Annotated in this window: 45 protein-coding genes, 1 tRNA gene and 2 pseudogenes (2 of these 48 running past the window's edge); 21 read left to right on the top strand and 27 right to left on the bottom strand. The window is 64.3% G+C overall.

Features of this window, described 5'->3' with window-relative positions:
* Both WG921_RS07920 and WG921_RS07915 read right to left on the bottom strand, forming a co-directional pair.
* A protein-coding gene (locus WG921_RS07920; RefSeq protein WP_340108672.1) for a peptide ABC transporter substrate-binding protein crosses the window boundary here: on the bottom strand, nt 1-856 show its 5' portion. Its footprint begins 791 nt before the window's first position; 856 of the gene's 1647 nt are visible here — the first part of the coding sequence; the start codon lies at nt 854-856; its stop codon lies beyond the left edge, outside the window.
* A 79-nt stretch (nt 857-935) separates the two neighbouring features.
* A complete protein-coding gene (locus tag WG921_RS07915; RefSeq protein WP_340108671.1) occupies nt 936-2267 on the bottom strand; it encodes an NAD(P)/FAD-dependent oxidoreductase in 1332 nt (443 codons plus the stop codon).
* Nucleotides 2268-2752: 485 nt separating this feature from the next.
* Between WG921_RS07915 and WG921_RS07910 the strand changes: the two genes are divergently transcribed.
* Both WG921_RS07910 and WG921_RS07905 read left to right on the top strand, forming a co-directional pair.
* Complete coding sequence (locus tag WG921_RS07910; protein WP_340108670.1) at nt 2753-3091, top strand: hypothetical protein; 339 nt, start codon at nt 2753-2755, stop codon at nt 3089-3091.
* A 4-nt stretch (nt 3092-3095) separates the two neighbouring features.
* A complete protein-coding gene (locus WG921_RS07905) occupies nt 3096-3515 on the top strand; it encodes a DUF2231 domain-containing protein (protein WP_340108669.1) in 420 nt (139 codons plus the stop codon).
* 209 nt (nt 3516-3724) lie between these two features.
* Here WG921_RS07905 and WG921_RS07900 read toward each other — a convergent pair whose 3' ends face one another.
* The 3 genes from WG921_RS07900 to WG921_RS07890 all read right to left on the bottom strand — a co-directional run bounded on the left by WG921_RS07900 (nt 3725) and on the right by WG921_RS07890 (nt 7136).
* Entirely contained in the window at nt 3725-5155 is a 1431-nt protein-coding gene (locus WG921_RS07900; protein WP_340108668.1) for a DUF1254 domain-containing protein, read from the bottom strand.
* Between the two features lie 88 nt (nt 5156-5243).
* Entirely contained in the window at nt 5244-6743 is a 1500-nt protein-coding gene (locus WG921_RS07895) for a DUF1254 domain-containing protein (protein WP_340108667.1), read from the bottom strand.
* Nucleotides 6744-6746: 3 nt separating this feature from the next.
* A complete protein-coding gene (locus WG921_RS07890; RefSeq protein ID WP_340108666.1) occupies nt 6747-7136 on the bottom strand; it encodes a helix-turn-helix domain-containing protein in 390 nt (129 codons plus the stop codon).
* A 371-nt stretch (nt 7137-7507) separates the two neighbouring features.
* On the opposite strand from WG921_RS07890, the gene WG921_RS07885 reads away from it, so the two are divergent.
* The 5 genes from WG921_RS07885 (at nt 7508) to WG921_RS07865 (ending at nt 12594) form a co-directional block, all read left to right on the top strand.
* Nucleotides 7508-8353, top strand: coding sequence for a helix-turn-helix domain-containing protein (locus WG921_RS07885; RefSeq protein WP_340108665.1), 846 nt, complete (start codon nt 7508-7510; stop codon nt 8351-8353).
* 918 nt (nt 8354-9271) lie between these two features.
* Entirely contained in the window at nt 9272-10450 is a 1179-nt protein-coding gene (locus WG921_RS07880) for a YncE family protein (RefSeq protein WP_340108663.1), read from the top strand.
* A 69-nt stretch (nt 10451-10519) separates the two neighbouring features.
* The gene (locus WG921_RS07875) at nt 10520-10939 is read left to right on the top strand and encodes a hypothetical protein (RefSeq protein WP_340108662.1); all 420 of its coding nucleotides are present in this window, start codon (nt 10520-10522) and stop codon (nt 10937-10939) included.
* An 8-nt stretch (nt 10940-10947) separates the two neighbouring features.
* Nucleotides 10948-12363: a hypothetical protein gene (locus WG921_RS07870; RefSeq protein ID WP_340108661.1), complete on the top strand. Its 1416-nt coding sequence runs from the start codon at nt 10948-10950 to the stop codon at nt 12361-12363.
* Between the two features lie 72 nt (nt 12364-12435).
* Complete coding sequence (locus WG921_RS07865; RefSeq protein ID WP_340108660.1) at nt 12436-12594, top strand: hypothetical protein; 159 nt, start codon at nt 12436-12438, stop codon at nt 12592-12594.
* Nucleotides 12595-12641: 47 nt separating this feature from the next.
* Here WG921_RS07865 and WG921_RS07860 read toward each other — a convergent pair.
* The 8 genes and pseudogenes from WG921_RS07860 to WG921_RS07825 all read right to left on the bottom strand — a co-directional run.
* Nucleotides 12642-12815: pseudogene (locus tag WG921_RS07860) on the bottom strand (IS3 family transposase); the annotation flags it as partial.
* A 170-nt stretch (nt 12816-12985) separates the two neighbouring features.
* Nucleotides 12986-13483, bottom strand: coding sequence for a hypothetical protein (locus tag WG921_RS07855; protein ID WP_340108659.1), 498 nt, complete (start codon nt 13481-13483; stop codon nt 12986-12988).
* Nucleotides 13483-15084, bottom strand: a complete 1602-nt coding sequence (locus tag WG921_RS07850; RefSeq protein ID WP_340108658.1) for a GMC family oxidoreductase — start codon at nt 15082-15084, stop codon at nt 13483-13485. Before WG921_RS07850 ends, WG921_RS07855 begins: the two co-directional genes overlap by 1 nt.
* Nucleotides 15085-15591: 507 nt before the next feature.
* Nucleotides 15592-15741, bottom strand: a complete 150-nt coding sequence (locus tag WG921_RS17925) for a hypothetical protein (RefSeq protein WP_461786846.1) — start codon at nt 15739-15741, stop codon at nt 15592-15594.
* A gap of 439 nt (nt 15742-16180) precedes the next feature.
* Nucleotides 16181-17515, bottom strand: coding sequence for a hypothetical protein (locus WG921_RS07840; RefSeq protein WP_340108657.1), 1335 nt, complete (start codon nt 17513-17515; stop codon nt 16181-16183).
* Nucleotides 17512-19929 carry a hypothetical protein gene (locus WG921_RS07835; RefSeq protein WP_340108656.1) on the bottom strand — a complete coding sequence of 806 codons (2418 nt, stop codon included), beginning with the start codon at nt 19927-19929 and terminating at the stop codon, nt 17512-17514. The genes WG921_RS07840 and WG921_RS07835 overlap by 4 nt, the downstream gene beginning before the upstream one ends.
* A 71-nt stretch (nt 19930-20000) precedes the next feature.
* Nucleotides 20001-21401: a hypothetical protein gene (locus WG921_RS07830; protein ID WP_340108655.1), complete on the bottom strand. Its 1401-nt coding sequence runs from the start codon at nt 21399-21401 to the stop codon at nt 20001-20003.
* The gene (locus WG921_RS07825) at nt 21328-22338 is read right to left on the bottom strand and encodes a patatin-like phospholipase domain-containing protein (protein WP_340108654.1); all 1011 of its coding nucleotides are present in this window, start codon (nt 22336-22338) and stop codon (nt 21328-21330) included. Before WG921_RS07825 ends, WG921_RS07830 begins: the two co-directional genes overlap by 74 nt.
* A 113-nt stretch (nt 22339-22451) precedes the next feature.
* On the opposite strand from WG921_RS07825, the pseudogene WG921_RS07820 reads away from it, so the two are divergent.
* Nucleotides 22452-22675: pseudogene (locus WG921_RS07820) on the top strand (transposase); the annotation flags it as partial.
* Between the two features lie 606 nt (nt 22676-23281).
* Here WG921_RS07820 and WG921_RS07810 read toward each other — a convergent pair.
* Nucleotides 23282-24106, bottom strand: a complete 825-nt coding sequence (locus tag WG921_RS07810; protein ID WP_340108653.1) for a sulfotransferase family 2 domain-containing protein — start codon at nt 24104-24106, stop codon at nt 23282-23284.
* Nucleotides 24107-24658: 552 nt separating this feature from the next.
* On the opposite strand from WG921_RS07810, the gene WG921_RS07805 reads away from it, so the two are divergent.
* Complete coding sequence (locus WG921_RS07805) at nt 24659-24970, top strand: site-specific integrase (protein WP_340108928.1); 312 nt, start codon at nt 24659-24661, stop codon at nt 24968-24970.
* Between the two features lie 225 nt (nt 24971-25195).
* Here the strand turns inward: WG921_RS07805 and WG921_RS07800 are convergent.
* Both WG921_RS07800 and WG921_RS07795 read right to left on the bottom strand, forming a co-directional pair.
* A tRNA-Ser gene (locus WG921_RS07800) sits at nt 25196-25285 on the bottom strand.
* Nucleotides 25286-25364: 79 nt separating this feature from the next.
* A complete protein-coding gene (locus WG921_RS07795) occupies nt 25365-26228 on the bottom strand; it encodes a prephenate dehydratase (protein ID WP_340108652.1) in 864 nt (287 codons plus the stop codon).
* Between the two features lie 128 nt (nt 26229-26356).
* Between WG921_RS07795 and WG921_RS07790 the strand changes: the two genes are divergently transcribed.
* The 11 genes from WG921_RS07790 to putA all read left to right on the top strand — a co-directional run bounded on the left by WG921_RS07790 (nt 26357) and on the right by putA (nt 42074).
* Nucleotides 26357-26941 (top strand): c-type cytochrome, encoded by a 585-nt coding sequence (locus WG921_RS07790; protein WP_340108651.1) that lies wholly within the window; start codon nt 26357-26359, stop codon nt 26939-26941.
* A 180-nt stretch (nt 26942-27121) separates the two neighbouring features.
* Nucleotides 27122-28975, top strand: a complete 1854-nt coding sequence (locus WG921_RS07785; protein WP_340108650.1) for an extracellular solute-binding protein — start codon at nt 27122-27124, stop codon at nt 28973-28975.
* A complete protein-coding gene (locus tag WG921_RS07780) occupies nt 28972-30837 on the top strand; it encodes an extracellular solute-binding protein (protein ID WP_340108649.1) in 1866 nt (621 codons plus the stop codon). The genes WG921_RS07785 and WG921_RS07780 overlap by 4 nt, the downstream gene beginning before the upstream one ends.
* 80 nt (nt 30838-30917) lie before the next feature.
* Nucleotides 30918-31439 carry a CC0125/CC1285 family lipoprotein gene (locus tag WG921_RS07775; RefSeq protein ID WP_340108648.1) on the top strand — a complete coding sequence of 174 codons (522 nt, stop codon included), beginning with the start codon at nt 30918-30920 and terminating at the stop codon, nt 31437-31439.
* 64 nt (nt 31440-31503) lie between these two features.
* Nucleotides 31504-32580: a microcin C ABC transporter permease YejB gene (locus WG921_RS07770; RefSeq protein WP_340108647.1), complete on the top strand. Its 1077-nt coding sequence runs from the start codon at nt 31504-31506 to the stop codon at nt 32578-32580.
* Complete coding sequence (locus WG921_RS07765) at nt 32580-33638, top strand: ABC transporter permease (protein WP_340108646.1); 1059 nt, start codon at nt 32580-32582, stop codon at nt 33636-33638. The genes WG921_RS07770 and WG921_RS07765 overlap by 1 nt, the downstream gene beginning before the upstream one ends.
* A complete protein-coding gene (locus WG921_RS07760; protein ID WP_340108645.1) occupies nt 33635-35251 on the top strand; it encodes an ABC transporter ATP-binding protein in 1617 nt (538 codons plus the stop codon). The genes WG921_RS07765 and WG921_RS07760 overlap by 4 nt, the downstream gene beginning before the upstream one ends.
* A gap of 23 nt (nt 35252-35274) precedes the next feature.
* Complete coding sequence (locus WG921_RS07755) at nt 35275-36042, top strand: SDR family NAD(P)-dependent oxidoreductase (RefSeq protein WP_340108644.1); 768 nt, start codon at nt 35275-35277, stop codon at nt 36040-36042.
* A 2-nt stretch (nt 36043-36044) separates the two neighbouring features.
* On the top strand, nt 36045-37040 hold the full coding sequence (locus WG921_RS07750) for an aldo/keto reductase (RefSeq protein ID WP_340108927.1): 996 nt from the start codon (nt 36045-36047) through the stop codon (nt 37038-37040).
* Between the two features lie 105 nt (nt 37041-37145).
* On the top strand, nt 37146-38351 hold the full coding sequence (locus tag WG921_RS07745; protein ID WP_340108643.1) for an ABC transporter substrate-binding protein: 1206 nt from the start codon (nt 37146-37148) through the stop codon (nt 38349-38351).
* A gap of 162 nt (nt 38352-38513) precedes the next feature.
* The gene (gene putA, locus WG921_RS07740) at nt 38514-42074 is read left to right on the top strand and encodes a bifunctional proline dehydrogenase/L-glutamate gamma-semialdehyde dehydrogenase PutA (RefSeq protein WP_340108642.1); all 3561 of its coding nucleotides are present in this window, start codon (nt 38514-38516) and stop codon (nt 42072-42074) included.
* 13 nt (nt 42075-42087) lie between these two features.
* Here putA and WG921_RS07735 read toward each other — a convergent pair whose 3' ends face one another.
* The 9 genes from WG921_RS07735 to WG921_RS07695 form a co-directional block, all read right to left on the bottom strand.
* Nucleotides 42088-43020, bottom strand: coding sequence for an esterase-like activity of phytase family protein (locus WG921_RS07735; RefSeq protein ID WP_340108641.1), 933 nt, complete (start codon nt 43018-43020; stop codon nt 42088-42090).
* Nucleotides 43017-43871 (bottom strand): penicillin-insensitive murein endopeptidase, encoded by an 855-nt coding sequence (gene mepA / locus WG921_RS07730; protein ID WP_340108640.1) that lies wholly within the window; start codon nt 43869-43871, stop codon nt 43017-43019. Before mepA ends, WG921_RS07735 begins: the two co-directional genes overlap by 4 nt.
* Before the next feature lie 154 nt (nt 43872-44025).
* The gene (locus WG921_RS07725; RefSeq protein WP_340108639.1) at nt 44026-44973 is read right to left on the bottom strand and encodes an FAD:protein FMN transferase; all 948 of its coding nucleotides are present in this window, start codon (nt 44971-44973) and stop codon (nt 44026-44028) included.
* On the bottom strand, nt 44970-45479 hold the full coding sequence (locus WG921_RS07720; protein ID WP_340108638.1) for a nitrous oxide reductase accessory protein NosL: 510 nt from the start codon (nt 45477-45479) through the stop codon (nt 44970-44972). The genes WG921_RS07725 and WG921_RS07720 overlap by 4 nt, the downstream gene beginning before the upstream one ends.
* Nucleotides 45476-46294: an ABC transporter permease gene (locus tag WG921_RS07715; protein WP_340108926.1), complete on the bottom strand. Its 819-nt coding sequence runs from the start codon at nt 46292-46294 to the stop codon at nt 45476-45478. The genes WG921_RS07720 and WG921_RS07715 overlap by 4 nt, the downstream gene beginning before the upstream one ends.
* Complete coding sequence (locus WG921_RS07710) at nt 46294-47193, bottom strand: ABC transporter ATP-binding protein (RefSeq protein ID WP_340108637.1); 900 nt, start codon at nt 47191-47193, stop codon at nt 46294-46296. Before WG921_RS07710 ends, WG921_RS07715 begins: the two co-directional genes overlap by 1 nt.
* Nucleotides 47183-48460 (bottom strand): nitrous oxide reductase family maturation protein NosD, encoded by a 1278-nt coding sequence (locus WG921_RS07705; protein ID WP_340108636.1) that lies wholly within the window; start codon nt 48458-48460, stop codon nt 47183-47185. The genes WG921_RS07710 and WG921_RS07705 overlap by 11 nt, the downstream gene beginning before the upstream one ends.
* A 3-nt stretch (nt 48461-48463) precedes the next feature.
* On the bottom strand, nt 48464-50380 hold the full coding sequence (gene nosZ, locus WG921_RS07700) for a TAT-dependent nitrous-oxide reductase (RefSeq protein WP_340108635.1): 1917 nt from the start codon (nt 50378-50380) through the stop codon (nt 48464-48466).
* A 1-nt stretch (nt 50381) separates the two neighbouring features.
* Nucleotides 50382-52550: a 4Fe-4S binding protein gene (locus tag WG921_RS07695; protein ID WP_413788573.1), complete on the bottom strand. Its 2169-nt coding sequence runs from the start codon at nt 52548-52550 to the stop codon at nt 50382-50384.
* A 617-nt stretch (nt 52551-53167) separates the two neighbouring features.
* Here WG921_RS07695 and fghA point away from each other — a divergent pair.
* On the top strand, nt 53168-54001 hold the full coding sequence (gene fghA / locus WG921_RS07690) for an S-formylglutathione hydrolase (RefSeq protein ID WP_340108924.1): 834 nt from the start codon (nt 53168-53170) through the stop codon (nt 53999-54001).
* 340 nt (nt 54002-54341) lie between these two features.
* Here the strand turns inward: fghA and WG921_RS07685 are convergent, their stop codons facing one another.
* Both WG921_RS07685 and WG921_RS07680 read right to left on the bottom strand, forming a co-directional pair.
* Nucleotides 54342-57005, bottom strand: coding sequence for a TRAP transporter large permease (locus tag WG921_RS07685; RefSeq protein WP_340108634.1), 2664 nt, complete (start codon nt 57003-57005; stop codon nt 54342-54344).
* Nucleotides 57006-57015: 10 nt separating this feature from the next.
* Nucleotides 57016-57671, bottom strand: the 3' portion of a protein-coding gene (locus WG921_RS07680; RefSeq protein ID WP_340108633.1) for a TRAP transporter small permease subunit. Its footprint extends 322 nt past the window's final position; only the last 656 of its 978 coding nucleotides appear in the window; the start codon falls outside the window, past its right edge — the gene reads right to left on this strand; its stop codon occupies nt 57016-57018.

The following is a 57671-nucleotide window of genomic DNA, read 5'->3' as shown; positions in this document are numbered from 1 at the left end:
CGACGACAACCGTGAGACCGTCGAGAGCCTTGGCCTCCTCGAAACGATCTGGCGCGATGCCTTGGAGCGCAATGACGTCGATATCTCCGGTCTTGAACTGCGTGTACATGACCGTCATGTCGGGAATGTATTTGAAGACCACGGTCTCCAGGTGCGGGCCTTCGCCCCAATAGTCGGTGTTCGCCTTCAGCAGAATATGATCGCCGGGAACGCGTGTGTCCCATTTGTAGGCGCCCGTGCCGATCGGGGCGTTGTTGAAGGCGGCGGCGTTCAGGTCGGGCTCGTTCGCGAACGCGTGTTTCGGGACGATATGCGTCCAGGAGAGGATGGCCGGATAGGGAGCGAAAGGCGCCGCCATCTCCCAGGTGATCTCATGATCCGACACGATTTCGATGTTGCGCACAAGTTCATGCCCAGTGCGCCGCATTGAACGGAACCCGGGGTCTACGGTCAGCTCCAGCGTAAATTTCACGTCTTCGGCGGTGAAGGGCGTCCCATCGTGCCAGGTCACGCCCTCGCGCAGCTTCACCCGCCATTTCAGGCCATCCTCGGAGATGCCCCCATTCTCGACCGTCGGCACCTCCTTCGCCAGGGCGGGGGCGAATTCGCCATTGGAAAGCACGCTAAAGAGCGGGTCGAACACATTCCAATGAATGCCGTCGTCCACCTCGATATGGAGCATGTGCGGGTTGAAGACCGTCGGCTCCTGAGAAAAGCCGATGATCACCTGGCCGGCGGGGGCCTCATTCGCAGCGAAAGCGCGGCTCGCCGCGCTCGACATCAGGAACGCCGCCGCGCCGAATTTCATCGCATCTCGCCGGTTGAGTCCGGGGGTCGTTTCAATCTTCTTTGTCATTGGGTGCACCTCTCTGTTGTGTTTGTCGTTTTTATCAGGGCCGGCCAGATCCGGACGTCGACAGGAAGCGCCCTTTCGCTCAAGTCCCTTCCATCGGGGCGATCCTGCTTCCGTCCGTGAAGCGGGAAAACCGAAACTCCTTCGGGTCGACGCATGGCGTCGCGTTTGTGACGATATCCGCCATCAGCTTGCCCGCGCCTGGCCCGATGCCGAAGCCATGGCCGGAAAAGCCCGTCGCGATATGAAAGCCCGGCACGGACTCGACCGCGGAAATCACGGGAATCGCATCCGGCGTCACATCGATGCATCCGCCCCATGCCTGAGCGACCTTCGCGGCCTTGAACACGGGAAAGCTCTTGGCCGCGTTGGTCAGCAGGTCTCTCAACATTCTCGCCGAAGGTTTGGGGTCGAGCACCCGCTCATATTCGAAAGGGCTTGTCTCGTTCATGGTCCAACTCTTCGGCCGGTTGAGCTCATGGAAGAACTGCGCGCCGAGGCGGAAGCTCAGATCGCGGCGCTGCATCCTGAAGGCGGAAAAGAACCTGAGGCCGTATCGGAAGGAGTTCGGCACGATATCGACATTGTTTCCCGAGCCGCGGGCGACCGTATAGCCGCCGTCCTGCCGCTTTCTGATCGCGAAATCCTTGCACCAGATCGCCTCCTCCGGCCCACCCTCGAGCGGCTCGGTGCGCAGGACATTGCTGATGACGCCGAGCTGCGGCAGGTCGATCCCGAAATTGCCGCAAAAGAGGTTGGACCATGCGCCCCCCGCGAGCACGACCGACGAACAGCCGATCCGCCCGCGCTCCGTCACCACGCCGGAGACGGCGCCTCCGGACGTCTCGACCCCTCTCGCCGCGCACTCCGTCAGGATCGCGACGCCGGCGGCCCGCGCCGCCTCCGCGATGGCCGGCCCCGCCTTTTGCGGCTCCGCGCGGCCATCTTCCGGGGTGTAGAGCGCGCCCGGATAGGGCAGGTCCGCGTCAGGAAACTTCTCCTTGAGATCGGCCGGCGAGAGAATGCGCGAACTGATCTGAAAGGGCTCCAGGTTCTGGCGCCATCTGTCATATTTCGAGACCGCTTCATCACTGTCGCACATGTAGACGACGCCCGTCCGCCGGTAGCCGGTGTCGGCGCCGACGCGCTCGCTGAGCCCAGACCAAAGCCGGAGCGCCTCCGCCATCAGCGGGACCTCTCGCGGGTCGCGGCGGGCGATCCGGACCCAGCCCCAGTTCCGGCTCGACTGCTCCTGGGCGATCCCGCCCTTTTCGCAGAGCGCGACCTTCAATCCGCGTTCCGCGAGCTCCAGCGCCGTGGACGCGCCGATGATCCCGCCGCCGATCACAACGACGTCGACGGATTTTGGAAGCGTTTCATCGCCATGTACGGGGGTCGGGCGCGGTCCAGGCATTTAGAGAAGCTCCTCCAGCCGGCGATTGGCGTGCACTTCGGCGAGGCGCGCCTCGTTCGGAGTTTCCGGAGCGAGCAGGACCAAGCAGTCCACATGATCAACTCTATCGCCTGCTTTGCAAGAAATTGTTCACATCTCTCTTCGTCGCCGCCAGCGCCAGCGTCCGGCCCGTTCGCTCTCCAACACTCATTTTTCCTGCAAAAGGCGCTGAAGAGGTGGTTCCGGGTATTTGAACGGCGGGGACAAGCAGGTTTTCCGCGCGACGGCGGCAGGATCGCCGCCATGACCACCGGGCCATCGTCTCCACGTTTGACGGTGAGGCGGATTTCTACGCCGCTCTGCGAAATTTCGCGCATTTCTCGGGAACGTAACGCCGCGCGCCGTATCCAACGGCCAGATAGCGCGATGATGGGCGAGGCGGTGACGGGCGGGGACGCCCTTCGCGGCGTCGGTCGTCATCCAACCCCGATCGGAAGGAAACCGACATGATAACCTACGCCGTCATCGTCTTCGCAATCGCAGCGCTCGGGGGGCTCTACCTCGCCGGACATGTGCTGCGAGGCAAACTCGCGCCGTGGACGGTCTCGCTCTTGCACGCCGGCCTCGGCGCGCTGGGGCTCATTCTGCTGATCGCGGCGTTGGTCGAGGGGGCGGCCTCGCAGACCGTCCTGATCGGCTTCGTGATCTTGCTGGTGGCCGCGCTGGGCGGGTTCTTCCTCGCCTCGTTTCATCTGCGCAAACGCCTGGCGCCCAAAGCCGTCGTCGTGATCCATGCCGGCGTGGCCGTGATCGGGTTCCTGACCGTTCTCTCCCAGGTGATCTGACGCCATGCGCCACCCCCTGCATCCCGCGTTCGCGCATTTCCCGGTCGCCTGCTGGTCGCTTGCCGTCGCCGCCGATTTCGCAAGCCTCTGGCTGGGAGAGGCGGCCTGGCGCTGGTCGGGCGGGCTGCTCGCCGTCGGCTGCGCGGTCGCTGTGCTCGCCATGTTGGCCGGCATGGTCGAATTGCCGCGCGTGCCTGACGGCGCGCCGATGCGAGACGCCTGGACGCATATGAGCGCGATGCTGGCCGCATTCACATTCTTCGCGGCGCGGCTGCTGTTGGGGCTCGATCATCTGCGACCGGTCGCGCCGGATCAGGTGTCTCTCTTGCTCGATGCGGGCGGGTTCATCGCGCTTCTCGTCGGCGGGTGGTTCGCCGGGCGGCTGGTTTACGGCCATGGCGTTGGGCGAGACCGGCCGGAATGAACTCTCCTTCACCGCCGGCGGCGCCGCGCATGCCGGGCGCTTCGGCCTCCGCCAACGCGCTCTGGCGCGGAGTTCGTGGAAGGGGGCGGAGAAGGCGCGGCCGGCGCGCCGCCGGGATTTGTCGGATCAGGACTCCAGCGGCCCATACAAGCGAGACCGGGATGGGATAGCCTGGTTTGGAGACCCCATCCGCAGTCACCCCTGATGGCTTATTGCGCTTTGACCACCTTCGGCATGTCGTAGGTTCCGTTCACGAGCGGAGCGTAGGGGCCGTAAAACCGCGCGGTGAAGCGGAACCCTTCTGGCGGCGCCGGGAGCCAGTTCGTCGCCTGATCCGGATCGGCGGGCTTTTCGTTTTGAATATAGATCTTCAGCTTGCCGTCCTTGGCGACCAGTTCGCCAGATTTCAGCATGAAACTGTTGACGGTGTAGCGGTTGATCTCATTGGCCACGAAATAGCCTTCAGCGCTGTAGATCGGAATGGACCAGACTTGAGTGACCGGCGGCAGATCGTTCATGTCGAAAGTCAGGGTGTATTTGTTCTTGCCGTCAAACGGTTTGCCTTCGGAATCCGCGAACAGGAACGCGCCGCCATGCGAGATGTTCTTGTCCGGCGCGGCCCAGGCTGCGTCCGCGATGATCGCGCGGTCCATCCAGCGGGTTTCAAATCCGCCGTCATTGCGCACGACGCCCCAGCCGTTCATGTCTATCATGTTGGTCTTCAGGGCCTTGCGCGCGTTGTCAAATCCAGCCTTGAACCCATTTTTCAGCGCCGTTTGCCGCTCCGTCGTCAGCTTGGCCCAGTCAAAGGTAAGCCCCTTGCCAATGTTGAACGCCTCAAGCTGCTTGAGCATGTCGGCTTCCATGATGGAATCCTTGAGCGTCGGCATGGTCGGATCGTTCAAGATGACGCTGAGCAAGGTGAAATATTGTTCGGCGGTCTGTTTGTCGACCTGACCGAACTGATATTCGGGCAGACCTTCGGGAATAGCGAAATCACCCTTCACGATCGCTCTGTCGGCCTGGGGGACGCCCTTGCGCCCATTGGCCAGCCAGTCGGCCAGGGGCGTGATGGTGGTTTCATCCTGATAGCCGTTGATCGTCTTGATCTCGGCTTCGGAGCCTGTTTCGACGGCCATCCGCACGACGCCATACGCGGTCAGAGCCGGCCATTGCACGATTTCGGTGGTCCGAAAATCGGCCGGAATATTGCCGGTGTACCCCGGCGGCACCAGGATATATTTTCGCGCCCGTGCGCCATTGAATGGCGACCCGACGATCATTCGGAAAATGCCGTATTGGTCCATGACCTGGACGCTGAAATAGCGGTCGGTGATTTCCGGCGCCTCGATGACGACCGGCCCGGCGCGCAGGTCAAGAAAGCCGGCGCCGTAGAGCGTGGTCGCATTCGGCGTAACCACCGGATAGTCGGGCGTGATCTGCTTGCGCACCCAGGAAAACTGGTTCAGCCCGGCATAGACGATATTATCCTTGGCGTCGTTCTGGGTGTAGGTCCAGCGCTGACCATAGTAAATCGCCTGTTGCAGCCCATAAAGATAGGCCTGCGCGGCGATCTCCTCAGGTTTTGGCGCCTCCTGCGCTTGCGCGGGCAGCGCAAGGCAGAGAGCGGCGGCCGCCATCAGTCTTGATGTCAGATGTTTCCGTAGCATGAAATACCTCAAGTTGCGCTCGTCCAACCACGTTGAAAACGAGCGGGAAATGACCGCGTCAGTTTACAATCTCGATCTCGCCGGGCCGCCAGGTCTTGTTGAACCAGGGTTCCAACGGGCCGTACATGCGCAGGATTGTGAACCAGCTCTTGTCAGGCGTGGTCTGGACCCAGTTGCCTTCCTTGCCCTTGGGAGCTTCGGGCGCGAAGTAGACGTCATAGGAGCCGTCGGCGTTCGCGGTCATGCCCCTGGTCTGGCTGCCGATGGTCGGAAACGGCTGCCCGGTCTGAAGCTGGGAACGGGTCTGGGTGTCGTAGATCGTGACGGCCCAGAAGTCGTTGACCGGCACGTCCTTGGGAAGATGGAGCTTGTAGGTCTTCGCGCCGTCGAACGCTTGCCCTTTGGCGTCGAGCAGCGCCAGCGCATAGTCCGATCCCTGGCCCACATGGCTGGTGGCCATGGCCGGGGTCACGCCTCCCGCGTTGAAGTAGTATAGCACGCGCGCGTCGAGCCCCATCGCGCCGTCGGCTTCGAAGCTGGTGTTCTTGTTCGCGAAGGCCGTGGACCAGACCCTGTTCGGGTCGTCGGGATAGATCCGTACGCCGTCGATGCGGGGGTGGTAGGTGATGGCGCGCGAGGCGGCGTCCGCCAGAGTGGCCGCCTCTGTCAGCAGCGTCTTCATCCGGTCGTCCGGGGCGAAAGGCCGGCCCTTGACGATGCCGATGGATGCGATCGCGCCGCGCACCTCCGGGCTGATCGCGTCGATCGGCTCTTCCTGGACGATCGCGTCGAGATTCTCGAAATATGTGAAATCGCTGGGAAAGACCGTGTTGAAGGCCTTGTTCGACATGTTGACGAATTCCGTCGCCGCCGGGCTCGCCGCGTCCTTCAGCGGATAGACGCGCAGCGTGGAGGTGATGTTGTCCACCGCGGGCTCCAGTCCCTTCGCGATCGACCCCCGCAGGAACATGAAGTTCCGGTTGGTGGGCGGCTTCAGCAGGAAATACCCGTCAGGGATGTCGCCGGCATAGCCCGGCGGAACGACGAGGTATTTGCCGCCCTTGCCCTCGTCCGGCCCGGTGACGCCCATGTTGCCGACGAAGCGCCGCCAGGCGTCATTGAGAAAGCCGAGCATGCCGGGCGGAATCTCGATGACGGTCGGCCCGTCCTTGGCGAGATCGGTGTAGGTGTAGGCATAGAGCGTCGAGGTGTTGGCTGTCACGACGAGAGTTTGGGAATTCAGCAGCTGCTCGAAGAGCGCGATCCGGTTCGCGCCCTCGGCCCCGGCGTCGGCCAGCCCCTTGCGCACGCTGTACATCGACACGGCGCCGACATTGTCGAGAAAGACCTCCATGCCGCGCATGCGGTCGAGGTTGTCGTAGACGGCGGCGACCGTGGCGTCGGTCGGCACCCCGTCGAAAAATTCAAGCGCGCCGATCGCCGTTTCGACCTTGTCGGGGATCGATATCGCGTCGAGTTCAGCAGGCGACACCTGTCCGAACGCGGGCCCCATGGCGACGGCGAATGCGAAAGCGCTCGCGGCGGTCAGGCGTATCATCCCTCAATTCTCCTCTGGTAAGTCTGGAAGACCCTTGAACGCTACCGGACGGCGCATCGCGCTTCTGCCCTTTTCGCGCCATTCTGATGAGCCGCGCTGTTGGCCCACAGCCGCGTTCCTGTAGGCGCTTGGCGAGCGGCCGGCCCATCTGGTGAAGGCGCGGGTGAAGGCGCTCGGCGTGCCATAGCCAATTCTGGCCGCGATCTCCTGGACCTTGAGATCCGTCTCGCCCAGCAGCGCCCCGGCAATCTCGAACCGGCTTTGTTCGACGAGCGCCCAGAAGTTTGTTCCGCGCCGGTTCAGTCGGCGCTGCAGCGTTCGTGGACTTGTCCCGAGACGTCGGGCCGCGATGTCGAGCGAGACTGCGCCAGCCAGGGCGAGCGCGGCGACCACGGACCTGATCCTGGCGAGTCCCGGTTGGCGATCCTTCGTTCGATGGGCCATCTGTCCTAACCGGAATCAAGGGATGTCGCATCGCAATGCTGGCCGATTCGGGGTATGATCTCTGACCAATGCGCGCCAAATTTCGGGCGGGCGAGCCTGGGGACAGCACTTGGCCGGCAGACTTGCGCTCGTCAGGGCGACACATCTGAACGACTACATATCGGTGCTGCGCGAGATAGGCGCGCCGGTCGATCATGAGCTTGCGCGTTCGAAATTGCCGCAGCACATCGAAGCGACGCCGGATCTCTATGTCAGCATTCCCGTGGCGCTGGAGTGGATCGCGCGGACCGGGCGCGACCTTCAACCCATGGAATTTGGGGGTGCTTGGCGCACGGAAGGCCTCTCTGTCCTCGTTGCGCCCCGGCCAGCAGGCGGCCATCATCACCGCGCAGACCGGCCTGAAGCGTCTGGAGGCCCTCGCCGCAGTGTCGCGGTTCGAGGACAGCGCTCTGGAGATGAGCATCCGGCGAGAGGGCGCCGATGCGCGCGTCATCTGCGACATGGCGGGGTTGGGGCGCCACCCTTTCGTGTGTCTCGCCGAATGGCTGAACCTGCAGGCGGTCATTTCGGTCGTGAGCAGCGTCGCGGGACCGTCATGGAGCCCACGCGAAATCTGCTTCGCGTCGCGCAGCCCTCCGACCGAGGCGGTCCACGCGGCGTTTCCCGACACGCGCGTTCTGGTTGGCCAGCCGCACGCATCCGTCACCGTCGGGCGCGCGGCTCTCGCCCGCCCGACGCCCGAAGCGATCGCGTCTGCAAACAATCCGCTGGTCTCCTCGGCGCCGGGAGATGAGCAGGACGATCTTTCGGCGCCGTGGGCCTTCGTCACCCTCCTGCGGATGATGGTCCAGCCCTACCTGAACGACGGAAGCCCCGATATCGCCTTCGCGGCCGAAATGGCGGGAATGAGCACGCGGACATTGCAGCGAAGGCTCAAACTGTGCGGAAGCACCTATTCGCAGATACTCCAGGATACGCGCTTTGCGCTTGCGTTCACGGGCCTCAACGACCCCGCCATGAAGGTCATCGATGTCGCCATGATGGCGGGCTACGTGAGCCCGCAACACTTCACGCGCGCCTTCCGCCGGTTTACCGGGGTCACGCCATCGCAATATCGCCATCAGTGTTTCGTGGGCGACGCCGGGCCTGAAGCGCAGAGCTTCTGATGGCGCCGCAGGCGCTTCAGGCCCGGCGTCGCCCATCCACGTCTTCGGAACGGCAATAAAAGGTTTTGCAGCCCTGATATGGAGAGACGCCGCTCACTCCCTCGACTACTCACCAATCAGCCCTACGCGATCGGCGCGCTCCGCGCACCCTGGCGCTCAGCCTGTCGTTCGCCAGGGCGTCGCCCAGGACGGCGGCGCGGCGTGTTTGCCGATTGTGGCGAAAAGCCGGCCGATGACCCCGTCTGGGGTCCAGTTCGCAAGGCCGATACGACCGCCCGGGCGCGACGCTCGCACAAGTTCGCGCGGCGGCGTGGTGATCGGCGGTGAACATGACGTCGAAAGTGGAGAGAACGACGTCGAACGGGCCATCCTGCGACGCAGGCCTCGAACGCCATTCTCATGGGCCGTCGCCGTGCGGATTCGCGACGAGGTGAAGAGACGACGGATTCAACGGCCTGACCATTTTGAATTCGGGCGTTCAACCAACCGGACATGGCGCAGGAGATCGAGATGAGCGGCGCGCAGTCCGTCCGGCGTCGCGGCCTGGGGACACGTCCGGGCCTTCTCGCCCTGGTCCTTCAACATCGACATGGCGGCAGGTGGCCGGCTCGAGGCGATCGGATGGCGGGCGCCTGAGCCTGCGGCTCTGCCGACCGGCGCGACTATCTGGCGCCGCTTGCGGCTCATCGTGAACCCTCCCGGCATGGAGCCTTTGGCCGTGACTGTGAGAGTTGGCCTCGAGAGTTGGACACATCCCGATATCGCGCGCCGAACGTTGAATCCGAGGGGCGCCGCCGAGACGGACGAGTCACGATGATTGAAAAAAGTACCAGAAAATGCGATATTTAGCCGCATGTCCACCGCAACTCGATGTCGCGCGAAACGCTATTTCAATCGAATTCTTGATGGGAGGTCGGCATGACATGCAGAGGCACTTGGATTCCAGCGATCCTCGCCATCGCTGGCGCAATCGGTCCGGCGTCCGCCGAGGTCTTGGCGATGATGAATTACGAGAGCAAGCCGGCGGAGCAACTGAAAAGCCTGAAACTGTCGGGCGAGACGCCGAGGCGCGAGGGCATCGCGATCGTCGATGTCGATCCGGATAGCGCCAATTACGGCATGGTCATATCGGACATCCCTATCGAGGCTTCGTCGATCACGCACCATATCTTCTACGACCGGTCAATGACAAAGGCCTACGTGACCGGATTCCAACCGCCCGCGCTCAGAATGATCGAATTGACCAGGAACCCGTATCGTATGTCGGTGATTGAAACGCCCGACTGCGTGGTGGCTGAAGACGTGGTTTTCGACGAGGCGAACGACCGTTGGTACTTGACCTGCATGGGGTCGGCGAAAGTTGTCGTGGGCGAGGTTTCAACCGACGCGATAATAGGAGAAATCCCGTTGCCGGGCACTTACCCGCACGGTCTGGCCATAAACACCGATATCGACAGAATTCTGGTCACCAGCACGATCACGCCAGACCTGACTGGGCCACAGGAAGTCGTTTCTGTCGTAAAGGCGAGCACGCTGGAGCCGTTGAGCCAGATAAAAATGTCAGAAAAAGGATCTCCATCCGGTGTGGCCCCGGTTGAAGTTGTCTTCGCCCCCAACGCCGAAACACCGACGGCGATCGTGACCAACATGTTTGGCCACGCGCTTTGGGCCCTGGTCTGGGACGCCGGAAGCGAGGAGTTCACGGCCGAGAAAATCTTTGATTTCACGACGGTGGGCGCTGCGGTGCCGCTGGAGATATACTTCAACGGCGCCGGCGACCGGATGTTCGTGACCACGGCCATGAAACCAGGGTATCTGCACGTCTTCGACACCTCCGAAGGTCCGACACATCCCAGGTTGTTGAGGTCTATCGAGACCGCGGACGGCGCGCATCATGTCGGCTTCACTCCGGATTTCAAGCGAGCCTATGTTCAGAATTCGTTTCTGAACCTTCCTGATATGAGCGACGGGTCTGTCTCGATTGTGGAGCTTGAAAGCGGGTCGGTCGTCTCCACGATGAACACGCTGAAGAATGCGGGATTCAATCCCAACTCGCTGGTGTTGCTGCCAGAATGGAACGATCTCGCAGGCCATTGACAGGTGAAGGGGGTGGCGGAAACCCGTCACCCCTCTCAGCTGTTTTGCAACAAACCATGGAGCAGGCTCATGCAGTCCGAATGGTTTGCCGCGCGGAGCAGCGCGCTGGTGATTGCGCTGGCGACCGCATTCCTGGCCTCATTCGCCAGCGCGCACGGCACGGGGCGCGATCACACCGCCGCCGCTGAATCGGCTCAAGACCAGGACGCCTTTGACGGCATCGTCATCGAACGCCGACTGACAGGGGTCGCCGAGGTTATTTCGGTTCCCCTCGGCGGCAACGTGCAATTGCATTTGACCACGTCCGAGCCGACCGAGCTTCACCTTCACGGCTATGATCTGACGGCCAGAGCCGGGCCGCAAACCGTTGCTGTGATGACATTCCACGCCGTGCATGCGGGGCGGTTCCCGATCGCCTCGCACGGCGCCGATGATCTGCTGGGCCGCGCCGAAAAGACGCTGGCCTATATCGAGATTCTTCCCGAATGATCGGGCGCATGTGTCCCGCGATCCTCGGGGCGCCGTTTTTTCTAAAGGCGAGCGCCGCTTCCGCGCATGCCTTTGGCGCACGGTACGATCTGCCATTGCCGCTGCATTTCTACCTTGGAGCCGCGGGAGTGGCGGTCGCCGCATCTTTCGTCGCCGCATTGGTGTTCTTGCGGCAGGGCAGGACAACGACTGTCGCGATCAACATTCCTCTGCCCCCGGCGTTGACAGCGTTGGCGGCCATTTCGCTGCGTATCACAGGCATTGTGGTCCTGGCGGTGTTGCTCGGCGCCGCAGCATTTGGGCCGCCGTCCGCCGCCGACAATCTGGCCACAATCTTTGTCTGGGTCATTTGGTGGGTGGGTTATTTGTTGTTTTCTGCGTTGGTGGCGCCGACATGGCCCGCAATCGATCCGTTTCGCGGCGTCTTCACCGTGTTTTGCCGTCTTTTCGGCCGTGATCCGGAGGCCTCGGCAAGCGAACTGCCGCCCGTGGCCGGGTATATCGCGCCGGCGGGTCTTCTGGCTCTCGCATGGGTTGAACTTATCTCGGACCGATCCGAAGACCCGAAAGCGGTTGGCGTCCTCATTTCGTCTTACCTCTTTGTCACGCTGCTCTGCGCGTCCCGCTTCGGCATGGCCTGGTTCCGGGTCGCCGACCCGCTCGGAAGGGTGTTCGATCTTGTTGGCCGGATGGCCGTCTTCCGGCCGACGGCGGCATCCACACTGACAATCGGCCTGCCTGGCGAGGGTCTGCTTGGCGGGCGCCAACCGATCAAGGGCGAAACGGCCCTCGTCTGTGTGTTGATAGGCACTGTACTTTTCGACGGGTTTTCCGAAACGCCGGCTTGGGCCGCAGTCCTGGACCATATCAGTCAATCGCAAAGCCTGCGCAGCCTTCTGCTGTTCCTGCGCGAGCAAGGCGTCGACCTGCTGAAGCTGATCCGATTTGCCGGCCTCATCACGACGATTGCGGCGTTCCTCGCAGCCTATTGGCTTTTATCCTGGGCGATGCGCAAGGCGGCGGGCGATGATGGTCGGACCCGCAGCGTCGCTGCAAATTTTTCGGGCGCGCTGCTGCCGATCGCGATCGCATATCATCTGTCGCACTATGTCTCCTATTTGATGATAGCGGGTCAGTTGGCGGCGCCCGCGGCTTCAGACCCGTTCGGTTTGGGGTGGGACCTCGTCGGCGCTGCGGATCGCAGCATAGATATCAGCGTCATTGGCGCCCGCCATGTCTGGTGGATAGGCTTCTTCGCCCTTATCCTCGGGCATGGCCTGTCTGTGTTGATTGGCCACCGCCGGGCTCTGATCTATTTCGGGGAGGCTCGCTCGGCATCGGCATCGCAGCTTCCAATGATGGTCGGGATGGTCTGTTTGACCATGATGAGCCTCTGGATACTTTCGCAACCGATCACGAAGTAGAAAACAGAGCTGACAGACTCCCGCCATGTTCATGGATCGTATCTTTCGAGGGCCGGATATCTGGTTTCGGATATGATCACCGGCGAATTCCGCAATGCGAAATATGCGCAAATCGCGCCGCTTTTGCGGTCGGCCTCGCAGCATCCCAAGGTCGGCATTGCCCGCCGTTGGCGCAATCTGAGCCATCTCGGCGCCCAACCGAAGGTGCTGTCAGAACCGCGCCGGGTTTAGCGGAGGCTGATTTCAATTGGTTGCGCGGCAATGCCCCCGGTTTCCAGAAGCGTTGGGTGCTCCACGGCTTTGAAATTGCGCCATGGGCCGCGGCGGTGAATGACCTCGGCTTTGAACAAGCCGTTGATTGTCTCGGCCGGAGCGTTGGCATAGCTGTCCCCAACGCCGCCGACAGAGGGCTCGATACCGGCTTCGCCCCGCCGCTCTGTACATTTGATCGACGAGTGTGGATCGGCACGCAGCGGAACCCCTCTTAGGCTCCCAATCGGGCCCCCAACCTTTCCCCGTAACATCGCGGGTTTGCAGCGGATCTCGGCTTTCGACTGGGGCTCCACTTCGGCGCTGATTGGGGGTCCCGCGGCGCGCCGGTCCGCATCTTGGACGACATGAATCAGCCTTGCACCCTTGCTCCCCCCGCCGCTGGGCCGCCAATGGATGAGACCCCGGAAGGCGATTGGCTCAGTGCGGTCCTCGCTTCACCCGGAGAGCGCACCCAGAGGCTGGTGATAATGCATTCGGAACGAGAGACGACCCAGCGGTCGGCGACCAGCACATCTCCGGCGCAAAAATCTTCGCGGAAACTTTCACGCAACTCGGCCCGCCGGCTCTCATCGCAGAGAACCCCGGCGGCCGCGAGCAGGCGGTCCTTGCCGGCGAGCTGTCGCATGACGTCTTCGCGAGCATGGCCCGCGGCGTAGGCGGCCCCCACCGTTTCGGGCTCGACGATGTCGACGATCGCCGCGAAGAGCCGCCGAACGCCGTCCATGACAACTCTGTCCTCGGCGGCTCTCCGGCAGGCGATCACGCCGCCAGCGGCCCCGGCCGCGAGAAGGCCGAGGCCGCCGGCGAGAGCGAGGACTTCGCGACGATGAATGAATGCGCGCGCCATCACACCCTCAAGGCGCCTTTGAGATGATCCGCCAGTCGGATAGAGAGCGCCACGATCGTCAGCGTGGGGTTCGCCCTTCCGGATGTCGGAAATACGCCGCCGCCGGCTATGTAAAGTGACCTGGTGCCGAAGACCCGGCACTGAGGGTCCACGACGCCACTCGTCTCCTTTTTCGCCATCCGGGTGACGCCGAGCTGATGCGCGGCCGTGGTCATCCCCCAATATGGCTCATCCGCATTATCTTCAATCTGAAGGCGCGCCAGGCCCGTCTCACCGCAGAAGCGGCCGATCCAGGTCACGCTTTCGATGATCGAGTCGATGTCGTCCTGGGTCGGCGCCCATCGCAGGACCGGCAATGGTTGCCCCAGTTGATCCACCGTATCGCCGAGCTCGACATAGCTTGAGCGTTGAGGCTTCTGCTCCGCTTCATATTTCAGGAGCGCGCGGCTCACGCCTTCCTGAGGCGCAGGCGTGATTTGTTCGGCGAGGAAGGAATCGGCGTTTGTGATGAAATCGCAATATTCCTTCGCGAGCGAGAAACGAGCGCCGACATCGCGGCCGATCGTCCATTTCACAATCCGCTTGAGCGCCTTGAAGCTGTGGTGGGCATCCCTTCGGCGGATCTGGGCTGCGTCCGACTCCGCGACAGGGGTGACGTAAAATTGCGCGTTGGCGAGGTTTTTTTCCGCGATGAATCGGTCTGAGAGCCGCAAGATGAAGTGGAGAGGGACGCCGTCCGGCTGGCGGTTCTTCAAATCCGCCCAGTAAACTTTCTCGCCCAGCGGCTCGAGGAAGTGCAGGAAGGCCGCGCGTCCTGACGGATGATCCATATAGCATCGGCCGAGCAGACCCCCAGCGTCGCCATACGCCGTTCCGGCGCGCAGATTGGAGATCATAAGCAGTCGCGCCGTCTCGATGGCGCCGCCGGCGAGCACGATCCGGCGCGCGGTGAACCGCCGGAATACGCCGGTCAACGTCGAGGTTTCGACGCCGTCAAGCGCCCCATCAGGACCGAAATCCAGATGCGTGGCGTTCACCCAGAACCAGACGTGGACGTTCGTCGCCGCGGCGAGACTGTCCTTGTATTTGTCGCCAAAGCGGGTCGGCGGGCTTTGCCGAACGATCCCCGTCTCGATGTCGGGGTGATGGGGGAAAAGAAAGCTCTCTTCGGGAAGGGAAACGAGCTTTTCGAGGTCATACTCGTAAGAGCCCAAATCGCAATACTCATGCGCGCGCGCGTAGAATGGATCGAGCTCTGCGCGCCCTATCGGCCAGCCAGAGAGGCCGTTTCCAGGCCCACGTGAAAAATCCACCGGATCGAGGGGCACGCAACGGCCGCTCCAGTGGTTCGAAGTGCCGCCAAACATACGCAACCGGACCGCAGTCAGGTCCAGCTCGCCATCATTGCCCTCGACGGCGCCGTCATTGAGTTCCTGCGTAGCCGCATCGAACTCGTCGCCACCACTTTCGAGCAGAGCGATTCTCGCGCCGGTCTCCGCAAGTTCGGTCGCAAGCGTGATGCCGGCCGGGCCGCCGCCGACAATCAGAACGTCATAGGAAGAATCGGGCGTTACGCCGTTTATGCGGCCGTCGATGATCATATGTTTTCGACTTGCTCGCGCTCAGACGTCTCGCGCGGGATGCGACCGCCCATTTCAACTGGGCGACGTTCTCCACCACGCAGACGCCATCTGCCGCCATTAGAAGGGATATCTTCTTTCGCGGCAAGGTGCTGATATTGTCGCAGTTTCCGCCTCGAAACTCGGTCAAACAAAACAATACCTTGCGATGTGGCGGATGGGCCGCCGACAGCAAGGCCTTCATCAAGTGGGAGCGACAGGACGCGTGATCACAACGCCAGGATGCGTGATCATGGCGGCGCAGCATTTCCAGACGAAAGGTTGCTCAATCGGCTTGTGAGGTCGATATCCATTCCCATTCGCGCGCCGCTCTGAAATCGAGATCGGGAGATCTCGTCCGGAAAGTCGTATATGCGGAGAATGACCTGTCCCGTATGGGCGGGATGTCAATCGGCGCCGAACTGGGGCTCTGGATCGGCTTGCGAAAGGAACCCCTTGGGCGCCCGTCTTGAGGCGGGTCGGTGAGGATCAGGCTCGGTTCTTGAAGCGCCAGATCTCGTTGCCGGTCTCGACGATGTCGCAATGGTGGGTGAGCCGGTCCAACGTCTTGCGGCGGATGGTCTTGACGAGCTTTTCTGCTGCGGCCTTCGATGTTCCGGATGTCTTGTCTATCTTCACCCCATAAAAGTTACGATGAGCTAGAAATCTTCCGGCGCCAAAACCCTCACATCTGTCCCGAACGTGCTGACGTCAGACATATGCGCGGCGCATGTGACCGTTGGCCCTGATGAAGTCCGCGCGCCGGGGCCCGATCAGACGAACGAGCTCGTGAAGTCCTGACGGCGCCTCGGGGTGTCCCGGTTGCGGTCCCGTTTGATCATCATTACGCGCTCTCGCCCCTGCATCTCATCGCGGCGATATCGTGCGCCGCCCCTATCTCTCAGGTTCAGATGGTGGGGGTCCGCGACCGAAAGACGGCGGATGAGGGCCACGGACTTGGCCCAAACCGATGGACAGAGGGAGGCGCGGCCCGGGCCGGTTCATTCGGGGCGCGCGGCCTGGGGGGCCGCCTCCTGACGGCCCTCATTCTCCGCCGCAGATCGAGATCGATTCATACTCACGGCGCCGGCGCAGGATGGACGATCCAGAACTGGGCGGCGAAATTGCCGGTCTCGGACATGATCGGCTCGGCGAGGTCGCCGAATGTGTCGATCGATCGCGCTTCGGAAAGGAAATAGTTGAAGAGGCGGATCGCCCCGGGCCGACGAGTCACGCCGCAGCGCCAGTATTGGCCGCTTAATCTGGGGGAGCCGCCTTCCGTGTCGGTCAGGGCGAGCGGATAGGACTTTGCCGGATTATTATCAACGTCGAGGGCTGCTGCGCCGGGCGTGGCGCCCCCGTTGCGGATCAGCCAGTACCCGCCGCCGATCCGGTTGAACTGCCATCGCTCCATCACTTGCATGTCCTTCCTCTGGATGCGCGAAGTCAGCGCCATTTGGCCGCCCAGGTTGCGCAATGTCGCGCCGACCCAGGCCAGCTGCACCTGCCCGCCGAGGGTCGCCATCTGGCCCAGCTTGTCAGACCAGTACCTGCTTTCGAGCCGGTACCACTGTCCATCCACGATCATCGGGCAGGCGTCGTAGAGATAATCGCCCGAGGCATAGCGCTGCGCGGCCTCGCGCGTGAGCCGCTGGGCGGTCAGACCCTGAACTTCGGCCACGACCCGGGTGAGCTCGGTCAGTGCGGCCGTCATCGCGACAAGTGGCCGCTCGGACCCGATCTCGGGCGTCACGGGCAGGATCCGCCGGGCGTTCCGCAGATCGGACAAAAGCGCCCGCCATCGCCCCGCGGCTGCGCCGACGCCCGCCGCAACCGCCCCGATGTCCGGCCCGATCCGAACGTCCGGATTGGCCGGATACCCCCCTCGCGCATAGTCGGCGGACGCGGCTGCGATCAGATCTCTCGCCGCGATCAAGGCGTCGACCCGCGGGCCGGTTCGCGCGATCGCCCCGTCGAGAAGGTCCTCAAGCCGGGCCGCCTTGAGCGACCAGGCGGCCGGATCGAAAGTCGGATCGGGATCGAGGGCCAGCGCGTCGAGCTGATCGCAGAGCGTTTGCAGCTCCGCAATCACATCGGTGAGGCTTAGAAGGTCGTCGCGCGCAGAGGTGTTGAGCGCGCCCTCGGTTTGCGGCCAGTCCCGCATCGCTGGCCGCAGCGCGGCCCAGCCCCCGGTGTTGCGCAGCCGGCGCACCAGAAGCATGGCCCCGACCGTGCTTTCGAGGTCGACCCCGGTCCGGTAGGCGAAGTCGGCCGCGTCGCTCCAGATATCGGCCGTTATCGGGGCCGTGGCCGTGGCCGCGGCGGCCTCCGGCCGGCAGGTTCGCGCCTCGGCCGCTCCCGCGACCAGGGCGGCGCAGAGGGCGAGGAGCCGGACCGATGAGCGCCCCCTCATGTTGCGGCCCACCCCTTGAACACCAGCCGCAGATCGTGGACAGGCCCGGGCAGAGGGCTCGGCTCAAGAAGCTCGATAACCCAGCGGGTGAAAGGGGTCGGAAGCGCCTCGGTCAGGGTCTGAACAAAATTGATCCGGTTGTCCTGATGTTCGAACCGGAGCGAGAGCGGGTCCGAAAAGATCGTTTCGATCCCGGACTTGCCCCGGTCGCGAAACGTCCGACCGCTGACGATCCGGACAGCGATCCTTTGCGGGGTTGGCTGGACAAGCCCGGCCCAGGCCTCGACCCTGCTGAGGCGGACCCGATTGAAGGCGGCGAAATCGGCATTTTCGCTGTCGAGATCAAAGAGGATCGGGTTGCCGGCGGAGAGGCTTTCCATCAGCGCCTTGTCGTCGATGACGAGCTCGCGCTCGAAGGCGCCGCGTTCGCGCGCGCTCACGGCCAGGGCGGATTGGTATTCGGTCTTGAAATCGGCGAGCGCGGTCGCCATTGCGGCGGTTGCGCGCGCCTTGACGACCCGGCTCTTGAGCGGGCGCGAGGTCTCATAGATCTGCGCCGCGCGGGCGCCGTAGGTTGCAACGAAAAAGCCGCGGGCGGCCCCTTCGGCGCGCAACAGCGCCTCCGAGCGCAGCTGCTTGCGCATTTCGGTCGCATCGCCAATGGTCCGGGTCAGGGTTTCGAGCCGCTGACGCTTGCTGACGATGGCGATCCATTCGAGCTTGAGGGCGGCGAGCTGGCGGGCGATCGAGATCTTGGCCGCCATCTGTTCGGCCAGCAGGCGGCCGTGCACGCAGACCTTCTGGACCGCGGTCTTGTAGTTGTTTGCGGCCGTCTTGATCTCGGACTCGCTGTCGGGATCGTTGATGACGAGACCGAGCATGTTGACCATTTCGGTCTCGAGGATGGTCCAGGCGGCCTTGGTCTCTTCGGCCTGTGGATAGTCCGACAGGCCCCGCATCGCATCGCCAAGCTCGGCCACGGTCCTGGCCATCTTTTCGGCGCTCATCCGTTCCAACCCGCGGGCCGGGTTGTTCAGGACGGGCAGGGCCGAATGCAGCACGCTCTTGGCCGGATCGGCGAATTTCGACAGCACGTCGGAATTGTGCCGGGCCCAGTTGATCGGGATCACGAAGTATTTGAGCAGCGCCGTCAGCGCCGATTTGACGTCGGTGATCGATGCGCCGAGCTGCTTGGCCTCGGTGAACATGTCGCCCACGCCCTGAACGCCCTTCACGCCCTGATCGGTCAGCGCGGCCGGGTTCGGCGGGACGCCGACGCAGAGGGCCGCCGCCGACCCCGCGATGGCCACGATCGCAAAGGCGATATCAAAGGCCAGCTTCACGCTCCGCTTGATCGTGGCGAGGTTGTTCTGCAGCTCGAGCTGAAGCGAGGCGAGTTCAGCATCGAACTGATCCTTCGCGATGGTTCGCGAGGCCGCATCGAGCGCATCGATCTGGTCAGCCAGCCGCTTTTCCAGATCGTCGCGCCGGGCGAGCAGGGTGTCGAGGTCGATCGTGTCCCGGTCGGCGAAGGCGGTGACGAGGCTGCCGACCATAGTCGAGATATCGACCTCGCTGTCGATGCTGCGCAGCGTGTCCTCCATCGTCGACATCGCCCGGCTATGCGCCTCGGCGAGGTCGATATAGCGGTCGGCCCCAAGGACGGGCATCGGCCGCATGACCCCGCTGTCGGTCGGCGCCGGGATCAGCGACCGAAGCGCCTCGGCCGACCGCGTCAGCTCGCCGAATTCCGTGTCGACGCCGGACCAGCGGTTGATCCATCCCAGCGTGTCGTGACAGAGCCGCAGCTCATCCGCGCCGGGAAGCGGCGCGCCGAGGATCGCGGCGGCCAGATCGAATTGCGTGGACAGAACCAGATGCAGCGGCGCGCCATGGGTCAAAAGCCCGGGCGGCACCCGGACCGACCGCACCGCCATCGCCCCGTCGCGCCAGCCGAAATAGACAAAGCTCGGCGGGCCGTCGGTCTCGACGGCCTGGCTCAGGTCATAGGCGTCCTTGCCCCGCGGTCCGCCGAAGAGGTTGATGTCCGCGTCGATTTCGGCGGCGACGATCCGGATGACGCTGCCGGTGTCCGCCCCCTCATGCGACATGCGCAGGATCGCCGGACCGTTGGCCGCCATTCTTCGGGAGACGATGGTGACCCGCCGGACGGACCGGTCGAGCCGACGGTTGAATTTCGCCGGAAAATTGACCGTATCGGCAAAAATGTCGAGTTCGTCGAAATTCCCATTCTCGGCCTCATCGAGGGCCTTGGCGAGGTCGATCTCAAGATCGGCCATCGTCATCAGGGCGCTTCCCTCGGGCAGGCCTGTTGTTTTGACCAGCGGCGAGGGCGGCACCAGCTTGTCGTGTTCGAACTGCTGGATGAGAAGTCCGAGATCCATCGAAGTCATGGGATGCGTTCCAATCTACAATGCCGGGCCGTGCGCCGCCCCCTTTTCGGTGAGGGCGGCGCGGGGTGCGCTCAGGCCGCCTGGGTCGCGGCTGCTGCGAAGAAGTCGACGACATTGTCCTTGGCCTTCGGCGCGCCCCCGAACTTGCGGAACCGGTCCGCCTGACCTGCGATCCTCGCCCAGCCTCGTTGGGCGGTGGAGAGGGTCGTGGTGAGGGCGAACCAGTTCTCGCCCTCGACGGCCGCAGTCCCGCTTTTCGACAGGATATTGCGGACGTTCTCGAGATCCGAGGCGATGGCCCGCCATGCCCTGCCCAAAAGCTCGATCTTCGGGGTCAGATCGTCGATCTGGCCGATGACCCGGTCATAGCCCTGTGACGCGGTGGTGTAATAGCCGTTGAACCGCTCATGCACCCCGATGTTTTCGGCGTACTTGGCGATCTCCTTCAACTTGGCCTTGATCTTCTCGCGGGTGAGCGCGAGGTCCACGCCGACCCCGATTTCGACGCCGGCCATGATAAGGGGCCCGAAGATCGGAATGGCGAGGTAGACGGGCGAGCTCGCCAACACGATCACCTCGTCGCTTTCCTTCTTTTGCAGAGCTTTGAGTTCGCCCTGAAACTGCTTCAGGACCGAGCGAAGCTGGACCATCTCGTCACTCTCAGCGCCGAACGCCTTGTCAAAGCGGATCTTCGAGGCGGCGAACGCAAGCTTGCAGGTCTTGAGCCGGGCGGTAATCCCGTCAGGCGCCAGAATGGCCCGCTGCAGGGCGTCGGCCTTTTCAGCGCGTATGCTGGCCTCTGCGATGAGCGCGTCGAGCGCGCTGGCGAACCTGTCGCGGATCTGCTTGGACCGCCCTTCGACCCCGTCCACATTCCAGACGCCGATGAGCGCCTTCCACTTGTCGTCCGGCGTCGCGTCGGTCGGGGCGCCATCCCAGTCGAACTTGTCGACGAGCTCGATCAGGCGGTCGTAGGTGGCGCCGGCCGAGTCGTTATAGTGGACGATGTCATCGGCCAGCACGAGCATCTTGCCCTCGACATCGGTCTTGAACATTTCACCGCAGGTCTTCAGGTCCCCGAACAGGCCAACCGCCTCGACGAATTCGTCCCGGAACGGATCGGCCGCGTCCATCCCAAGGGTTGCGCGCATCTTCGCTTCTGTTGTCGGGCTGGAAATCACCGACCAATCGAAGAATGTCGTCATCTCGAGCCAGTCATTGGTGCTTAGCACCGAAATGCCGGAATAGATGTCCTTGCTCGGGTCAAATGGGGTAGAATCGTCTGCCATGACGGTAGCTCCTGTTGTAAAGGCATCAATAAACTGCAGATTTTCGGCGCAGGCGGCGACAAAGTCTTCGGGAGGTATGAAATCGGCGAGTTGAGATATTCCGTGAATTTCAACCTCGACCCCGGCGTCGCCGGAATACAGGGAAAGTCGTTCCCGTATCGCGTTTTTCCCTGCGCCGCGCATCTTGGCTTTTTCCTCGCCGGTCAGATCGAATATGAAGGTTGGAGTAGTAGAGGTCGGGGATCTGCACGGTCCGTTGCGCGTATTCGCCATGGACGACCTTATCGCCCACGGTATTGGCCGCAGCGGCAGCGATCCTGGTGATCGAGGCTTCCAAGCGGGCCTTGATATCGTCCCAGGCCCTGGCGAGTTCAGAGCGTCTGTCCTCCTGCGCCGCCTCCCGGAGGATCGTCCGGATCTCGTCGGTTTTGCCGACTTTGACTCCCGGGGTTGCAGGGCCTTGCCTCGACATGCCCCGTCTGATCTTGCGCAAACCCGCGGCGCTGAACAGCGCGATCCGGCGGTCGGTGTGGTTCGCGCCGATGAAGGCAAGATCGCGGAGACTCGGATCGGGCGACATCTCGCCCCGCCGGGCAAGCTCGGAAACCCTGATATCGCCCCGCTTGGCGGCGAGGCCGGTCCGAAAGGCGGTCGCCTCCGCCCCTTGCGGCTCAAGAAGCGCTTTCGCCTCAGCTACGCGCCGGTCGATAAGGCTCGCAAACCAGGCATGGAGCTTTTCGCCCCGGTGGGGGCTCCGCCCACGCAATTCCGATGCTCCGAAAAGATTCTTCTGGTCCTGAATCGCCTTTGCCGGACAACTGAGCATGTCGTCATCGGAAGTAGCGGTCAGTCCGCCGATGAACTGCGCCTCGCCGCTTTCCCGGGTTTGGGCCGCGTCAAACCCCAGACCGACGGTGGAGGTCATCATTGCCCTGGCCGAGGCGCCGCCGACATTGCGAAGGCCGGCGGTCATGCGCTTCTCTTCCAGCACCCGGACCCCGCCGATATGGACGAGGCCCTTTGGCCCTCCGCCCTCAAAAACGATATTCTCGATGGACGCTTGCGACGGAATGGCGCCGGGCGCACCCGCAGGCTTTCGATAGATGGCCGGGACAGGCATTCTTCACTTCCGATTTCCGTCCGGACAAGTGACGCAAGCTGCGGCCGCACGTAAATCCAGATTGAAGCAGTCCCGCAATCGTGGGGCGAGTTCCGTCGTGGGACAAGCAGAAAATGCTTTTTTGTGGCGGCTTACCAAAACTTATTCGGCGCACGCCCGAACCTACTCGCTACCGCACGACGAACTGGAAGTCCTGCAATGAAACGCTGAGGCGGCGGGGATCACTGCTGATCTGGCTCGACAAGGATATGGCGTGGGCCGCCGCCCAGGCCGTCCGCCGGTATTCTCCGATACCGCGATTCCGTTCCGCCTGATGATGAAAGGGCTGTTCGGCCTGGCTCCCTGGTAAACGATCGGGATGGTGGCCGCGCCTTATCGAGATCGGTTCGGGTACGGGACTGGCGCGGGAACTGGCGGCGCGCGGCATCCAGACCAGCCGAGGCAACAGGGCCGACAAGCAGTATCTGTACCGCCTTCTGTACAGCCGCGCCTAGATTGGTGAGGCCGCCCACAGGGGCGGCAGCTATCCTGGCGAGCATGACGCCATCATCTGCCGCGCGATCTGGGACAACCGACAGGCGGCGAAGCGCCGATACATCCAGTATCGCCTCATCGCGCAACCAGAGATGGCTCCAGAAATCTGAACAGCAGGGATGAGTGGATTTTCTGCGCGACAGCCGCATGATCGCCGCGAGCGAGGAGAGAGCCATGGCGAGACGCTCTCGACGGAATGGCCGTCAAGCCGGTGAGAGTCGGTTTCCTGTTGATTTTTCGACGTCGATATTTCGCCCGAATGGCCGGGTGACAGACCGGCTGACTTATGAGGCGGCGCGTCTCTGGAGGTCGTCAAGATCTCTGTCGAAGGCCAGCAAAACGAGAGTCATCCCGCGCGCCGGGTGCTTGGCTCACAGAGTGAACTTCAGGGATTGTGTTCGTGGCGTGTTCAAGAATTTAGACTTTTGGAAATCCGCCGTCGAATTTTTCGGCTCAACCGCGCCAATGGGGCGTTCATGCGCTTGATATCGGCCTCTCGGGCGGCAATGAATTCCGGCGAAATTACAGGCGCAGACGCTTTGGGTTTAGGGTCATTCAGATCATATCCAAAGCGCTCAAAATCCTCGGCGTAAAGCGCCGCGATGCGATCCAGGTCTTTGGAGCTGGGTTCAATATTCCGCGACAATGGCCCCCTCTTTTTCGTATAGGCTCCGCGCCGGTTTACTTCCGCGAAAGCGCGAGGGGCGTCTTGCCTTCCAGTGATCATATCCAACCAAATTATCAGACTGTCTAGTCCATGCTCAAGATGGAATATCATAGATCTATCTGGTACTATTCTATTCATTGGCAGTATGTGATTATCATATTTAAAGTAAAGCTCTTGATGGTCGATATTTTCAATCCATTCAGAAAATCCAATATTTTCTGGAATGGATCGTTCTACTTCTTTCTGGAAGTGAAATGTACTAACGATCCGGGAGACAGGGTGTCGGACGACTGAAAACGTCCAATCGAAAAAATGCAAAGGGATTAAGCGCTCCATAGACTCGCAATCCACATGTTGTGGAGACGATCTCGTCCATTGCCGTTCTCTATTGTGACCAGATTGGATAAAATTACTATCGTAAAAAGCCAAGGCTCCAAATCGTTCCTTTATATACATATTAACAGACGATCCGCCACATTTTGGAACATGGGCGTAGTAGTAAAGTGAATTTTCAAATTTAAATAACGGCATGGTGACTACCGGTGTAAATAATAGGCTGCCAACCATCGTACGGCCATAGCAAGGCAATATCAATGCTATAGAAGCAAAAAATATGCAATACGATATATCAATAGGTAAAATTATTTATCGTATTTCCGTAAGAATATAGAGTCAGTGTAATGACTTTCTATATCATGGTTAATAGGTTAATTGGTAGTATTAGTAATGTATGTTAATGGCGATGACTTTGAGATTATTGATATTTTGCAATATTAAATATGTACTTTAAGTACTATTATGTAGGTGCTTTTGGTGTCTACATTATTCGCTCAGTCGAACAAAGCGGCGGAGGGGTCGCCTCGATTTTCTAAAGTGGCGGCTTTAATATTTCCTACTGTAGGCAGGAGGTTCGGGAGCCTGACGGCCTAACTCTCCGGTCAGTGTTTGGCGATCTATCGGCCGTGTCATCCTGACGCTGCAGCCAGTCGTTCAGCGCCTCTTCGCGGGCGGTTTGCCTGATTTATTGAATAAGAATGCGGTTTTTCCGAAAGCGCTGAAGGCTGACCTGGCGCCGAGCCGGAAAGCCGCCGAAAAGGCGCTGCTGCGCGCCAGCAGGCCATCGACATCCTTCTTGCGGTCCCTCGGGCGAACCATTCGCCGTTCGTGTTCTGGAACCGCGCCGAAGGCGGCTACTATCGGTCGGTGTCGAATCTCTTCTACGATTATGGTCAGGAGACCGGGTTCGGCTCCCGCCTTCACGACATTCGTCACAAGTTCGCCACCGAGCGACTGAAGGAGGGTTGGTCGGTCTACAAGGTTCAGAGATATATCGGCCACGGATCCGTGGTGACTACGGAGCGCTACTATTTCCGCTACCTGACGCAGGAAGAGCAGAAGGTCGCCCAGGCCGACGGAAATTCCGGCCTCTGAAATCTCGCCGCCGCGCGCCGAATGAACCCCCCCCCGGAGAGGCGGGTTTTTCATGTCCGATGCGCGAAGCGGATGCCGGATCGTGCGCTCATAGCCGACGAAATCCGGCATAGCCGGTGCGCTCGGCGGAGCATGAAAACGTCATAGTATGACGCTTTTTGGGATCTTCAGTGTCCCGGGCGGGTTTTGCACCCGAAGAATATATTGATTAATTTCAGAAGGTTGTGGCGGAGAGACAGGGATTCGAACCCTGGGAGGACTTGCGCCCTCAACGGTTTTCGAGACCGCCCCGTTCGACCACTCCGGCATCTCTCCATGGTGTGTCGGTCGACAACGGGCGGTCTTTAGCGGGGCGGGGCCGGCGGCGCAAGGGTTTTGGCGCGCCGTTGGCGCTTCAGCGGCCGTCCCGAGCCGTGCTGCGCGGGTAGGTTCCGAGAACTCTGAGAAACGAGGTGAAAAAGCCCAGCTCCTCCATGGCGAGGCGCACGGAGCGGTCTTCGGGATGGCCTTCGACATCCGCGTAGAATTGCGTCGCGGTGAATGAGCCGTCGACCATGTAGCTTTCGAGTTTGACCATGTTGACGCCGTTGGTCGCGAAGCCGCCCATCGCCTTGTAAAGCGCGGCGGGCACGTTGCGCACCTGAAAGACGAAGCTGGTCATCGCCGGGCCGCCGGCCGGGTCCGCTTCGATCTTCCGGGGGCTCATGACGAGAAACCGCGTCGTGTTGTGCGCCGCGTCCTGAATGTCGGAGGCGAGCGAGACGAGGCCGTAGATCTCTCCGGCGAGTTTCGAGGCCAGGGCCGCGCGACTCTTGTTTCCGGCCGTCGCGACCGCCATGGCCGAGCCGGCGGTGTCGGCGCCGGTCACGGGTTTGATCGCGTGCGCCTTCAGGAAGCGGCGACACTGGCCGAGAAGAACCGTGTGGCTCTGGGCCTCCTTCACGTCCTCCAGCGTGGCCCCGGGCACGCCGAGCAGCTCGATCCGGACGGGAACGAAATGTTCGGCTATGATGTAAAGTCCGCTTTCCGGCAGCAACCGATGGATATCCGCCACCCGGCCGTAAAGTGAATTCTCGACGGGGAGCATGGCGAGCGCCGCGTCGCCGGTTTTCACCGCGGTCACGGCGTCCTCAAAGGTCTGGCAGGGCAAGGGCTCCATCTCCGGATAGACCTCCCGGCAGGCCTGATGCGAATAGGCGCCGAACTCGCCCTGAAAGGCGATGCGGGATCCGTCGGCGGCGGGGGGTGTCTCGGCCATGCGTGCTCTGTCTCCGGTCAATGCGTCGCGCTTTATACGCCTTGCCCGGCGCGGCGGGAAGCTTGTATAGGCGTATCAAAGTACGGACGTTCGCGACCTGCGAGGGCGGACGAAAGCGGAGGGCGAAAGTGGAGCTTAACAAGATTGTCGGGGCGTTTTGCGCTTCACTGCTGGTGTTTCTTGGCCTCGGTTTTTTCGCGGAGCAGATTTTTGATTCGCATGGGGGCGAGGAGCTGGCCTTCGCGCTCGCCGTCGAGGAGAGCTCGGACGCCGCGCCTGAGGCGCTCGACATTGGCGAGATTTTCGCCGCGGCGGACCCCGCGCGAGGCGAGAAGGTGTTCAAGAAATGCGCCGCGTGCCACAAGCTTGAGGACGGCGTGAACGCCATCGGGCCTTACCTCTGGGGCGTTGTCGGCCGTGAGATCGACTCCGCAGATGGGTACGACAAGTACACCGGCGCGCTTCTGGCGATGGGCGACGAGTGGACGCCGGAGAATCTTTTCCATTTTCTTGAAAATCCGCGGAAACATGCGCCCGGGACCGCGATGAGCTTCGCGGGCCTTCCGAAGGCGGCCGACAGGGCTGACCTGATCGCCTATCTCAATGAGGCCGATGGGTCTCCGGAACCGCTCCCGCAGCCGGCCGTGGCCTCTTCGAGCGAAGATGAGGCGCCGGCCGGCGCCGAGGAAGGCGAGGCGCCCGCCAAGGAATAACGCTCATATGCTCATGAGCAGAGACGCGGGGCCGCCTTCGGGCGGCCCTTTCTTTTTCGGCTCCCTTCAGAGCAAGGCGGATGCGTGGGGGCCGCCGCGCCGGCGCCCTTTTTCTGGCGTGCTTGTCTCTCTACGTTGCGGCCACTAGCCTCCGAAGGACGAGCATTTTCGGAATGAGACATGCGCATCACACGACGTGAGTTCACCACCACGCTCGCCGCCGGCATGGCGGCCGGAGCGGTTCGGCCGGGGCGGGCGCGCGCCGGCGATGAGATCAGGCGCTCGCATGGCGCGTCACTGGTCGGCGCGTTGAAATACCCGGCCGATTTCACGCATTTCGACTATGTTAATCCGGATGCGCCGAAAGGCGGCGCGACCCGGCTGGCGACGCAGAGCAATTTCGACAGCTTCAATCCGTTCATCGTGAAAGGCGACAGCCCGGCCGGCGTCAGCCTGATTTTCGATACGCTGATGACGCCGTCGCTCGACCAGGGATCGACGATGTACGGGCTTCTGGCCGAGTGGATCGAGTATCCGGCGGATTTTTCCTGGGCGGCCTTCAAGCTGCGCGCCGGCGCGCGCTGGCATGACGGCGCGCCGGTGACGGCGGCGGATGTCGTCTTCTCGTTCGAAGCGCTGACGACCAAGGGCCATCCGCAATACCGGTTCTACTACGCCAACGTGACCGGCGCGCGGGATATGGGCGAGGGGGTCGTCCGCTTCGATTTCGACAAGGCCGGAAACCGCGAACTGCCGCATATCATGGGCCAGCTCGCGGTTCTGCCGAAGCACTGGTGGACGGATCGGGAGTTCGATCGCTCCTCGCTGGAGCCGCCGCTTGGCTCCGGCCCCTACCGGATCGGTTCGTTCGAGCCGGGCCGCTTCGTCGAATATGAGAGGGTGGAGGAGTATTGGGGCCGCGATCTGCCGGTGAATCGCGGCCAGCACAATCTGGACCGGATCCGCTATGAGGTCTTTCTGGACGCGGACGCCGCGTTCGAGGGATTCAAGTCCGGCGGGTTCGATTTCCGGGAGGAGAACTCCGCCTCTAAATGGGCGCAGCAGTACAGCTTTCGCGCGGTGGAGCGCGGCGCCGTCAAACGCGCCGAGGTCGCCACCACGGGGCCGAAACAGGTGCAGACCTTCGCCTTCAATCTCAGGCGCCCGAAATTCGGGGATCAGCGGGTGCGCGAGGCGATCGGGCTCGCGTTCGATTTCGAGCGGACGAACAAGGTGGTCTATTTCGGCCAATACGCCCGCCCGACCAGCTATTTTCAGGGCACGGACAGTCTGATGCCGTCCGGCGCGCCGGAGGGCGCAGAGCTTGCGATGCTGGAGCCGCTCCGCGGCCAGATCCCGGACGAGGTGTTCGGCCCGCCCTGGACGCCGCCGAAAACCGACGGCTCAGGGCGCAACCGCGCGCAGCTGAAGCGCGCGGAGAGGCTTTTGAAGGAGGCCGGCTACAGCGTGAGCGACGGCGTTCTTCGCGGCCCGGACGGCGCGCCGTTCGAGATCGAGTTCCTCTCGGCGCAGGACAATCAGGCGCGGGTCATCCTGCCGTTCATCAGGAATCTCGAGCAGCTCGGCTTCCGGGCCAGTCTCCGCGTCGTCGACGGGCCGCAATATATCCGGCGCGTGGCGCAGGACGACGCGTTCGATTGGGACATGATCATCTGGGTCGTGGCGAATTCCGAAAGCCCCGGCAACGAGCAGCGTGAGTTCTGGGGGTCGGAGACGGCGATGCGGGTCGGGGCGCGCAATGTCGGCGGGGTCGCCGATCCTGCGGTCGACGCGCTGATCGACCGCATCATCTTCGCCGTCGACCGGGCCGAGCTGGAGGCCGCCTGCCGCGCGCTGGACCGGGTTCTGCTCTGGCGACGCTACATGATCCCGCAGCTTTACACGCCGTTCGAGCGCATCGCCTGGTGGGACCGGTTCGGCCATCCGGATCCGCTCCCGCCGCGCGATCCCGCGTTTCCGACCGTCTGGTGGTGGGATGAGGCGAAGGCCGCCGGGATCGAGGAGGGAAGATGAGCGCGGGGCGCTTCATCGTCCGCTCCGCTCAACGGGTTCTTGCGGCGGCGCTGCTCCTCGCGGCGCCCGGCGCCTTGGCCGCGCCGGTGACGGCGCATGGCGTGTCGGCCTTCGGCGCGCTGAAGTACCCTGCGGATTTCGCGCATTTCGAGCACGTGAATCCCGATGCGCCGAAAGGCGGGCGGCTCAGAACCCGCTCGACCTTCGCCGCGAAGACGTTCGACAGCCTCAACCCCTTCATTCTGAAGGGGGAGGCGGCGCTGGAGGTCGCGCTTCTCGTCTTCGAGCCGCTGATGATCCCCGCCGCGGACGAGTTGGACGCCGTCTATGGCCTGATCGCGAAGAGCGTGACCTATCCGCAGGACCGCTCCTGGGCCGAGTTCGACCTGAGGCCGGAGGCCCGCTTTTCCGATGGGACGCCGCTGACGGCGGATGACGTCGTCTTTTCATTCGAGACTCTCAGGGACGAAGGGTCTCCCTCGTGGCGGATTCGTCTCAAGCCTGTCGAGCGCGTGGAGGCGCTGGCGCCAGGCCGAGTGCGCTTCACGTTTCGCGAAGGCGCGTCCACGCGCGATCTGCCGATGCTCGCGGCGTCGATCCCGGTTCTCTCCCGCGCGTCGTGGGAGGGGCGGGCTTTCGCCGAGTCGACGCTGGAGCCTCTCATCGGCTCCGGGCCGTATCGGATCGGCGAGGTGCGGACGGGGCGCTCAATCGTCTATGAGCGGCGCGACGATTACTGGGCGCGGGATCTTCCGGTGAATCGCGGCCGCTGGAATTTCGATCGCCTGGAATATGAGTATTTCCGCGATGAGACCGCAGCCTTCGAAGCGTTCAAGTCCGGCGCCTATGACCTTCACGAAGAGTTTTACTCGAAACTCTGGGCGACGGCCTATGACTTTCCGGCGGTGGCGGCGGGGCAGGTGAAGCTCGCCACATTGCCGGATCTCCGCCCATCCGGGGCGCAGGGCTACTGGTTCAATCTCCGCCGCCCGAATCTCTCCGATCCGCTGGTGCGCCGCGCGATTGCGATGGTGTTCGATTTCGAATGGTCGAACCGGACGCTTTTTTACGGGCTCTACTCCCGGACGACGAGCTTCTTTCAAGGCTCTCCGCTCGCGGCGTCGGGTCCGCCTTCGGCGGCCGAGCTCGCGCTGCTGGCGCCGCTGGCCGACGCGCTTCCGCCCGACATCCTGACCGCGCCGGCCTTCACTCCGCCAAAGACGGACGGCTCCGGGCGCCTTCGCACCCAGCTTCTGGCCGCCGGCGCGCTGCTGGACGAGGCGGGCTGGACGCTCGGCCCTGACCGGCTCCGCCGGAATGCGGCGGGAACGCCGCTCTCGGTCGAATTCCTTGATGACAGTCCGGCCTTTCAGCGCATCACGCAGCCGTATATCCGCAATCTTCGCCAGATTGGCGTCGATGCGACGATGCGGACCGTGGATCCGGCGCAGAGGCAGGAGCGCATGAAGACCTATGATTTCGACATCACCATCGCCCGGATGACGATGCAGTCGACGCCGGGCGTCGAGCTTTGGACGTTGTTCGGCTCGGAGGCGGCGGAGGCGGAGGATACGCTCAATCTCTCCGGCGTCGCCAATCCGGCGATCGACGCGTTGATCGAAGCCGTGGTCGCGGCGAAGACCGCGCCCGAACATGCGGCCGCGGTCTCGGCGCTCGACCGGGCGCTCCGCGCGCTCCACATATGGGTTCCGCAATGGTCCAAGGCGAGCCACACCATCGCCTGGTGGGACCGGTTCGGCCGGCCGGAGACCAAGCCGCCCTTCGCGCGGGGCGTTGTCGACCGCTGGTGGCGCGACGCGGAGCGCGACGCCGCCCTCACCGCGGCGCGAGGCGAAGAATAGGGCGGGGCGCGCCTATTGCGCTTTCCGCGGACCCGGCGCGATCATATCATGTCCGGGAACAGGCGACATCGGAGCGACGCATGGTCTCGAAACGAACTGTCATCGGCATGTTGTGCGCGGCCGGCGCGGCGGTGTCGCTCATGGCCTGCGCCGCGCCGACGCCTTATGAACCGGCGGCGCCGGGCGTGGTCGGGGCCGAAGGCTTCAGCGAGATGGAGTTGGAGCCGGGCCGCTACCGGGTCACGTTCACCGGCAACAGCGTGACCAGCCGCGAGGAGGTGGAGACCGGCGTTCTCCTTCGCGCGGCGGAGGTGACGCTGGCGGCGGGCGGGGACTGGTTCCAGGTCGTGCGGGAGGACACCGAAACGGATACGCAGCGGGTCACGGTCGGCGCTGGTCCCTATCCCTATGGCGTATACGGGCGCCGCTTCGGCTTCTCCACCTTCGACACGTTCGAGACCCGCGAGATCAAACGCTATCAGACCATCGCCGAGATCATGGTCATGACCGGCGAAAAGCCGGCGGGGGCGCCTGAAGCGTATGACGCGCGGGCCGTCGTCGCGGCGCTTGGCCCGAGGGTGCGCCGCCCGGAAACGAACTGACGCCGGAGAGAGGGGGCGCCGAGCCTCTTGACCCCAGCCGCGCCCACGCCCAAAACCTCCGGCCATGGCCGCCTATATCCTTCGACGCCTGCTCCTGATCATTCCGACGCTGTTCGGGATTCTGGCGATCAATTTCGCCATCATCCAGTTCGCCCCGGGCGGGCCGGTGGAGCAGGTGATCGCGCAGCTGACGCAGGCGACCGGGGGTGTGACGGAACGGTTTTCCGGCGGCGGCGATGCGGCGGCGGGCGCGTCCGGCGAGAGCCAGTACAAGGGCGCGCAGGGGCTCGACCCCGAGTTCATCGAGGATCTGGAGCGCCAGTTCGGTTTCGACAAGCCGCCGCTGGAGCGGTTCCTGAACATGGTCTGGAACTATGTCCGCTTCGATTTCGGCGAGAGCTACTTCCGCTCCGTGTCGGTCATCGATCTGATCCTGGAGAAGATGCCGGTCTCGATATCGCTGGGAATCTGGACGACGCTTCTGAGCTATCTCGTCTCGATTCCGCTCGGCATCCGCAAGGCGGTGAAGGAGGGGTCCCGGTTCGATGTCTGGACATCGGGAATCATCATCGTCGGCTATGCGATCCCGGGGTTTCTGTTCGCGATCATGCTGCTGATCTTTTTCGCCGGCGGCAGCTATTTTCAATGGTTCCCGCTCAGAGGGCTGCATTCGAGCGGCGCGGAGCAGCTCTCGACCATCGGCTATGCGCTCGATTACCTTCATCATGTCGCGCTGCCGGTTCTGGCGATGGCGATTTCCGGGTTCGCGACGCTGACGCTCCTGACGAAGAACTCCTTTCTCGACGAGATCGGCAAACAATATGTCGTGACCGCCCGCGCGAAAGGGCTGTCGGAAAGCCGGGTTCTTTACGGGCATGTCTTCCGGAACGCGATGCTGATCGTCGTCGCCGGGTTTCCGGCGGCTTTCGTCTCGATCTTCTTCACCGGCTCTCTCCTGATCGAGACGATCTTCTCGCTCGATGGGCTTGGGCTCCTTGGCTATGAGAGCATCATCAAGCGCGATTATCCGGTGGTGTTCGGGACGCTCTTTCTTTTCGGGCTGATCGGGCTTCTGATGCAGCTGATCACCGATCTCGTCTATACGCAGATCGACCCGCGGATTGATTTCGAGGGCCGCTGATGTTTCGTCTCACCCCGATCGGCCAGCGACGCTGGCGGAATTTCAAGGCGAACCGGCGCGGCTGGTGGTCGCTGTGGATCTTTCTCGCGCTCTTTCTCATATCGCTCTTCGCGGAGGTGGTCGCGAACGACAAGCCGCTGGTGATGTCGTTCAAGGGGGAGTTGCACTTCCCGATGCTCACCTTCTACCCGGAAACCTATTTCGGCGGCGATTTCGGGACCGAACCCGATTACACGGACCCGTTTGTCCAGGATCTGATCCGCGGCAATGGCGATGGGATCGTCGAAGCGGGGGAGACGCCGGGCTGGATGATCTGGCCGCTGATCCCTTTCTCCTATGACACGCCGAATTACGAGGTGGAGACGGCGCCGGCGCCGCCGTCCTCCCGGAACTGGCTCGGCACCGACGACCAGACGCGCGACGTGCTGGCGCGGGTGATCTACGGGTTCCGGATTTCGGTGCTCTTCGGGTTCTCGGTCACCATTCTCTCTTCGCTCATCGGCGTCCTCGCCGGCGCGACGCAGGGGTTCTTCGGCGGTTGGGTCGATCTCTTCTTTCAAAGGGTCGTGGAGATCTGGGGCAACATCCCGACGCTCTACGTGCTGATCATCGTCTCGGCGGTCATCACGCCGAATTTCTGGATTCTCATGATCCTGCTTACGTTGTTCTCATGGACGGCGCTGGTCGGCGTGGTGCGCGCGGAGTTTCTGCGGGCGCGGAACTTCGAATATGTGCGGGCGGCGCGGGCGCTCGGCGTCTCCGACTGGCCGATCATGTTCCGCCATCTTCTGCCGAACGCGATGGTGGCGACGCTGACATTCGTGCCGTTTCTTCTGGCGGGATCGGTCTCCATCCTCGCCAGCCTCGATTTTCTCGGCTTCGGGTTGCCGGCGGATTATCCGTCGCTCGGCGATCTCGCGCTGCAGGGGAAGAACAATCTTCAGGCGCCGTGGCTTGGCGTCACCGCGTTTCTGACCTTCGCCATCATGCTGTCGCTTCTGGTGTTCATCTTCGAAGCGGTGCGTGACGCTTTCGACCCGCGAAAGACCTTTTCATGAACGTGCTCAGCGTTCGCGACCTCAAGGTCGGTTTTCGCTCCGAGGGGAGCATCGCGCCGGCGGTGCGCGGCGTCTCCTTCGATGTCGCGCGTGGGGAGGTGCTGGCTCTGGTTGGGGAGTCGGGCTCGGGCAAATCCGTCACCGCTCTCTCGACGGTCGGGCTGACCCCGAAATCCGCAGTCATCGAGGGCTCGGTTCTGTATGAAGGCCGCGAGTTGGCGGGCGCCGACGAGGCGCAGCTTCGCGCGGTGCGGGGCAATGACGTGAGCTTCGTTTTTCAGGAGCCGATGACCTCGCTCAATCCGCTCCACCCGATCGAGAGGCAGATCGGGGAGAGCCTCGCGGTCCATCAGGGGCTGCGGGGCGCGGCGGCGCGCGCGCGCATCCTCGACCTTCTCGACAAGGTTGGCGTCGCGGACGCGGAGAGCCGGCTCGGCGCGTTTCCGCATCAGCTCTCCGGCGGACAGCGCCAGCGGGTGATGATCGCGATGGCGCTGGCCAACAAGCCCGACCTTCTGATCGCGGACGAGCCGACCACCGCGCTCGATGTGACGATCGAGGCGCAGATTCTCGATCTTCTGAAGGATCTGCGGCGGGATGAAGGGCTTTCGATGCTTTTCATCACCCATGATCTCAACATCGTCCAGCGGATCGCGGACCGGGTCGCAGTGATGCGCCAAGGCCTGATCGTGGAGACGGGCGTCACCGCCGACGTGTTCGCGAAGCCCGAACATCCCTATACGAAAAAGCTCCTGAACTCCGCGCCGACCGGCCGGCCGGCCCCGGTTGCGCCGAACGCCCCGGTCATCTCGGAGGCCGAGGCGCTGAAGGTCTGGTTTCCGATCCGGCGCGGCTTTCTCCGGCGCACCGTCGGCTATGTGAAGGCGGTGACCGGGGCGAATGTCCGCGTCCATGAGGGGGAGACGTTGGGCGTCGTCGGCGAATCCGGATCCGGCAAGACGACGGTGGCGCTGGCGCTGATGCGGCTGATCGAGGCCGAGGGGCGGATCGCCTTCATCGGCCGCGACATCGGCGGGCTGAGCCGGCGCGCGCTCCGCCCGCTCCGCCGGGAGATGCAGATCGTGTTCCAGGACCCGTACGGCTCCTTGTCGCCGCGCATGTCCTGCTTCGAGATCATAGCGGAGGGGCTCGGCGTCCACCGGATCGCCGACGACCGCTCCCCGCGCGACCTGGTGAAGGAAAGACTGCGCGAGGTCGGCCTCCCGGAAGAGGCGATGGACCGCTATCCACATGAGTTCTCCGGCGGCCAGCGTCAGAGGATCGCCATCGCGCGCGCCATGATCCTGAAGCCGAAACTCGTGGTGTTGGACGAGCCGACCTCGGCGCTGGACATGACCGTGCAGACCCAGATCATCGACCTTCTGCGCGGGCTTCAACAAAAATACAGCCTCGCCTATATCTTCATCAGCCATGACCTCCGCGTGATCCGCGCGATGAGCCACCGCGTCATGGTGATGAAGGCCGGCGAGGTGGTGGAGGAAGGCGAGACGACGGCGGTGATCGATGCGCCGCGGCATGAATACACCAGGCGGCTGATGACGGCCGCCTTCGGATCAAGGTCGGCGGCGCGCGGCGTGGACGACGAAAAATAACAGAAACGAGAAAGGACGAGATCATGGACATCAAGGGACAGGCGGCGGTCGTCACCGGCGGCGCGTCAGGGCTTGGCGAGGCGACGGCGCGGATGCTGGCCGAGCTCGGCGCGAAGGTCGCGATTTTTGACATGAATGAAGAGGCGGGCAAGGCCGTCGCCGCGGAGATTGGCGGGGTCTTCGCAAAGGTGAACGTCGCGGAGGCGGACTCGGTCTCGGAGGGGTTGAAGGCGGCCCGCGCCGCGCACGGCCAGGAGCGGATCCTCGTGAATTGCGCCGGCGTCGCCCCGCCGCAGCGCACCGTGAACCGCGACGGCTCCCCCCATGACGCGGCGGAATATGCGAAGGTCATCGGGATCAACCTGATCGGAACGTTCAACTGCTGCGCGCAGGCCGCCGCCGGCATGGCCGCCGCCGATCCGGTCAATGACGACGGCGAGCGCGGAGTGATGATCACCACGGCGTCCGTCGCGGCGTTCGACGGCCAGATCGGCCAGGTCGCCTACGCGTCCTCGAAAGCGGGCGTCGTCGGGATGACCCTGCCGATGGCGCGCGATCTTTCGCGCTCCGGCATCCGGGTGATGACCATCGCGCCCGGGCTGTTCCTGACGCCGATGCTGAAAGGCCTGCCGGAGGAGGCGCAAAGGAGCCTTGGCGCGCAGGTGCCGTTCCCCGCGCGGCTCGGCCGGCCGGAGGAATACGCCAATCTGGCGCGCCACATGATCGAGAACGTCATGTTGAACGGGGATGTCGTGCGGCTCGACGGCGCAATCCGGATGGCGCCGAAATGACGATGCCGCGTCGGCGGCTCGGCGCCGCCGGCCCTTCGGTCGGCGCCGTCGGATACGGGGCGATGTCGTTCTCGGATTTCTACGGCCCGGCCAGCGACAAGGGCTCGATGCAGGTGCTGGACGCCTGCGTCGAACTCGGCGTCGATCACATCGACACGTCGAACGTTTATGGCGCCGGCCGATCCGAGACCGTGATCGGCGACTGGTTGCGCAGAAGGGGCGGCGAGTCTCCATTCGTGATCGCGACCAAAGCCGGAATCACGCGGGGGGCGGATGGCGCGCGCCGCTTCGACAACAGCCGCGCGCATCTCGAGGCCGAACTCGACGGCAGCCTTCGGCGGCTCGGCGTGGATGCGGTGGATCTTTTCTATGTCCACCGCCGCGACCCGGATCTGCCGATCGAAGACGTTGCGGACGCGCTCGGCGCATTGGTGAAGGCGGGAAAATGCCGCGCGATCGGGTTCTCCGAAATCGCGCCGTCGTCGCTCCGGCGGGCGCATGCGGTTCATCCCGTCGCGGCCGTGCAGTCCGAATACTCGCTCTCCACCCGGTCGCCGGATCTGGGGCTGCGGCAGACATGCGCGGAGCTCGGCGTGGCGTTGGTGGCGTTTTCACCGCTCGGCCGGTCTCTGCTCACCGATGCGCCGCATGGAGCGGAGAAGGTCGCCGATCTGCCGTTCGTGAGGGTCAATCCGCGGTTTCAGGAGCCGAATCTCTCCGCGAACCTGGCGATTGTGGGCCGCTTTCAGGCGCTTGCCGCCGAGATGGGGGAGCCGGCGGCGGCGCTGGCCATCGCGTGGCTCCTGACCCGCGGCGCGCATGTCCTGCCGATCCCGGGAACGCGGTCGATCGCGCATCTTCGGGAAGCGGCGCGCGGCGCGGAGATGACGGTTTCGCCGGAGGATATCGCGAGGATCGACGCCGTGCTTCCGGTCGGCTGGGCGCATGGCGACCGCTATTCGGCCGCGCAATGGGTGGGGCCGGAGCGGTACTGCTGATCGGGAACGGGGATCGAGGCGGCGCTTTCCATTGAGGCGGCGCCGCTCTCGGTTATGATCGGAGCGCCTTGAGACCCGCGACGACCCGTCATCAGAGAGGCCGATATGACCCTGACCCGCAGAATCGCCCTGAAACAAGCCGCAGCCTTCGGCGTCGCGGCGCTCGCCGCGCCCTCTCTCTCACGCGCGCGCGCCGCCGACAGATGGATCATTCGCGGGTCTCTCCCGCTGACCGGACCGTTCGCCGAAATCGGCCTCGACGGCCTGAAGAGCACCCAGGACTGGGTGGAGATGAAGAACGCGGCCGGCGGGATCGCCGGCAGGCGCATTGATATCTCCTTTGAAGATTCTGGCTACAACCCGAAGACGGCGTTGAGCAATTTCAAAAGAACCATGGCCGCGGAGGTGAGGCCGCATTTCTATTTCGGCGACAGCACCGGGTTCATGACTCTGGTGCGCCCCGAATTGGCGCGAACGCCGGTGCTGAGCGGCGGCGCGAGTTTCGCAAACGAGTTGGCGGATCCCAAGGCGAATCCCTGCCAGTTCATCTCCGGGCCGAGCTATGACGCGATGGCGGAGATCGCGATGCGTTACATCGCCGGGAATGGCGGCCGGCGCGTCGCGGTCGTCTATTCCGACACCGCGTTCGGCCGTGATCCGCTGGCCCATGCGCGCGCGGCCGCCGCGGATCTGGGCCTCGAGATCGTGATCGAGCTGGCGACGAAGCTTCAGGGCGTCGATGCGGCGGGATACGCCGCGAAGCTCGACCGGGCCGGGGTCGACCATGTTTTCATCCATGGATATGTGGCCGGCGTCTGGCCCGAAATCCTCGCCGAGGCGCGCGCGCTCGGGGTCGACGCGCAATTCGTCGGAACGTTCTGGAGCATGGACCTGAAAACGATCCGGGCGAAACAGGACCGTTACGGCGGTGCGATGGACGGCTACGCCGGCGTCATGCCTTACCGCTATCTCTATGAAGCGGCCGACCATCCCGCGTATCGGGAGATCGTCGCGTTCAGGGAAGCGAAATATGGGCGCGCGGTTTCCGACCACATCACGGCCTGGTCGCTGCAGGAGCTGGCGACGTTCGCGATTCTCGAGAAGATCTTTCTGGATGTCGTCGCGGCCGATCTCGAGCCGACGCCGCAAAATCTCGCGCAGGCGATCGGCCGGATCAGGAACTGGGACTCAGGCGGGTATTTCGGCCTGCCCGCGACCATGGCGACGCATTCGATCAATCAGGCCCGCATTTGCCAATATGACGCCGCCACTCGTCTTTTCGTTCAGGTGACGCCGACGATCAGAGTCTGAAAAGGCGCGCCCAACGACATTCCGGTTTCGTCGAAGAGGCGGACCTGTCGCGCGCGCTTGTTGAACGATCCCTGCGAAATGGCGTGAAGCCAATCAATTAAGGTCGATCTGGCGCCGGTTCCTGTTAACCTGCGTCAGACGTCTCAACCGGAAGACTCAGCCATGGATCAGATTCGCCGCGCGCTCCGCAATGCAGAAAAGTCCGACGAGGCTGAATGCGTCTCGGCGTTGATCCGGATGGCGGCGCTTTCACCGGCGGACCGCGCGGCGGCGACGGCGGAGGCGGCGAAACTGGTCCGCGCCGTGCGCGGCGCCGGGGCGCCCGGGCTGATGGAGAGCTTTCTCGCGGAATACGGCCTCTCCACCACCGAAGGGGTGGCGTTGATGTGCCTCGCGGAGGCGTTGTTGCGCGTGCCGGATTCGGAGACGATAGACGACCTTATCCAGGACAAGGTGGCGCCGCATGACTGGGGCGCGCATATCGGGGATTCAGGCTCGATCCTCGTCAACGCCTCGACCTGGGCGCTCATGCTGACGGGCAGGGTGCTGGAGGATGAGGAGACCGGCGTCACCGGGGCGCTCCGGGGCATGGTGCGCCGGCTTGGCGAGCCGGTGATCCGCCGCGCCGTCGGCGCCGCGATGCGCGAGATGGGGTCCGCTTTCGTGCTTGGCGAGACGATCTCGGCGGCGATGAAACGGGGCGACGCCATGGTCGCCAAGGGCTACACCTATTCCTACGACATGCTCGGCGAGGCGGCGCGCACGATGGCGGACGCGGACCGCTATCTCGCCGCCTACGAAGCCGCGATCGCCGCGATCGCGAGCCGGGCCAAATCGGACGACATCGGCGCCAATCCGGGGATTTCGGTGAAGCTTTCGGCGCTTCACCCGCGCTATGAACGGAGGCAGAAGGCGGTGAGCGCGCCCGAGGTCGCGGCGCGTCTCCTCTCTCTCGCCGAAAAGGCGAAGGCCGCGCGCATCGGCCTGAACGTGGACGCGGAAGAGGTCGATCGCCTCGATCTGTCGCTCGACGTGATCGAGACCGCGCTGAGCGCGCCGTCCCTGAAAGGCTGGGACGGATTCGGCGTCGTCGTGCAGGCGTATCAACGGCGCGCGCCGCTGGTGATCGACTGGCTTCACGCGCTGGCGGAGAAGCTGGACCGCCGGATCATGGTGCGGCTGGTCAAGGGCGCGTATTGGGACACCGAAATCAAGCGGGCGCAGGTGATGGGGCTCTCGCATTATCCGGTCTTCACGCGGAAGGCGGCGACGGATGTGAGCTATCTCGGCTGCGCGCGCAAGCTGCTCGGGCTGCGGGACCGGATCTATCCGCAGTTCGCCACCCACAACGCGCACAGCGCGACGACGATTCTCGGCATGGCCGGGGGCGTCGACCAGAGCTTCGAATTTCAGCGTCTTCACGGCATGGGGGAGGCGCTACACGAGGCGCTCCATCAGCAGACCGGCGTGCGCTGCCGAATCTACGCGCCCGTCGGCGCGCATGAGGACCTGCTCGCCTATCTGGTCCGGCGGTTGCTGGAGAACGGCGCCAACTCCAGCTTCGTGAACCAGATCACGGACGAGTCGGTTCCGGCGGAGGAGGTCGCCGCCGACCCTTACGAGACGCTGGAGGCTGCGCCGGTTCCCAACCCGCTGCTGCCGGCGCCGGCGGATCTCTTCGCGCCGGAGCGTCGGAACTCGAAAGGGTGGGACATCGCCGGAGAGAGCGACCTCGCCGAGATAGACGCCGCCGCCGCGCCATTCCGCGCCCATGTCTGGGGAGAGGAGGGCGAGGAGCGGCGCGAGCCCGCGACCGGCGCGCTGGTCGGGCGTGTGACGTGGACGACCCCGGAGGAGGTGGGCGCCGCGCTGACCGCCGCGGCCGCTGCGGCGCCGGATTGGGCGGCGCGCCCGGCGGCCGACCGGGCGGCGGCGTTGAATCGGGCGGCGGACCTTTACGAGGCGCATTTCGGCGAAATTATCGCCCTTGTGACGCGAGAAGCGGGCAAGACCCTTGACGACGCGGTGGCGGAGTTGCGCGAGGCGGTGGATTTTCTCCGGTTCTACGCTGCGGGGATCGAGGGCGCGCCGGGCGCCGCGCGCGGCGTAATCGCATGCATCTCCCCCTGGAATTTCCCGCTCGCGATCTTCACCGGGCAGATCGCCGCCGCTCTGGCGACGGGGAACGCGGTGGTGGCCAAGCCCGCCGAGCAGACGCCGCTCATCGCCGCGCTCGGCGTTCGGCTGCTCCATAAGGCGGGCGTGCCGGCGGATGCGCTGCGCCTCGTTCAGGGGGCGGGCGATGTCGGCGCCGCGCTTGCCGCGGACCCGCGTCTCGGCGGCGTTTGCTTCACCGGCTCGGTCGAGGTTGCGAAGCTGATCGACAGGCAATTGGCGGAAACGGCGCCTGAGGCGATGCTGATCGCGGAGACTGGCGGGCTGAATGCGATGATCGTCGACAGCACCGCGTTGCCGGAGCAGGCGGTCCGCGACATCATCGCCTCCGCGTTCCAGAGCGCCGGGCAACGCTGCTCCGCGCTCAGAATCCTCTATGTGCAGGAGGATATCGCGCCGAAGCTTCTGAAGATGCTTTTCGGCGCGATGGACGCGCTTCGTCTCGGCGATCCGTCGGCGCTCGACACCGATATCGGTCCGGTGATCGACGAAGAGGCGCGCACGATGATCGACACATATGTCGAGGCGGCGCGGGCTGAGGGGCGGCTCCTGCACCGGATCGCCGCGCCGAAGACAGGCGTCTTCGCCGCGCCCGCGGCGATCCGGGTGGCGGGGATCGAAGATATCGAGCGGGAGATTTTCGGGCCGGTTCTGCATGTCGCCACATTCGCGGCCGACCAGATCGAGTCGGTGATGAACGCGGTGAACGCAAAGGGTTACGGGCTCACCTTGGGGCTTCACACCCGGATCGACCGGCGCGTCCAGACCATCGTCGACACGGCCGAGGTCGGCAATCTCTATGTCAATCGGAACCAGATCGGCGCCATCGTCGGCTCCCAGCCCTTTGGCGGGGAGGGGCTCTCCGGCACCGGGCCGAAGGCGGGAGGCCCGCACTATCTCGCGCGGTTTCGGAGCCGCCCGGCGCCGGGCCCGTCTCCGGCGCCGGTGAAGGACGCGGCCCCGTTGGACGAGGCGGCGGCGCGCGCGCTTCTGGAGAAAAGCGCGCCCGGGCCGTGGCGTGCGAGGGAAGACCGGATAGATGTGCTGCGCAAGCTGTTGCGCGGGCGCGCGGCGGCGGCGATGGCGGCGGCGGCGGCGCTCGATTGCGGGCCGTTGGACCTGCCCGGGCCGACCGGGGAGTCGAACCGTCTGCAGCTTGCGCCGCTTGGCCGCGTGGTCTGCGTCGGCGGCGGTCCGGCGCTTCTCGGCCATGTCGTTCAGGCGCTTCGCGTTGGAAACGCCGTGCTCGCCATCGGACCGGACGCCGCGCGCGTCGTCGGCCCGCTCCTCGATCCGCGTCTGCCGCTGGCCGCGCTTGACGGGCGCCCTGGCGACGCGTTCTTCGCCGGAGCGCCGTTTGACGCGGTGGCGCTTTCGGATCCGGAGATGGTGGCGTTCTGTCGCCGCGCGTTGGCCTCCCGGCCGGGCCCCATCGTCCGGCTGATCACCGAGGAGGTCGCTCCCGAACGCTTCGCCGCCGAGCGATCGCTCTCGATCGACACGACCGCCGCCGGCGGCAACGCGCAGCTTCTCGCGGCGGCGAGCTAAACGCCCCGCCGCATCACCTCGTCACTTCGAACAGCGCCAGGACATTGCGCTCGAAGGGCATGAAATTGTCGTCCGATGCGATGAGCAGGAAGGTTCGCCCGTTCTCGCGCCAGAGCGTGACGCCTTCGATGTTGTCGATCGCCGTCTCGGCGCCGAGCGAGATAAGCTCCTCTTCAAGGCGCGGCTCCGGTTCCGCGCCCCATTTGAACCGGCGAAGGCGAAACCTGAAGCCGGCGGTGAAGGAGAAGGCGCGCTCGGTGACATAAAGATACCCATTGGGGCCGAACGCGGCGCCGGTCGGGGCAAAAGGCCCGCGTTGCGGCAGGGTTTTCATCTCCCAATCAGGGCCCTGGTTCACCCATGCGGTGAAGCGCCCATCGCTGGCGGCTTCGCCGATCGCCCAGAGGCCGCCGTCCGGCGCGCGCGCCAGCGATTCTATCCCATTGTTCTCATTCAGCTGCGCCCATGCCGGATGCCTGATCGTGCGGCTCGCCGGCCCCCCCGGCTCCGCGAACTCCCAGATCCGGTGATAGCCTTCGAAGGAGACCCAGACCTGGCCGGTTTCCGGATCGCGCGTCAGGTCTTCGGCGTCGCGCGCGCCTCTCGGCGCCGGTTCTCCCTTCGCGCCCAGAATTGGCGCGATCCGGACGGCCCCCACCCCGACCAGCCGCCCGCCGACAAGGTCGAGCTCGAAGCGGATCCAGTCGCCAGAATCGGTGATTGCGAGAACCGAACGCGGACCTTCCATCGTCAGCCCGGATATGCCGCCGAACCGCAGCTCCGGCGGATGGATGGCGATGGCGCCGCGAAAGATCAGCGGCCCGTTCGGAGGCGCCGTGAAGGTCATCGGCCGGCTTCTCGTCGCCATCGCGGAAGAAAACGGATCCGCACGCAAAAGCGTCGGCGGCGACGCCAGAAGCGCCGCGGCCAGGGCGAGGGCGATCATTCCGCGGCCAGAACGCCGGCGCAGGCGGGCGGCAGATCGGCGAGGGTGAGAGCCGGCTTCGGCGTCGACTTGGGCGCGGGTTTCGGGTTGAGCGCTTCATCCGAGAACCACCACGCAAGGGTGTCGCCGCAGCCGTCGCCCGGCGGCGGCGGGGCCTGATCTTCGCATTCGCCGGCGTCGGGCGGGCAGGAGAGGCGCACATGGAAATGCGCCGCGTGTCCCCACCAGGGGCGTATTTTCCGGAGCCAGAGCCGGTTGTCGGCGGCTTCATCGCGGCAAAGCGCGGCCTTTATCGCGGCGTTGACGAAGATCCGTGCGACGGCGTCGTCCTCAGCCGCGGCCCGGAGCAAGCGGGCGTGCGCGGGCGTCCAGTGTTCGTTCACGCTTCGGCGATCCGCGCCAACCACGCTGAAGGAGCTGATCTTGCTTCGCTCCGCGCGGGACAGCTCCCGGGCGTATCCCGGCCTCATCCAGATATCGGCGTCGAGCCCGATCTGGTGCGATTGGTGCCCTGACGTCATCGGGCCGCCGCGCGGTTGGCTGAGGTCTCCGACCAGAATCCCCTCCCAGCCGAGGGAGTCGGCGGCTGCGCCGAGACGCGTGATGAACGCGATCAACGCCGGATGCCCCCAGTTGCGATTGCGCTCCAGCCGCATCGCCTGCCATGAGGGGCCGGTCTCGGGCAGCCGGACGCCGCCCGCGAGGCATCCTTTGGCGTAAGAGCCGAGCGGCGCGTGTGCGCTCGTCAGGGTCGGCGTCGCTTGAGCGCCGAAAAGCTGCTTCGCCGGCTCGGCGCTGACGGCGCAGGCCGCGGCGGAAGCGGCGATCATGATGGCGACAAACAGCTTCACTGGCCATGACTCCTCGAAAATGACGCCCGGACGGCACCGTAGCGCGGCGGCGGAACGCAGAAAATCGAAATCGGCGAGCAGCGCTCACGGCCTCTCGGCCGCCTCTTTCAATGTCGCGCGGCCGGACTGCGGCTCCCGAGCATGAGCGGCGCCCTTACGCCACGCTTACGCGTGGTCCGAGCGCTTCGAGCCTGGCGGCGGGATGGGACAGAAGCGCCGCGGAGACGTCCTTGTCGTCCATGATGCAGAACGCCGTCGAAAGCGCATCCGCCAGCGCCGCGCGATCCGCGGAGACTGATACGATGTCGCGCAGCGCATGCGGCGCCCCGTGCCGCGGGTCGAGAATATGGCCGACATCGCCGTCGTCTCCGATGCGCGTGCCCATCGGAGAAGAGGTCGCGAGCGCCCGGTCCTTCAGGGTCGTGCGGCGGATGACGCGGCCGTCCGGGGCCGCAACGCCAACCTGCCAGGCGCCGCCGTCCGCGCGACGCCCCAATCCCGCGATCTCGCCCATATCGACAAGAACGTCGCTGAACCCGCGCCCGCGCAGCAGCGCCGCGACGCGGTCGGTGATATAGCCCTGCGCGATCCCGTTCAGCGTCATGGCCATGCGGGGATGCGCGAAGGCGATTTCTGTCGGTTCGATCCGCACATCGCTCCAGCCGGTCCGCGCGCGCGCGGCGGTCAGCATGGCCCGGTCCGGCGCGTGACCGGGGGTCTCGGCGTAAAGCGCCCAGAGCGGTTGGATGGTTGGATCGAATGCGCCATTCGTGCTCGCGTGGATCGCCCCGGCGAGCGACAGAAGCTCCAGCATCTCGGGCGGCGGCGCCGGGAGGCGCCCGTCCCGGTTGAGAACGGAAAGGGCGGACCCGGCCCTGTAGAGGCTGAATATGTCCTCAAGCCGCGACAATTCCGCCTCGACCGCGGCGAAGTCGCCGCGCGCCTCGCGGCGGTCGACCCCGACCAGGCGCAGAGACGCGCCCGCGCCCAGCGCCGCGCCGCGCCATTCCGCGACCGGGGCCGACGCATGCGCCATGGCGGGCAGCGCCGCGAACGCGGCGGTGATGGTCAGAAACCGACGACGGGGAAGATCGGATGTCATGCGGGGTCCTCCAGAACGCGATCCAGATCGACGGGGCCGAGAGCCGCATCGTCCGGAATTTCATCGAGCGTCATCACCGTTCCGCCATAAAGCCGCGTAAAGGCCTGCGCGCTTTCCCTGGTTGCGAAAGGCGCGATCTCAGGCGCCCCCATTCCGCCCCTGACATCGGCGCCGACAACGTAGAGGGCCGATCGCGCGTCGGTCCAGTTCATGTCGCCGGGCTGGGCCCAGCTTTGCGCCGACCCCATGTCGCTGACATAGATCGCGGTTATGTCCGCCTCCCGCTCCGGCCCTTTCAGGTAGGCGACGACATCGCGGACCTGGGCGAAGAACAGGGGCTGCGGGAAATTCGCAAGATGTATCTGGCCCTTGGGGCCATCGTGCCCGGCGATGTGCATCTGGCAGAAATACCCCAGCGCATCGTCGGTCAGGGCGACCGGGGCGGGCGCCTCAGCCACTTCCTGGTCGCACGCGGCCAGCAGCGCTATGAGCGCGATCCACCTCATGGCTCCACCCTTCCAAAGCACCAGCGCGCGAAAAGAAATCCGAGCGGCGGCCAGACCAGCAGCGAGAGCGGCGCGGCCCACGCCGGCAGGGCGCTCGCCGCGCCGGACAATCCCGACGCCAACGCGACAGTCTCGTCGGCGATGTTCCAGAGCCGGAACGCGTCGGCGGGATTGGCGGTCATCAGCCAGGGGAAGACGCGCTGCGTGAACACGCCGCCATCATCGAGCACGACGGCGCCGAGCAGGCCAAGATCGAAGAGCACGACGAGGATCAGCCAGGCGCCCGCGGACAGGCCCGCCGCCGCGGTCGAGCTGCTCGATAGCGAGGAGAGAGCGTAGCCGAGGGCGAGAAACGCCGCGCCGAGCAGGATGGAGGTCAGGAGGAGCCGCAACAGCGCGATCAGGCTTTCAGCGGACGCGCCCCCCAGGGCGGCCGTGACAAGTCCGGCCGCGCCAAACCCCAGAGCCATCGCAATCGCGAGCGCGGCAAGATGGGCGCTGAACTTGCCCAGCAGGATCTCGGCGCGCGAAACCGGATAGGAGAGGATCAGGGCGAGGCCGCCGCGCTCCGCTTCGCCGGCGATGCCGTCGAACGAGATCATCAGCGCGAGAAGCGGCGCGAGATAGACCGAAAGCGTGGTCATCGAAGCGACGGCGATCGTCAGCATGTCGACGCCGAGCACACCGGTGGGCGCGCTGCCCGCGAAGGTGAGCGCGAGCGCGAAAAGCACCATGATCAGCGTCGCCGTCAACACCCAACGGTTGCGCAACGCAATTCGGAATTCCGTTCCGGCGATTGCGAGAACACGGGCGATCATCGCGGCGCCTCCGTCGAATAATGACGGTAGAGATCTTCGAGATTCGGCGGCGAGATATCGAAATCGGCAACGGCGTCTCCGAGCGCGACGATCCGTCTCAGCCTGTCCATCTTTCCGTTCGCCGGACATTGGAGATCCACCGTCATCCCGTTCACACGCGTCCCGCCAAGCATGTCGGCGACATGGTCCGCGGCCCCGCTACTGGCCGTGACGCGCAGTCGGATCGGAAGGCCTGCGCGCTCCGAGAGATTCGGAAGCGTGTCGTCGGCGACCAGCCGTCCGTCCTTCATGATCGCGATCCGCTCGGCGCGCGCCTCGACTTCGGTCAACGCATGGCTGGCGATCAGAACGGCGGCGCCGCCCGCGGCGAGTTCGTCGATAATGGCGTAAAGCTCTCGCCGGGACGTGGGATCGAGGCCGCTGGTCGGCTCATCCAGCAGGACGACCTTCGGCTTTCCCAAAAGGACCTGAGCCATTCCCAACCGCTGCCGCATCCCCTTGGAATAGGTTCCTAGCCTCCGGTCGGCCGCCTCCGTCAGGCCGACGCGGTCGAGCAACGCAGCCACGACGCCTTTCGAGACGCCCGCCAGCCGCGCGAAAAGCGTCAATTGTTCGCGCCCCGTCAGCGCCTTGTGAAATGTGACGGCCTCGGGGAGATAGGCGGTGGCGCGGCGCGCCTCCATCGTTCCGGGCGCGGCGCCGGCCACGGCGACGGTTCCGCTGCTGGCCGGAGTCAGCCCCAGTGCGATTTTCATCAGTGTCGATTTGCCGGCGCCGTTATGTCCCAGAAGCGCCACCCGCTCGCCCGAACGGACCAGAAGCGACACATCGCTGAGGACGGCCCGCGATCCGCGCCGTTTGCCGACGCCTTCGATCCGCAACGCCTCATCCCGCATGATCATGCTCCGGATCGGGCCCCGGATCGGGAACGTCGATTTCGACCGGCCGCATCAGCGGATGGGAATCCACGACGCCGCCGGGCAGCAGCGCCGGGAACGCCGATTGCGACCATTTCACCAACTGCACGGCGGGCGAGCCCAACAACATCTTCGCCGCGGGTTGCGACCAGAGGATGTGATCCATGCTGTCATTGGGCCGATAGGGCGCGTCGGCGACGCCGTCGCCGTTCACGTCATAGGCGGCGAAGTCGCTCCAGTAATTGCCGCGACCTTCGGTCGACCATTCGACCCATTTCGTCGAGACATACTTGACCTGGGTCCTGTTGCCGATGAAGGCGTTTTCGCTAACCTCGTTTCGCTCCGATCCGGCGGTGAAGTGGATGCCGATCCCGCACCCTTCGAAGCGGTTGCCGGCGACATGGTTGCGGTGGGCGTTATACATGAACAAGCAACGGTTCTCTCCGTTGCGCACCAGATTGCCGGTGATCTCGGATTTCGTCACATAGTTCAGCATGACGCCGTGTTCGGCGTCGCCGATCGAGACATTTCCCGTCACCTTGACCCGGTCGGAGAACATGATCGCGTAGCCAAGGTCGTTGCCGATCGAGACGTTGCCGGAGACCTCGCTGCGATTGGCGTACATGTAATGCACCGCAAAGCGCAGATCCCGAAAGATATTGTTGCGAAAGATGTTGTTTTTCGACGTGTTCACGAAGATGCCGTCGCGGCCCCACATGATGTCGTTGTTCTCGACCACGGCCCCCGGCGCATTCCAGACATAGACGCCGTTGCCCCGGTCGTTCATCCGGTGGTCCCGCCTTCCGCGGATGGTGTTTCCCGACACCAGGGCGTCCTTCGCGCCGTGAATGTCGACGCCATAAAGATTGCCGAGCAGCGTGTTGTCCCGAATGACCGGGCGTTCCGCGGTCTTGGTCAACTGAACGCCGGAATCGATGGTCTCATGCGACGATCCCGACCCCTGAATGGTCAGCCCCCGGACCACCACGTCGGGCCCGGTCACCGTCACGGCGCTGCCGGTTCCGGCGCTTTCCAGCGTCGCCGCGCCGCCGCCGTCGATCGTCACCGGCCGGTCGAGAACCAGGGTGTCGCGGTAGACGCCGGGCCGCAGACGGAGGATGTCTCCGTCCGCGGCTTTGGCGAGTGCCGCCGACAGGGCGCCATCGCCCGGCCGCACGTCGATCTCCGCCGCCAGGCCGAGGGCTGGCGGCGAGAAGAGAACGCAAATGGCCAGGCGAAGGCGCATCGCTCAGACGCCCGCCGGCTCGACCAGCATCCGCCCGCGCATCTCCATGTGCAGAGCGTGGCAGAACCACTGGCAATAGTACCAGTGCACGCCCGGCCGATCGGCGGTGAATGTGACCGAGGCGGTGGCCTGCGGCCCGATCTCCATCGCGACGCCGTAATTGTTCAGCGTGAAGCCGTGGGTCAGATCCTCGACATCGTCGATATTGGTCACATAGATCGTCACCTCGTCGCCCTGCTTGACGGTGAACTTCTCCAGGCTGAACGTCGGGGCGACGGAATACATGTAGACCCGCACCTTGTTCCCGTCCCGGATCGGCTCGTCCGCGCCGTCTTCCAGATAGACGCCATCCGCTTCCGCCTGCTTGCGGGCTTCCTCCCACATCGGATCTTCGCGGTCCCAGATGCTGACCGGGTTCACGATGTCGCTGCGCACAAGCACGACGTCATGCGGCTCCGCAAAGGCCGGGCCGTCATGAACCACCTTCATGTCATCCGACGAGATGTCGATGAGCTGCTCGTTCTCGGGCTTCAGAGGCCCCACGTTCAGGAATCGGTCCTTCGAGAATTTGTTGAGAGAGATCAGCCATTTGCCGTCCGCGTCCTTGGTCTCGCCCATCGTGGTGTGGTTGTGGCCCGGCTGATAGTGCACATCGACCTTGGAGACGATGGGATCGATATCCTCGTCAGTATAGGCTTGGACGGCTTTCTCGATACTCCACTTCACGACCTGGCTGTCGATGAACAGCGTCGTATAGGCGAAGCCCTTGCCGTCGAAGGCGGTGTGAAGCGGTCCGAGACCCAGTTGCGGCTCCGCCACGATGCAGGAGCGCGGATCCGCGTCGCTGTCGAACAGGGCGTCGAGCTTGCGCACATCGATCACCGAACAGGTTGGCGACAGCTTGCCGTTGATCACGATGTAATTGCCGTCCGGGGCGGCGTTGCACCCATGCGGACTGTTCGGGATGGGGATGTAGCGCGTGTACTTCTTGTTCTGGCCCTTGCGTCCGTCGATGACGGGCACGCCGTTCAGCATCCGGACGTCGCCGCTCTTTACGCCCTTTTCAATCTCCTTGATGTTGAAAACGACGACATGGTCCATCTCGTTCTCGGTCATCTCGGCCAGGTTCATGCCCATTTCCGAGTTGTACGAGGTCGAGAAGGCGTATTTCCCCTGATAATCCGCGTCCGTGTTGTCAAGGTTGCCCGAAACCATGACCTGCCAGGAAACCTTCATCTCGTCGCCGTCGATCGCGGTGAAGAAATTGACGTATTTATCCGGCTCATCCAGAATCTCGCCGTCGTTGACCATCGGCGTCTCGTCCTCGCCATTCGCGAACACATAGCCGGTGCGCGGGAACCGCTGCGGGCGGAGGCCGTGGATCGCATGCGCGTTGGGAATTTCGATGATCTTGTCGCATTTCATCACATCGCAGCGCACACGAGCGACCCGGCTGTTGGCCTTGTCGTTCATGAACAGATAGCGCCCGTCATAGGTGCCGTCGGTGAACGACATGTGCGGATGATGCAGATCCCCGTTGTCGTAGGTCTTCATGCCCTTCTTCGCCAGAAATTCGCGGGTTTCTGGCAACAGACCCTCGGTCAGGATCTTGAGCGATTCATTGGTCTGGCCCCATCCGGTCGCGGAGCACCGGTTGAACACCGGCACCCGCACAAGCTCACGCATGGACGGGAAGCCAAGGATCCGCATCTCGCCAGCCTGACCCGAAGACCAGAACCCATAATATTCGTCCAGCTCGCCCGGCGAGAGTTCGTATTTTGGCGTCGCGCCCTGAGCCTTTGCGGCGCTGGCGTTGAACCACGCGGCGCCCGCGCCGGTCGTGGCCAGGGCGGCCCCCGTGGCGCTCGCGCCGAGCATGCGTCGGCGCGTCAGCGACTGCTCTTCCTTGTCGGCGGTCATGTCAGATCTCCTTCGGTTTCGGGTCCTTGGAAAGCATGCGCTCCATCGCAGCCTTGTTCGCGGCCGCGGACACCTGATCCCTGGCGCGCCGCTTGAGCTTCTTGATCACCACCGGGCATCTGTCCTCGGACTGATAGAGCATCTGGCAGTGCAGACATTCGATACACTCGTTGGGGTTGATCTCGCCCGTCGGGTGGATCGCCTGCACCGGACATTCAATGGCGCAGACCTGGCAGGGATTGCCGCATTCCTTGTAGCGGCGCAGCCAGTCGAACATGCGGATCCGCGCCGGAATGGCGAGGCCGGCGCCGAGCGGGCAAAGGTACCGACAATAAAACCGCTCAACGAACAGGCCGGTCAACAGAATGACTCCAGCGTAGACCACGAACGGCCAGTCGCGCACGAAATTGAGAATGATCGCGGTCTTGAACGGCTCCACCTCGGCGAGCTTCTCGGACAGCGGCACCGAATAGAGCGAAACGCCGAACAGCCCGAGAAAGAGCATGTACTTGAGCGGCCAGAGCCGTTCGTGAAGGCCCCAGGGCACAGTCCATTGCGGCAGGCGCAGGGCGCGGCCGATCTGGTTGCTCAACTCCTGCAAGGCGCCGAAGGGGCACAACCAGCCGCAATAGGCGCCGCGCCCCCAAAAGATCAGCGAAGCGGCGACGGCGAACCATTGGATGAACACCAGCGGGTCGAGCAGGAAGGCGTCCCAGGTGAAGCCGCTGCGCATCGCCGCTCCGAGCGCGATGAGGTTGACCACGGAAAGCTGCGCATTGGCGTACCAACCGATGAACACCAAGGTCATCGTCAGGAACCCCATGCGGAACCAGTAGAACCGCCGCTCGTTCACGGTGACGTGGAACTGGAAGAAGAACGTCAGCGTCAGGACGCCGAGCATCACGACCAGAATGGCGATTTCGACGGCGCGGTCCCGCCATATCCGTTGCCAGAGCGCGCGCTTGGCGGCGGCTTCGCTCCCGTCCTCGGCGGCGGCGCCGCTGTCTGTCGAGGCGGGGGCCGCGACGACCGGCGCGAGATAGGTTTCAGGCAGCCGATAGTCGAGATCGAAAGTCAGAAAGCTCTTGTCGACGGCGCCGACGCTCCGTTGAACCAGAAGCTGCAGCCTGAACGGCTCGGTTGCGTCGAACCCGGCGTCCGCAGGGATCTTGAACAGGTCGACTTCCTGAAAGTCCGGCGAGTCCGGTGTGGCGAGCCCGCCCAGCCGGCGATGCTGCTTGTCGAAGAAACGGACCGACTGATCGCCCTGGATCAGATGGATGCGGTCAAAGATGCCGCCGCGCACATAGCCCGATCCCTTGAAGGAATAGCGGCCGCGCGCGGCGATGACGATCGCCTGTTCGCCGTCGTTCAGCCAGGCGGCGAGGTTGGCGTATTCGGCGTCGCCCAGCAAGCTCTCGCCGATCGCGGGGACGCTGACAACCGCCAGGTTGAGGTCGATGAATTCGTCTTCCGGCGCGCCCTTTTCGGGGCGGGCCATGGCCCGCTTGTCGCCGGTCGCGTCGAAGGCGGCGTTCACCTCTCCCACGCTCAACAGGAGGCGCCGCACGGAGCCGTCCCCGGTCAGGCTGTCCCAGCTTCGGCCGGCCTCCACGGACAGGTCGAGCTGGCGGCGCGGCCCCGCCGCAACCGCGGGGGCGAGCCCGCCGAGACCCAGCAGCCGCGCGACCTTGATCCCCGACCGGGTCAGGGAATCGTCGATGACCATCACCGTCACCGTGGCGCCCGAGATGATGTCGAGATCATGCGATCCCCCGCCGGCGGCCGCCTCCGCCTTCAGATCGAGGCCGACATAGCCGTCGATCAACGCGCGGACCTTGGCCTCGGGGATGCCGATCAGCACGATGGGTTCGGAATGCTCCACCAGCTTCGCGCCGGTCAGAACCGCGTCGGGGGTCATCGCGGCGACAACATGAATCGGCTTGCCGGAATACCCTGTGGTGCCGACGAAATCAGACGTCAGAAAGGCGTAGCCGATGGTTTTCGACCCCGCGAGGACCGGCGCCGTCGGCGTATCCGCGCCTACCGGTCCGAACGCGGTCGCGCCGTCCATCAGGTCGGCCGGATCGATTGTCGACAGGAAGCGGCCGAGTTCCGATGCGCGCAAAGGCGTCGCGATCAGGATCAGGATCGCCAGCGCGCGGACCAGGGCGAGCGCGGCTTTTCGGACGTCGGCAAAGGTCGCCTCCGGCGACGCCGGCCAAGGTCGACCGGCATCGGCGCCCGATTGCCGAATATTGAACTTTTGGAGCGTCTGGACGTTGAATTCGATCAAGTCGGGCTCCAGTTCTGTCTCTTTGAACGTCGGACGATTCAGGTCGATCCCATCTCGTCGAGTAGTCCTCCGTTTCAGGGTAATATCGTGCCAGATTAACTGGACGTCATAAATCTTCCTTCGTGCGGCCCATAGACCACTTTACATTTGTCAATCTGCGCGGATCGATTTGGATAAATGAGACGTTCTCATTCGTAGGACGAATTTTACGTTCCCCGTCAGGTTCTTAGTGGAGCGTCGCCACAGCGGACCCACCGGCGCCGCGCGCGGTTACAGCGGACCCACCGGCGCCGCGCGCGGTTGACGGGCGTTCATGGTCCGCCGCGCAGCCAGTATTGCGAAGGGCTGGAGCGCCTCGCGCGGCGGAGAGACGGATCTCGCCGCGCCATTGACACGTTCGCGGCGCTATCCACTTCTGCGGGCGATCCGATAGAATGGGTTCTCCGATTGCGGCGCGGCCGCGATATTTGAGTGAAAGGCGCCGTATGGCATTGGAAATGTTGAGCGATAACAAGAGTTTTGGCGGCTGGACCCGGCGCTACACCCATCATTCGTCCACGTTGAACTGCGACATGCGGTTCGCGATCTATCTGCCGCCGCAGGCTGCGGACGGACGAAGAGCGCCGGTGCTCTACTGGCTCTCCGGGCTGACCTGCACGGAGGAGAATTTCATCCAGAAAGCCGGCGCCCAGCGTATGGCCGCGGAGCTCGGCGTCGCGCTTGTCGCCCCCGACACCAGTCCGCGCGGCGCGGATGTGGCGGATGACGATGGGTATGACCTCGGGCAAGGCGCGGGGTTCTATGTCAACGCCACCCAGCCGCCGTGGAGCCGCCATTTTCATATGTATGACTACGTGTTGAACGAGTTGCCCAAGGTGATCGAAGACGCCTTTCCGGTCAGCGACAAGCGGTCTGTCTTCGGGCATTCGATGGGCGGGCACGGCGCGCTTGTTCTGGCTTTGCGCAATCCCGAGCGGTTCAGGTCCGTCTCGGCCTTCAGCCCGATCGCCAATCCGGTCGATTGCCCCTGGGGCCAGAAGGCCTTCACCGCCTATCTGGGCGAAGATGCCGCGACCTGGGCCGATTACGACGCGAGCCTGCTGATGCGCGCCGCCGCGGGGGGCGTTCCGGCCCTGGTGGACCAGGGCGAGGCCGACGCCTTCCTCGATGAGCAGTTGAAGCCGGAGGCGCTTGAGGCGGCCGCGAAGGCGAAGGGCTATCCGTTGCAGCTGAACCGCCGCGAAGGCTATGATCACAGCTATTATTTCATCGCCAGCTTTATCGACGACCACCTGCGGTTCCACGCAAAGCACCTGAGCGCGTAACCGGGCGCGGGTCGCTTTCGGCGCCGGACGGGCGGGGCGGGGCGTTCGGGCTTGCGTCGCCCCCTCGATCATCCTGACGCCCAGCCTGTCGATGGCTGCGATCGCCGGCTTGCCCACTGCGCCGGCCGGCCGTTTCATCTCTGGGGTCATCGCAGCCGAACTCCGCGGCGCCGCCCCTCGGCGCGCGGCTGGTCAGGCCGCCGCTCTGATGGGCCTGTGAGCGACGCTCGGCGATATTGAAGCCGTCGCCCATCTTCGCCGTCGGACTTTCCCGCGTCTTGCGATGAAAACGCGCCCGGAGGGGCCTCTCCGGGCGCGCTTCCCGTTCATCGGGGCGGGCTCAGAAATAGAGCGAGATGTCCCGGTGGTCCGCCAGGCACGACGCGAGATAGAGCGCCTGTTCGCGGCTGAGTTTCTCCCGCCCGCGCGCGCCGATCGAATCCCCGATCTCGGCGAGGTAGGCCTGAATCCCGGGCGCCAGCGGCGCGGCGGCCTCTCTCCATGCGGCCTGCTCGGCATAGGTCTCCATGGCCGCCCGCCAGTTTTCCAACGCTTTGTCCCGATCGAAGGATTTGGCCCGAAGCGCGCGGCGCGCTTTCGAGAGCGCCGAGCGCACATCGCCTGCGCCGTCCACGGCGCCGACCTTGCCCTCGGCCGCCTTGACGGCGTCCTCCAGTTCTTCGGCCCGCGCCTCCTCGGCCGCCTCGATCATCGGGCCAAGCGCTTCTATATCGGGGCCAAGCGCCGTGAACGCTTCGTTGGCCCGAAGAACCGCGAGCACCGCGGCCGGCTCGTCCCAGGCGGTGTCCGCGGCGCGCTGATAGCGCGAGCGGGCCGCGTCCTCGGCGTCGGTGAGGGCGTTGAAGTCCTTGCTCGCTTGCTCCCATTCCTCGGGAATGGACGCTGTCAGTCTGTCGCGCTCCTCCGTCAGCGTCGCCACGTCGTCCGTCAGCCTGGCCTTCAGAGCGTCGTCTTCGGGGTCGTGTATCTGGCTGATCCGGGTTCGGAGCAGATCCATCCGTCCCTCCCGCTCGCGAATCTCGCGTTGAATGCGGCGCACGACGGTGAGCAGCGGCCGGAAGTCGGAGGAGGCCGCCTCGACCGCATCCTCGGCGGCGAAAGTCGCTTCGAGCGCGGCGATCGCCTCCTCGGCCGCGCCGAACCCGGCGTCGAGTTTGGTCGCAAGCTCCTTCGGCAGAGCCGACACATCGAGCGATCGCGCGTCGGCGATCGCGTTCAACGTCGCGCCGCCATCGGCCGCGAGCTTCTCCCCGACATAATCGGCGAGGCAGAACTGCAGCCGCGGGTTGCGCGGCGGCGGCGCCGTGTCGCTGAGCAGGCTGCTGCGCGCGGGAAGATAGTTCACCAGGGGCGGATAGAACCCGACGATCAACAGCGCGATCAATTGGAGGCAGATGAAGGCGATCACGCCGCGATAGATCTGCACCGTGCGCACCACGGCGGGCGCCACGCCGCGAAGATAGAAGAGCGCGAAGCCGAATGGCGGGGTCAGGAACGAGGTCTGGATATTCAGCCCGACCATCACCCCGAACCAGACCGCGGTGATGTTCGCCCCGGGATCGGCCAGCAGGATCGGCGCCACGATCGGCACCACGACGACGGCGATCTCGATGAAATCGAGGAAGAACCCGAGGAAGAAGATCACCGCCATGACGATGATGAACTGCGACCAGAACCCGCCCGGCATGGACTGGAGGAAATCGCGCACCAGATCCTCGCCGCCGAAGGCGCGGAAGGCGGCCGTGAGCATCGCCGCGCCGAACAGGATGATGAACACCAGCGCGGTCGTCTTCGCCGTCTCCACCATCACGCCGTGCAGCGTGTCGCCGATCCGCATCGCCCGCCAGCCGCTCCAGATGATCCCGGCGACCATGAGAACCGCGCCCGCGGCGCCGAGCTGGATGCCGAATAGGTCCTCCGGCGTCGCCGCCGCCTTCAGGTTCATCGGGTAGGTCATCAGCGCGAAGACGATCGCGCCGAGGCCGACGATGGAGAGGATGGCCGGATAGTAGGTGGTGCGGGCGCCCGAATGGAGGCGGTAGCCGGCCATCACCAGCGCCCCGGCCGCGCCGATCGCGCCGGCCTGGTTCACGGTCGCGACGCCGGCGATGATCGAGCCGAGAACCATCAGGATCAGCGTCAGCGGGGGAACAAGCGTCATCAGCACCTTGCCCCAGAACCGCGCGTTCCGCTTGCCGTCGTAATGAACGGCCGGCGCGTGGGTCGGCCTGATGAGCGCGTAGATCAGGATGAAGGCCATGTAGAGCCCGACGAGAACGAGCCCGGGCGCGAGCGCGCCGAGGAACATCTCGCCCGCCGAGGTCGACCCGACGCCAAAGACCGAGGGCATCGAGATCTCGCCCGTCGCCGATTTGTAGAGCGCCTTTCGCGCGGTCGACGCCTGATCGGTCGCGGAGGCGAGCTGATCGGCGAGGATGATGAGGACGATCGAGGGCGGAATGATCTGCCCGAGCGTTCCCGAAGCGGCGATCGTGCCGCTGGCCAGCGAGGGCGAATACTTGTTCCTCAGCATCGCCGGAAGCGAGATCATGCCCATCGCCACCACGGTGGCGCCGACGATGCCGGTCGTCGCCGCCAGCAGCGCGCCGACGAAGACGACCGAGATGCCGAGCCCGCCCGGCACCGGCCCGAAGAGCTGGGCCATCGTGACAAGGAGGTCCTCCGCGATCTTCGAGCGCTGAAGCATGATTCCCATGAAGATGAAGAGCGGAATCGCGATCAGCGTATCGCGGTCGACGTCCCAGTAGACGCCCCGGAGGTTCGTCACTCCCGCCGAGAGCCATTGCGAGGGGCCGCCGGCGTGGAAATAGGCGTCCGTGTCGCCGGCGAAGAACCAGCCGGCGCCGGCGGCCAGCCCGATGGTGATGATCGCCGAGCCCGGCAGAGCGAAGGCGACCGGAAAGCCGGAGCCGAGCGCCATCGCCATGATCAGGACCAGGATGGCGAGAAAATAGAACTCCATGAAATCGTCCTCAGTGCGCGACAGGCGCGACTTCGCGGCGCCCCGGCTCGTCGCGCTTGTCCGCGACCGCTTCAAATAACTGGCTGACGAACTGGATCAGCATGGTGACGGCGAAAATGGCGAGAAAGGCCGCCATCTGGTATTTGACGTACATTCCGTTGGAGCCGGATTGCGACACTTCGAAACTCGCCACCGGGCTGTTGATGATCGAGGTCTTGCTGGCGAGGCCGATGTCGAGGATCACCCAGCAGGTGCTCATGCCGAGCAGGATCGCGCCGACCGCGTTGACGACGCCTTTGCGCCGGGTCGAGAACCCGGCGTAGAGCACGTCGACGCGCACATGCCCTTCGTCAAGCAGCGTGTAGGCCGAGGCGAAGAGAAAGAGCGCCGCGTACCAGTAACGCACGAGATCGCTCATCAGCGCCTGCTCGTAGGAAAAGACGAAGCGCGAGAGAACGATCAGAAGCTCCGCCGCGACGATCAGCAGCGCCAGCCAGGTGAAGCCGAGCGTGCGGGTGAACAGCCCGATGACGAACCCCGCGAGGATCAGCGGGCCGTGGATGTTCGGCCCGATGAAATGCGCAAGCCCGAGCGCGCGGGCGGTCTCCGCATCGAAGATGAAGTCGAGCGCGTTCTCGGCCCTGAGCAGAGAGATGGCCCCATCGA

This window comes from Paludibacillus litoralis, from assembly GCF_037646705.1.
Classification (GTDB): Bacteria; Pseudomonadota; Alphaproteobacteria; order Rhodobacterales; family Rhodobacteraceae; genus Pikeienuella; species Pikeienuella litoralis.
This window is presented reverse-complemented; position numbering and strand designations above follow the sequence as displayed.

Coding starts and splice junctions, on each gene's coding strand:
- WG921_RS07915 (WP_340108671.1), bottom strand. CDS start 2,267: ATGCCTGGACCGCGCCCGACCCCCGTACATGGCGATGAAACGCTTCCA.
- WG921_RS07910 (WP_340108670.1), top strand. CDS start 2,753: ATGATAACCTACGCCGTCATCGTCTTCGCAATCGCAGCGCTCGGGGGG.
- WG921_RS07905 (WP_340108669.1), top strand. CDS start 3,096: ATGCGCCACCCCCTGCATCCCGCGTTCGCGCATTTCCCGGTCGCCTGC.
- WG921_RS07900 (WP_340108668.1), bottom strand. CDS start 5,155: ATGGCGGCCGCCGCTCTCTGCCTTGCGCTGCCCGCGCAAGCGCAGGAG.
- WG921_RS07895 (WP_340108667.1), bottom strand. CDS start 6,743: ATGATACGCCTGACCGCCGCGAGCGCTTTCGCATTCGCCGTCGCCATG.
- WG921_RS07880 (WP_340108663.1), top strand. CDS start 9,272: ATGACATGCAGAGGCACTTGGATTCCAGCGATCCTCGCCATCGCTGGC.
- WG921_RS07875 (WP_340108662.1), top strand. CDS start 10,520: ATGCAGTCCGAATGGTTTGCCGCGCGGAGCAGCGCGCTGGTGATTGCG.
- WG921_RS07870 (WP_340108661.1), top strand. CDS start 10,948: ATGTGTCCCGCGATCCTCGGGGCGCCGTTTTTTCTAAAGGCGAGCGCC.
- WG921_RS07865 (WP_340108660.1), top strand. CDS start 12,436: ATGATCACCGGCGAATTCCGCAATGCGAAATATGCGCAAATCGCGCCG.
- WG921_RS07855 (WP_340108659.1), bottom strand. CDS start 13,483: ATGGCGCGCGCATTCATTCATCGTCGCGAAGTCCTCGCTCTCGCCGGC.
- WG921_RS07850 (WP_340108658.1), bottom strand. CDS start 15,084: ATGATCATCGACGGCCGCATAAACGGCGTAACGCCCGATTCTTCCTAT.
- WG921_RS07840 (WP_340108657.1), bottom strand. CDS start 17,515: ATGAGGGGGCGCTCATCGGTCCGGCTCCTCGCCCTCTGCGCCGCCCTG.
- WG921_RS07835 (WP_340108656.1), bottom strand. CDS start 19,929: ATGACTTCGATGGATCTCGGACTTCTCATCCAGCAGTTCGAACACGAC.
- WG921_RS07830 (WP_340108655.1), bottom strand. CDS start 21,401: ATGCGCGGCGCAGGGAAAAACGCGATACGGGAACGACTTTCCCTGTAT.
- WG921_RS07825 (WP_340108654.1), bottom strand. CDS start 22,338: ATGCCTGTCCCGGCCATCTATCGAAAGCCTGCGGGTGCGCCCGGCGCC.
- WG921_RS07810 (WP_340108653.1), bottom strand. CDS start 24,106: ATGGTTGGCAGCCTATTATTTACACCGGTAGTCACCATGCCGTTATTT.
- WG921_RS07795 (WP_340108652.1), bottom strand. CDS start 26,228: ATGGCCGAGACACCCCCCGCCGCCGACGGATCCCGCATCGCCTTTCAG.
- WG921_RS07785 (WP_340108650.1), top strand. CDS start 27,122: ATGCGCATCACACGACGTGAGTTCACCACCACGCTCGCCGCCGGCATG.
- WG921_RS07780 (WP_340108649.1), top strand. CDS start 28,972: ATGAGCGCGGGGCGCTTCATCGTCCGCTCCGCTCAACGGGTTCTTGCG.
- WG921_RS07775 (WP_340108648.1), top strand. CDS start 30,918: ATGGTCTCGAAACGAACTGTCATCGGCATGTTGTGCGCGGCCGGCGCG.
- WG921_RS07770 (WP_340108647.1), top strand. CDS start 31,504: ATGGCCGCCTATATCCTTCGACGCCTGCTCCTGATCATTCCGACGCTG.
- WG921_RS07765 (WP_340108646.1), top strand. CDS start 32,580: ATGTTTCGTCTCACCCCGATCGGCCAGCGACGCTGGCGGAATTTCAAG.
- WG921_RS07760 (WP_340108645.1), top strand. CDS start 33,635: ATGAACGTGCTCAGCGTTCGCGACCTCAAGGTCGGTTTTCGCTCCGAG.
- WG921_RS07755 (WP_340108644.1), top strand. CDS start 35,275: ATGGACATCAAGGGACAGGCGGCGGTCGTCACCGGCGGCGCGTCAGGG.
- WG921_RS07750 (WP_340108927.1), top strand. CDS start 36,045: ATGCCGCGTCGGCGGCTCGGCGCCGCCGGCCCTTCGGTCGGCGCCGTC.
- WG921_RS07745 (WP_340108643.1), top strand. CDS start 37,146: ATGACCCTGACCCGCAGAATCGCCCTGAAACAAGCCGCAGCCTTCGGC.
- putA (WP_340108642.1), top strand. CDS start 38,514: ATGGATCAGATTCGCCGCGCGCTCCGCAATGCAGAAAAGTCCGACGAG.
- WG921_RS07735 (WP_340108641.1), bottom strand. CDS start 43,020: ATGATCGCCCTCGCCCTGGCCGCGGCGCTTCTGGCGTCGCCGCCGACG.
- WG921_RS07725 (WP_340108639.1), bottom strand. CDS start 44,973: ATGACATCCGATCTTCCCCGTCGTCGGTTTCTGACCATCACCGCCGCG.
- WG921_RS07720 (WP_340108638.1), bottom strand. CDS start 45,479: ATGAGGTGGATCGCGCTCATAGCGCTGCTGGCCGCGTGCGACCAGGAA.
- WG921_RS07710 (WP_340108637.1), bottom strand. CDS start 47,193: ATGCGGGATGAGGCGTTGCGGATCGAAGGCGTCGGCAAACGGCGCGGA.
- WG921_RS07705 (WP_340108636.1), bottom strand. CDS start 48,460: ATGCGCCTTCGCCTGGCCATTTGCGTTCTCTTCTCGCCGCCAGCCCTC.
- nosZ (WP_340108635.1), bottom strand. CDS start 50,380: ATGACCGCCGACAAGGAAGAGCAGTCGCTGACGCGCCGACGCATGCTC.
- WG921_RS07685 (WP_340108634.1), bottom strand. CDS start 57,005: ATGGAGTTCTATTTTCTCGCCATCCTGGTCCTGATCATGGCGATGGCG.